18 protein-coding genes (2 of these 18 running past the window's edge) are annotated in these 57,671 nt (G+C 72.3%); 3 read left to right on the plus strand and 15 right to left on the minus strand.

What is annotated here, in order from left to right; translation table 11 throughout:
• The 3 genes in view from ACWED2_RS24350 to ACWED2_RS24360 are tightly spaced (each overlapping or abutting the next) and all read left to right on the plus strand, a layout consistent with a single transcriptional unit that may run on beyond the window.
• A protein-coding gene (locus tag ACWED2_RS24350; protein ID WP_449692793.1) for an amino acid adenylation domain-containing protein crosses the window boundary here: on the plus strand, positions 1 to 1,869 show its 3' end. The gene continues 2,031 nt to the left of window position 1, outside the view; only the last 1,869 of its 3,900 coding nucleotides appear in the window; its start codon lies beyond the left edge, outside the window; the stop codon is at positions 1,867 to 1,869.
• Positions 1,866 to 6,077 carry a type I polyketide synthase gene (locus ACWED2_RS24355; protein WP_449692794.1) on the plus strand — a complete coding sequence of 1,404 codons (4,212 nt, stop codon included), beginning with the start codon at positions 1,866 to 1,868 and terminating at the stop codon, positions 6,075 to 6,077. Before ACWED2_RS24350 ends, ACWED2_RS24355 begins: the two co-directional genes overlap by 4 nt.
• The gene (locus tag ACWED2_RS24360) at positions 6,074 to 7,828 is read left to right on the plus strand and encodes a non-ribosomal peptide synthetase (RefSeq protein WP_449692795.1); all 1,755 of its coding nucleotides are present in this window, start codon (positions 6,074 to 6,076) and stop codon (positions 7,826 to 7,828) included. The genes ACWED2_RS24355 and ACWED2_RS24360 overlap by 4 nt, the downstream gene beginning before the upstream one ends.
• Positions 7,829 to 7,830: 2 nt before the next feature.
• On the opposite strand, the gene ACWED2_RS24365 is transcribed toward ACWED2_RS24360, so the two are convergent.
• The 15 genes from ACWED2_RS24365 to ACWED2_RS24435 form a co-directional block, all read right to left on the minus strand.
• Positions 7,831 to 9,588: an amino acid adenylation domain-containing protein gene (locus tag ACWED2_RS24365; RefSeq protein ID WP_449692796.1), complete on the minus strand. Its 1,758-nt coding sequence runs from the start codon at positions 9,586 to 9,588 to the stop codon at positions 7,831 to 7,833.
• Positions 9,585 to 11,411 carry a BTAD domain-containing putative transcriptional regulator gene (locus ACWED2_RS24370; protein ID WP_449692797.1) on the minus strand — a complete coding sequence of 609 codons (1,827 nt, stop codon included), beginning with the start codon at positions 11,409 to 11,411 and terminating at the stop codon, positions 9,585 to 9,587. Before ACWED2_RS24370 ends, ACWED2_RS24365 begins: the two co-directional genes overlap by 4 nt.
• Before the next feature lie 162 nt (positions 11,412 to 11,573).
• Positions 11,574 to 14,837 (minus strand): BTAD domain-containing putative transcriptional regulator, encoded by a 3,264-nt coding sequence (locus ACWED2_RS24375; protein ID WP_449692798.1) that lies wholly within the window; start codon positions 14,835 to 14,837, stop codon positions 11,574 to 11,576.
• 348 nt (positions 14,838 to 15,185) lie between these two features.
• Positions 15,186 to 15,596, minus strand: a complete 411-nt coding sequence (gene panD / locus ACWED2_RS24380; protein WP_449692799.1) for an aspartate 1-decarboxylase — start codon at positions 15,594 to 15,596, stop codon at positions 15,186 to 15,188.
• Between the two features lie 78 nt (positions 15,597 to 15,674).
• A complete protein-coding gene (locus tag ACWED2_RS24385) occupies positions 15,675 to 15,884 on the minus strand; it encodes an MbtH family protein (protein WP_449692800.1) in 210 nt (69 codons plus the stop codon).
• Positions 15,881 to 17,038: a cytochrome P450 gene (locus ACWED2_RS24390; RefSeq protein ID WP_449692801.1), complete on the minus strand. Its 1,158-nt coding sequence runs from the start codon at positions 17,036 to 17,038 to the stop codon at positions 15,881 to 15,883. The genes ACWED2_RS24385 and ACWED2_RS24390 overlap by 4 nt, the downstream gene beginning before the upstream one ends.
• Positions 17,039 to 17,099: 61 nt before the next feature.
• Positions 17,100 to 18,254 (minus strand): CaiB/BaiF CoA transferase family protein, encoded by a 1,155-nt coding sequence (locus ACWED2_RS24395; protein ID WP_449692802.1) that lies wholly within the window; start codon positions 18,252 to 18,254, stop codon positions 17,100 to 17,102.
• Complete coding sequence (gene ccrA, locus ACWED2_RS24400) at positions 18,251 to 19,510, minus strand: crotonyl-CoA carboxylase/reductase (RefSeq protein ID WP_449692803.1); 1,260 nt, start codon at positions 19,508 to 19,510, stop codon at positions 18,251 to 18,253. Before ccrA ends, ACWED2_RS24395 begins: the two co-directional genes overlap by 4 nt.
• On the minus strand, positions 19,507 to 20,262 hold the full coding sequence (locus tag ACWED2_RS24405) for a thioesterase II family protein (protein WP_449692804.1): 756 nt from the start codon (positions 20,260 to 20,262) through the stop codon (positions 19,507 to 19,509). The genes ccrA and ACWED2_RS24405 overlap by 4 nt, the downstream gene beginning before the upstream one ends.
• Positions 20,259 to 38,018: an amino acid adenylation domain-containing protein gene (locus ACWED2_RS24410; RefSeq protein ID WP_449692805.1), complete on the minus strand. Its 17,760-nt coding sequence runs from the start codon at positions 38,016 to 38,018 to the stop codon at positions 20,259 to 20,261. The genes ACWED2_RS24405 and ACWED2_RS24410 overlap by 4 nt, the downstream gene beginning before the upstream one ends.
• Positions 38,018 to 51,865, minus strand: coding sequence for an amino acid adenylation domain-containing protein (locus tag ACWED2_RS24415; RefSeq protein ID WP_449692806.1), 13,848 nt, complete (start codon positions 51,863 to 51,865; stop codon positions 38,018 to 38,020). Before ACWED2_RS24415 ends, ACWED2_RS24410 begins: the two co-directional genes overlap by 1 nt.
• 43 nt (positions 51,866 to 51,908) lie before the next feature.
• On the minus strand, positions 51,909 to 53,165 hold the full coding sequence (locus ACWED2_RS24420) for a cytochrome P450 (RefSeq protein WP_449692807.1): 1,257 nt from the start codon (positions 53,163 to 53,165) through the stop codon (positions 51,909 to 51,911).
• Positions 53,162 to 54,844: an amino acid adenylation domain-containing protein gene (locus tag ACWED2_RS24425; RefSeq protein ID WP_449692808.1), complete on the minus strand. Its 1,683-nt coding sequence runs from the start codon at positions 54,842 to 54,844 to the stop codon at positions 53,162 to 53,164. The genes ACWED2_RS24420 and ACWED2_RS24425 overlap by 4 nt, the downstream gene beginning before the upstream one ends.
• Positions 54,841 to 55,596 (minus strand): thioesterase II family protein, encoded by a 756-nt coding sequence (locus tag ACWED2_RS24430; RefSeq protein WP_449692809.1) that lies wholly within the window; start codon positions 55,594 to 55,596, stop codon positions 54,841 to 54,843. The genes ACWED2_RS24425 and ACWED2_RS24430 overlap by 4 nt, the downstream gene beginning before the upstream one ends.
• Before the next feature lie 178 nt (positions 55,597 to 55,774).
• On the minus strand, positions 55,775 to 57,671 hold the 3' portion of the coding sequence (locus ACWED2_RS24435; RefSeq protein WP_449692810.1) for an AfsR/SARP family transcriptional regulator. The gene runs 1,349 nt beyond the window's last position; only the last 1,897 of its 3,246 coding nucleotides appear in the window; the start codon falls outside the window, past its right edge; it ends in the stop codon at positions 55,775 to 55,777.

Raw genomic sequence — 57,671 nt, forward strand, 5'->3', positions numbered from 1 at the left:
CGGCTGCTCGACACCTGGCATACGACCACAGCCACCACCCGCGACACCCTGACCGATCTCGTCGTGCGGCAGGCGGCCCGAACACCACACGCCATCGCCGTGCGCGCACCGGATCGCGACCTCACCTACGCACAGCTCCTCCACCACGGTCAGGCGCTCGCCGCGACCCTCACGTCCGCAGCAGGAGAAGCGCCGGTCGGCGTCCTCGCCCCTCGCGGCCCCCACCTGGTCACGGCGCTCCTGGCCGCGCTCCTGGCCGGCCGTCCCTACGTGCCCCTCGATCCCGAACTGCCCCCTCGGCGACTGCACCGGATGATCGCCGACGCCGGGGTCACCACGCTCCTCACGCACGGCGAGCACGCCGAGATCACCGACGGCTTCGCCGGCGACCTGGTCCCGGTTCCGGACCCGGCACCCACCTCGACGACCGGCAACCCCGTCGAGGTGACCATCTGTCCGGGGGACCTTGCCTACGTCATCTTCACCAGCGGCTCCACCGGCACCCCCAAGGGTGCGGAGAACCAGCACGACGGCGTGGTCAACCGGTTGTCCTGGATGCAGAGCGAGTTCGGCCTGACCGCCGACGACGTCGTGCTGCAGAAGACGCCGATGAGCTTCGACGTCTCGGTGTGGGAGTTCTTCTGGCCGTTGCTCAGCGGGGCACGGATGGTGCTGGCCGCCCCCGGCGGGCACCGCGACCCGCTGTACCTCGTGGACCTCATGGCGCGGGAGCGGATTACGACTGTCCACTTCGTACCGTCGATGCTGCGGTTCTTCCTCGACGCCGTCACCCCGGGCGCGCTGCCGCACCTGCGGCGCATCTTGTGCAGCGGCGAGGCGTTGCCCGGCGACCTGCGGGACCGATGCCGGGAGTTGCTGCCCCACGTGGCGTTGAGCAACCTGTACGGTCCTACCGAGGCGGCTGTCGACGTGACGGTGTGGCACTGCCGGCCGGACGAGACCGGTCCCGCCGTGCCCATCGGCCGCCCGATCAGCAATGTCCGGACCTACGTCCTCGACGAAGAACTGCGCTTGCTGCCGCCCGGTGCCGCCGGCGAGCTGTACCTGGGCGGGGTCCAGGTCGGCCGCGGGTACCGGGGGCGGCCCGGGCTGACCGCGGATCGGTTCGTACCGGACCCCTTCGTATCCGGCCGCAGGATGTACCGCACCGGCGACCGCGCGCGCCGGCGGCCGGATGGGGCGCTGGAGTTCCTCGGACGGCTGGATCACCAGGTCAAGGTGCGTGGATTCCGCATCGAGCTGCCCGAAATCGAGTCCGTGCTGCGGGCCCGGCCGGGCGTGCTCGACGCCGCGGTCGACGTTCGCGACATCGTGCCGGGTCACCCGCAACTGATCGCCTACCTCGTGGCTGACCGCGGGGTGACCGACGAGGCCATCCGGTCCGGACTCGCCGAGATCCTGCCGGACTACATGGTGCCGGGCCACTACGTCCGGCTGGCCAGGCTCCCGGTCACCCCCAACGGGAAGCTCGACCGCACGGCACTGCCCACGCCCGTGGGCAGGAAGGCGCGGTCGAACCGCGCGGCCTTCGGCACCGACGCCGAACGACGGATCGCCGGTCTGTGGTCCGAGGTGCTCGGCCACGCGGACTTCACCAGCGACACGAACTTCTTCGACGCCGGGGGCGACTCGCTGCTCCTGCTGCGCACCCACGCCCGGCTGCGACAGGAATTGCCCACGGCGGCCGAGCTGTCGCCGATCGATCTGTTCCACCACCCGACCATCGGCACGTTGGCCGACCTGCTCGCCGGTGCTGCCGGCACCACGTCCACGCGGACAGCGGCGGACGAACGCGCGGGCCTGCGCCTGCGGTCGGCCCAGCGACGCACGGCCCGGGGGGTGCGATGACGGGCGGGCTGGACCTCGCGATCGTCGGTATGGCCGGCCGTTTCCCCGGCTCGGCGAATGTCGGCGAGTTCTGGCAGAACCTGTGCGCAGGGGTGAGCGGAACCCGGCGGCTGACCGACGAGGAACTGCGCGCGGCGGGGGTGCGGGAGGAGTTGCTGACTCGTCCCGACTACGTGCGGGTGGGCGCCGTGCTCGACGGGGAGGACCTGTTCGACGCCGAGTTCTTCGGCTACAGCCACGGCGAGGCCCGGATCATCGACCCCCAGCAACGGTTGTTCCTCGAGTGCGCGGCGGCGGCCGTCGAGGACGCCGGCTACGACGCCGCCCGCTACGAAGGCGCAATCGGCGTGTACGCCTCGGCGTCCGCCAACACCTACCTGCTCAACAACGTCTGGCCGGACCGATCGCTGCACCGCACGTACGGCGGGTTCACGCTCCTGCTCGGGGGTGAGAAGGACTACCTGGCCAGCCGGGTCGCGTACAAGCTCGGCCTTCGCGGGCCCGCCGTCACCGTCCAGACCGCGTGTTCCAGTTCGCTGGTCGCCGTCCACCTCGCCGGGCAGGCACTTGTCGCCGGCGAGTGCGACATGGCCATCGCCGGCGGCGTGACCGTCCGGGTTCCGCAACGGGTCGGGCACCTGCCGCACGAGTCGGGCATCGGCTCGCCGGACGGGGTGTGCCGGGCGTTCGACGCCGACGGCCAGGGCACCCTCACCGGCAACGGGCTCGGCGCGGTCCTGCTCAAGCGGCTCGACGACGCCGTCGCGGACGGCGACACGGTCACCGCCGTCATCCGCGGCTCCGCGGTGACCAACGACGGTTCGGCCAAGGTCGGGTTCACCGCCCCCAGCATCACCGGGCAGGCCGCGGCGATCCGCGCGGCGCTCGAGGTCGCTGAAGTGTCTCCCCACGACGTCGGGTACGTGGAGGCACACGGCACCGCCACCCCCCTCGGTGACCCGATCGAGGTGGCTGCCCTCACCGAAGCATTCGGCGGCCCGACGACCGAGCAGTGGTGCGCTCTCGGTTCCGTCAAGACGAACATCGGGCACCTCGACGCCGCTGCCGGCATCACCGGGCTCATCAAGGCCGCCCTGTGCGTCCGCGACGGCCTGGTCCCGCCCAGCCTGCACTTCCGCCGGCCGAACCCGCACATCGACTTCGCGCGCAGCCCGTTCTTCGTCAACACGGTGCTCCGCGACTGGCCGACGCACGGGCCCCGGACGGCCGGGGTGAACTCGATGGGCATCGGCGGCACCAACGTGCACGTGACCCTTGCGCAAGCACCCGATCCACCCGCCGCGACGCCCTGCGACCGGGTCGAACGCGTCGTGGTGTCGGCGCGGACCGGGCAGGCCCTCGATGCGGCCACCCGCGAGCTCGCCGACCACCTGGCCGCCCAGCCCGAGCTGTCGCTCGCCGATGTCGCGTGGACCACCCAGGCCGGGCGGACGCGGCTGCCGCACCGGCGAGTCGTGCGCGCATCGACAACCGAGGAGGCGAGCCGCGCCCTGCGCTCTGCCGCGGTCACCGGGCGCTCCTTGTCCGGGGCCGGCCGAACCGGGCCGGTCTGGATGTTCGCCGGCCAGGGCTCGCAATTCCCCGGGATGGCCGAGCAATTCCACCGCGACAGTCCCGTTTTCCGCACCGCGCTCGGCCGCTGCGCCGAGATCCTGGCGATGGACCTGGCCAAGCTCCTCTACGGTCCCAGTGCCGTCTCCGAGGCGGAGCTGGCGGCAACGCGGCTCGCCCAGCCGGTCGTCTTCTCCGTCGGCTACGCACTGGCGGAAAGCCTGCGCCACGAAGGTGTCCGGCCCGGCGCCGTGCTGGGACACAGCGTCGGCGAGTACGTCGCGGCGCAACAGGCGGGCATATTCTCCCTCGCCGGCGCGCTCCGTCTCGTCGCGGCCCGGGGAAACCTCGTCGACCGGCTTCCCCGGGGGGCGATGGCCTCCGTCGCGTTGCCGGCCGAAGAACTCGAGCCGCTGCTGGACTCCGGCCTGTCCATCGCGGCGGTCAACGCACCGGGGCTCACCGTCGCGGCCGGCGAGGCCACCGCCGTCACCGCACTGGTCGCGGACCTGACCGAACGTGGGGTCAAGGCCCGAAGACTGCGCACCTCCCACGCGTTCCACACCGCGGCCATGAGCCCGATCATGGCCGAATTCGGCGAGATCGTGCGCCTGGCCCGACCCCGGCCGCCGACCCTGCCGATGATCTCGAACGTCTCCGGGGACTTCCTCACCGACGAGGAGGCCACGGACCCCTCGTACTGGGCCGAGCACCTCCGGGCGCCGGTCCGTTTCGCCGCCGGTATCGCGACGCTGCTGGCGGACGGTTACCGGATCTTCGTCGACGTCAACACACGCTTCTCCCTCGGCCCGCTGGTGCGCAACCAGTCGGCGGAGTCGGCGGCCGTCGCGCTGGACGACGACACGGCGGATCACCTGTGGACCCTGGGCGTGCCGGTGGACTGGCGGCGGAGCGGGCGACGCGTCCCGCTGCCCACTTACCCCTTCCAGCGGACCAGGCACTGGGTGGGACCGCCGGACCCGGTGGCCGAGCCGGCCGCGGAGGAGGTGCCGGGCACGCTGGAAACCGTGCCCGGCACCACCGCGAAGGTGGTCGCCGACATCTGGCGCGAGTTGCTCGGCGTCGCCGAAGTGACCGTCGACGACGACTTCTTCGTCCTCGGCGGACACTCGCTGCTGGCCTCCCAGGTTGCGGCGCGGGTGCGTGACGTGTTCGGGGTGCAAGTCGCGCTGCGTGACCTTTTCACCCACTCGACGCCGGCCTCGCTGGCCATGCACATCGGCGACCGCTCGGCCGGCGCCACCGCCACATCGGCGGACGCCGAAACCGGTGATGGCACCGAACTCCCGCTCACCGACGCCCAGCGCAGCATCTGGTTCCTCCAGCAAAGAGCCCCGAACAGCTCCTTCTACACGCTGGGAAACCGCATCGTTCTCCGTGGGCCGCTGCGCGTCGACCTGCTCCAGGCCGCCGTCACCGGCGTGGTGCACCGGCACGAGGCTCTTCGTGCGACTTTCCCGCTGGCCGGCAGGAGCCCCGTGCACCGGATCCTGCCCACCGGCGACGTGCCGGTACCCGTTGTCGACCTGAGCGGATCGGCCGACCACGCCATCGCGCTGTCCACCGTGGAGGAAGCGGTGCTGTCCGGCGTGCGGGACGTCATGACGCGCACCCCGTTGCGCGCGGCCATCGTGCGCCATGCCCCGGAGCACCATGAGCTGCTGGTCGCGCTGCACCACATAGTGGCCGACTACTGGTCTTCGACGATCGTGGTGACCGAACTCCTCACGTCCTACCAGGCGCTGCTCTCGGGCGGTCCGGCGCAACCGCCGCCGGCTACGCGGTACGCGGACTTCGTCCGACGCCAAGTCGACAAGGAGCACTCCCCCGCGTTCGCCAGGCAACTGGACTACTGGACGACGCGATTCCGCGAGCCGCCACCTCCGCTCGCGCTACCCGCTGACCGGAGACCGGCCGGGGCACCGGGCCACGGCGGCGCCCACCAGCGGGTGGCGGTCCCGGCACACGTCGGCGCCCGGGTCGCCGCGCTCGCCGGTGACGCCGCTGCCTCGCCGTACATGGTGCTGCTCGCCGCCTACGCGGTCCAGCTCCACGCCCTGACCGAGCAGCGCGACCTGTGCATCGGGACCTTCGTCGGCAACCGAGCGGACACCGGTCTCGAGTCGGTCGTCGGGCTTCTGTCCACGACCGTCGCGCTGCGCACCTCGGTCGATCCGCAGTGGACGTTCCGGGACCTCGTCGGCCGGGTCCGCTCGATCTGCCTCGACGCGTACGACAACCTCGACGTGCCGGTGGAACGGCTGCTTCGGCAGTTGGACGTCAGCAGGACGCCGGGCCGCAACCCGCTGTTCCGGACCATGTTGGTCCTGGAGACAGCGCCTGGTCCCAGGCTCGGCTTCGCCGCGGAGACCGGCCTGGAGATCACCATCGATCCGCTGGACACCGGCGGTTCGAAGCAGGAGCTGATGCTCGTGCTCTACCCCCGCGACGGCGGGTTCGACGGGTTCCTCGAGTACAGCACCGAGCTGTTCACCGGGGGTACCGCAGCTCGGTTGGCCACCGGGTTCACCACCGTCACAGACCTGGTCACCGCCCACCCGGACGAGCCGCTGACGCGGCTGCTCGCCCGGACCGAGATCACGAGGACGACATGAACACCTCATCGACACTCCTGGACCTGTTCGCCCGCTCGGTTGGCGAGTTCGGTGACCGGGCGGCCGTGTCCGACGACGAACGCACACTCACCTACGCCGCCCTCGACCACGAGTCCACGGCACTCGCCTGCCGGCTGCGCGCGGCCGGCGCCGGACCGGGCAGCCACGTGGCCGTGCTCGTGCGCCGAGGAGCCGGTGTCGTCGTGGCCATGCTCGGGATCCTGAAAGCCGGCGCGGCCTACGTCATGGTGGACACCCGGTACCCGGGCAGTCGCCGGGAGCTGCTGATCAGCGCGGCCTCACCGGCTGCCGTCCTCACCGAACCCGGGTGGGAAAGCAGCCTCCAGCACCCGGAGCGCATCGTCATGGCGTTGTCCGGCGGCGAGCCCGTGACACCGGTCCCGCTGCCGCGCGTGGCGCCGGGCGATGCCGCGTGCGTGCTGTTCACCTCCGGCTCCTCCGGAGCTCCCAAGGCTGTCGTGCTCGAACACCGCAACCTCGTCTCCTTCGCCACCAATGCCGCACTCCCCGCCTTGCGGCCGGCGGACCGGGTGGGCCAGATCTCCAGCGTCTCGTTCGACGCGGTGCACTTCGAGATCTGGTGCGCCGTCGCGCACGGGGCGGAGATCGTGGTCCTGCCCCCCATTTCCGACCTGCTGTCCGACGGGCTGTCCCGGCACCTCCGAGACCGCGGAATCACCGCGTTGCTGGCCCCGACCATGGCCGTCAACAACGCCGTGCGCGCGGACCCGGCGTCCTTCACCGGTCTGCGGCTGCTGCACACCGGCGGCGACGTGCTCCAGCCCGGTGCCGCACAGGCCATCCTCGCGGGCGGGTTCACCGGCGAGTTGTGGAACCTCTACGGACCGACCGAGGCCACCACGGCGTGCACGTGCCACCACGTCGGGCACTTCGGTGTCGATGACGCCTCGGTGCCGATCGGCCGTCCGCTCAACGGCGTCTCGGTCCGCGTCCTCGACGAGACACTGTCACCGGTGCCTCCCGGCGCGGTCGGTGAACTGTTCGTGCAGGGGGCGGGCGTTGCCCGCGGTTACCTTTCCGAGCCGGGTCTCACTGCGGCACGTTTCCTGCCGAGCCTGGACGGCCCGCCCGGCAGCAGGTGCTACGCGACCGGCGACCTGGTGCGGTTCGCCTCGGACGGGATCCTGGAGTTCGTCGGCCGCACCGACGACCAGGTGAAGATCCGCGGTTACCGCGTGGAACCGGCCGAAGTGGAACGCGCACTGGGCCGGCATCCCTCGGTGTGGGAAGCGGTCGTGCTGACCGACGGCGCCGGGGACGACCGGCGGCTCGTTGCTTTCGTGTCCGCACCGGGGGCTTCGCCGGAGGAGCTCCGTGACCACGCGGCCGAGGTCCTACCCGACTTCATGGTGCCGGCAGTCATCCTGCTGGTACCCGAGATCCCCTTCACGGACAACGGAAAGCGGGATGTGCGGGAACTGCGTGCCGTTCTCGCGGACCACCAGTCGCGCGCGGCGTCCTACGTGGCCCCCCGAGACGAGTGCGAGCAGTACCTGGCCGTGCTGTGGGAGCGGCTGCTCGACATCGGTCCGATCGGTCGCGACGACAGCTTCTTCGGCCTCGGTGGCAACTCGCTGCACGCCGTCCGTGCCTACCAGGCCATCAGGGAAGACCTCGGCGTCCCGATCGAGTTCCGCGAGCTCTTCGACGCGGAGACGCTCGCCGACGTGGCGGCCCTGCTGCGAAAGCACGCACCTGAATCCGCGTGACGTCAGCCCACCGAGCCCGCCGCACGGCAGTGGTCGGCGAGTCCGGCGATGGTGGGGTGTGCGAACAGCAGGTCAACGGTAACCGGTAGCCCGGCGGAGGTCGCTTCGACCACGACGGGAATAGCCGTGATCGAGTCGCCGCCCAGTGCGAAGAAGTTGTCGTGCACCCCGACTGCCTCCAGCCCCAGCAGACCGGCCCAGATGCCGGCCAGGACCTCCTCGACCGGGTCCCTCGGCGCGACCCGGCGCGCGTCTTCCTCCCCGGAGCCCCCCGGCTCCGGTAGCGCGTAGCGGTCGAGCTTGCCGTTCGACGTGATCGGCAGCTCCGCGACACGCACGAACGCCGACGGCACCATGTAGTCGGGCAGCCGTCGCGCCACCGGTTCGCGAAGGTCGGCCGACGTCGGGCCGGCCGCACCGACCCAGTAGCAGACCAGCCGTTTCCGACCGGCGACATCACGCACCACGACGGCGGCCTGCTCGACGTCCGGGTGCAGGATGACGGCGGCCTCGACCTCACCGGGTTCGATTCTGAACCCCCGCAGCTGTACCTGGTCGTCAGCACGGCCGTGGAAGACCAGTTCGCCGTCGGCATCGAGCGCGGCGAGATCGCCTGTCCGGTACAAGCGCCCACCGTGCCGGCCGAACGGGTCGGGCACGAACCTGTGCGCCGTCAGCCCCGGACGTCCCAGATAACCACGGCTCACCCCGGGGCCGCCGACGTAGATCTCGCCGACCTCGCCCGGGCCGACCGGCACGAGGCGGTCGTCGAGCACGTGCGCCTGCAGATCGCCGAGCGGGCGGCCGATCGGGCTGTACCCGAGTTCGAGATCGGCGCCGGCGATCGGACGGACGGTCACGTGCACCGTCGTCTCCGTGATGCCGTACATGTTGACCAGACGCGGCCGGTCCTCGCCGTACCGGTATACCCATCCACGGAGCAGAGCAGGGTCCAGCCGTTCTCCGCCGAAGACCAGCAGGCGCAGCCGGGTCGGCGGGAACCCCGCCTCCTCCGCGGCGCGGGCCAGCAGCCGGAACGCCGTGGGTGTCTGGTTGAGCACGGTCACCCGCTCGTCGACGAGCAGCCGCAGGAACGCCGCCGGGTCGCGGCTCACGGTATGCGGAACCACGAGCAGGCACCCGCCGTGGAGGAGCGCGCCCCAGATCTCCCACACCGAAAAATCGAAGGCGATCGAATGGAACGAAGTCCACACGTCATGTTCGGTGAACGCGAACTCCGGCCGGGTGACCTCGAACAACCGGGCCGCGTTGGCGTGGCTGACCACGACCCCCTTCGGCGCCCCGGTGGAACCGGAGGTATAGATCACGTACGCGACGCCGTCCGGCCGCGTCGCGACTTCCGGTGGCGTGTCCGGTTCGGCGCCGAGGGAGTCTGTCGGCACGCACGGAACGCCGAGGTCGTCATCAGCGCCCAGCACCAGGCGGCAGCCGGCATCGGCGATCATGGAGCGCGATCTCGACAACGGCTGTCGCGGTTCCAGCGGCAGGTAACCGGCACCCGCCTTGAGGATCCCCAGCAACCCGACGATGAGTTCGACCGACCGGGTGCCGTGCAGCGCGACCAGAGTCTCCGGGCCCGCACCCGACCGGATCAGCCGGTGGGCCAGCTGGTTCGCCCGGCGATCCAGTTCCGCGTAGGTCAGCCGCGTGGTTGCGTCCCGTACTGCCGTCCTCGCCGGCCACTGTGCGGCGGCCGCGGCGAACAGCTCGTGCAGCAGGCGGCTGTCGTCGGTGGTCATGCGTCGACCACCCTCGCTCGCAGTCCCGCACCCCGCTGCTGGAGGTGGCGAGCCAGCAATGTCAACCGTTCCCACTCCGGTTCCTCCGCTCGCACGCGTTCGCGGGCGAACACCCCGCTCAGTGATGTGCAGCCGTACCGGGACTCGGTGCCCGGCCGGCCATCCGGCTCCATCAGCCACACGTCGACCGCGTCCTCGACGGCTGTCTCCGCCTCCGCCTCCGTCACCTCCGCGAGTTCGGCAAAGGCCCACGCGGGCACGGACGGGTTGGGGATGAGCCCCGCCCTCCGGAACACCAGGCGTGCGGTCGGGTCCAGCCGCTCGTAGGCCGTCGCGAAGACCTCGCGTACCGGGACTCCGCCGCGTGCCAGTTCGTCGAACCGAAGTCCTTCGTGACGCAGCACCTTGACGAGCCGTTCGACGGTCCAGTGTGTCTTGGCGGCGAGACGCGCCCCGGCACCGCACAACGCCAGCGGCAGCCGCCCGCACAGCTCGGCCACCTGCCGCATCTCCTCCACGTCGCCGGCCGGGCGGTTTCCACCGACGGCGGCGGCGGTGAGCAGTTCGACCGCGGCGGACAAGGCGAGGGGTTCCAGCGAGACCCGGCGCGCCCCCGGTAGCAGCGAGAGGCGTGAACGGGTCGTGAGGATCACCCCGCACGTCGGCGACGTCGGGATCAGCGGCCGTACCGTGGACTCGTCGGCCACGTTGTCGAGCACGATGAGGACGCTGCGCTCGGCGAGCGCGGCACGGTAGGCCTCCACCCGCTCCTGGGGCGAATCCGGGACCGGCACACCGAGAGCGCCCAGGAACCGGCCCAATACCGCACCGACGTCACACTGGCCGCCACCGTCCAGTTCGGCGAACAACTGACCGTCCGGGTAGCTCGCCCGGACGGCGTGGGCGGACCTGACGGCCAGCGCGGTCTTGCCGGTGCCGCCCGCCCCGGTGAGCACGCACAGCCGGGGAGAACCCAGGTCCGCGGGCCTCATCTCGGTCAAGGACACGCGGATGATCGCCTCGTGCTGCTCCATCCCGAACACCCGCACCTCGGGCGGTAGCTGGCGGGGGACCGCGCTGGTCGACACGGTCATCGGCGAGGGGAAGTCCAGGGCGGGGTCCGAGGAGAGCATCGACTGCTCCATTCCTCTGAGCAGGCTGGTGGGATCGAGACCCAGCTCGTCGACGAACGTCCGGTGGGCCCGCCGGTAGACCTCGAGCGCCTCGGCCCGACGGCCGGACCGGTACAGAGCCAGCATCAGGTGCGCGTGCAGTTCTTCCCGCAGTGGGTATTCCGTCACGAGCGCGGTCAGCTCACCGATGAGCGAGCGGTGCCTGCCGAGCTCCAGCTCCAGCCCGACGCACTCCTCCAGCAAAGCCACGCGGGTTTCGTTGAGCCGGGCGGCTCCCGCGCGCAACAACCTGCTCGAAAGGCCGTCGAACGCCGGTCCACGCCAGACCGCGAGCGCTTTGCGCATCTTCGCCGCGGCCGCCCGGATCTTCCCCGTCGCGACGTCCCGGCGCGCCTCGGCGACGAGGTCGTTGAACCGGTGCACGTCGACCTCGTTGTCGCGGATCTCCAGCGCATAGCCGGGTGGCCGGGTCGAGATGATCTCCACGTCCGGCTCGACCTCGGTGAACGCCCTGCGCAACGCGGAGATGTCGTTCTGGATCTGCTCCTTCGCCGTGGCCGGTGGCGTGGTCTCCCACACCGCCTCCGCCAGCCTCGAGATCGACACCACCCGACCCGCGTCGAGCAGGAGACCGGCCAGTGTGTAGCGCTGACGAGGACCACCGATGTCGACGAAACGGTCGTCACTCACGATTTCCAGCGGACCGAGAATAGAAAACCGCAACCGTCCTCCAAAGGGCTGTCGAAGACGCCACACCTCCCGGACGGCGCACGCCTCTGGTCCCCCGCCATCGAGGCAGATCCCCCCGGTCAGGAAGTAACATGCCATCCGCATGCATGGTTTCCGCTTGGATCATGCATGGCTCGACTGCCGTAGCAGTGCCGCCGTCTCGGTCTGCCGGGGTATCGCCAGTTCGACGAAGACCCGATGCGCCCTGCTCACCGTCGACCGTGCCGCACGCTCGTTCCCGGCCAGCCGGTGGGCACGGCCCAGGACGACGAGAACCCGCGCGTGAACCAGCCGCTGGCCCGACCGGCGGGCGATGGCGATCGCCCGACCGCACTCACTGACGGCTCCTGCGCCATCGCCGAGCCCGAGCAGGACCTCGGCCAGCGTGCGGTGGGCTTTGCTCCGCGCCAGCGGACTGGTGTCCCGCGCCAGTCTCAGCGCCGACACGGCGTACTCGTGCGCCCGCTCGTTCTGGTCGAGTCCGGAGTAGACCTGGGTGAGTCCGAGGAGAGTCTCCACACGCCCGAGCTGGTGGCCGGTCAGTTCGTTGAGCGCGGCCGCGGCGTTCAAGTCCGCCAGCGCCTCGTCCAGCCGCCCCAGCCCGGTTTTCGCCTCCGCCATCCCGACGAGGGCGTCGACCTGGCAGTTCCGGTTTTCGGCACTGCGGGCAGCAACCAGCGCGTCCGCGCACACCGTTGCGGCGTCGACCCACCGGCCGGCGTCGTTGTGCACCCGGCCGGCCGTCTCGAGAGTGATCGCCTCGGCATAGCGCAGACCGGCTGTGCGCGCGATGACGAGCGACCGGTCCAGGCAGTGCGACGCGTCGTCCAGCCGGCCTTGTTCCTGGCGCACGAGAGCGAGGTTGACCAGGGTCAGGGCGACCTGGTAGTCATGACCGTTCTGCTCGGCAAGCCGCAAGCACGCCGAAAGGCATTGTTCGGCGTGCTCCAGCTCGCCAAGCAGGTGGTATGCGGACGAAAGGTTGTTGAGCCCGCTCACCTCGCCGAAGGAGTCGCCGAGCCTCCGGTCGATCTCCACCGAGGCGTGGTACCGAAGCAGAGCCTGCCTCGGCTGCCCCAGTTGCTTCAGTGTCACACCGAGACCCCGCAGGGCGTCCGCTTCCCCCTTGGGCCAGCCCGCCCGCCCCGACAGTGTAAGCGCTTGCTCATAGTCCTGCTTGGCCGGCGCGAGCTCGGCCATCCGCCACCGAGCATGTCCGAGCGACAGGTGCATCGCGGCTTGCCCGATCAGATCCGAGCCACGCCGCGCGGCGGCCAAGCCGATGGACGCGACGCGGATCCACTCGGCCAGCGGCCGCCGGTGGTGCATGTAGTCCCGCAGCATAGCGACCAGCAGCCAGGATGCCGGGTGCGGACTGTCCTCCGCGCACCGTGAGATCACGGCGGTGATCTCGTCCCACGAGTCGGCAAGCCACGCGAACGCGTCCGCCTCGCTGTCGAACGACGCGCTCACCACGCCGGCTTCCGCGCCGTCGTACGGCAGCTCCGTACCGCGCAGCCGGACCGTCCGCGTCGCGGTGAGGACGGAGTTCAGGTAATACTGCACCAACCGCTGAGCGGCCCTCTGCCGTTCCTGCGGCGAATCCTCCCTCTCGGCACGGTCGGCCGCGTACTCCAGCAGCAGGTCGTGGCAGGCGAACCGGTACACCCCGACCTCGGTGGTCAGGTGCACCTGGGCGATCGCGTCCAGGAGGTCCTCGGCCTCCGCCTCGTCCACACCTGCGAGAGCAGCAGCCGCGCCGACGTGCAACCCGCCACTCGGTGCCAGTGACAGCAGTCGAAACATCCGTTGTGCGCCGATGGGAAGAGCACGATAAGACAGATCGAGGGCGGCCCTCACCGCGGTGTGCTCGTCGCCACGGGCCCGCAGCCTGGCCAGCCGGCCCCGGTCAGCGAGCTCCGCGACAAACCCACTGATCGTGTGAACCGCCTGGTCGGCGAGCCGGGCGCCGGCGATGGACAGGGCCAGTGGCATGTGTCCGCACTGCGCGGCCAGCTGTGCGGCAGCTTCCGGTTCCGCCCGCAGCCGTGCCACGCCGACGCGATGCGCGAGAAGGTCCAACGCCTCGTGCGCCCGCAACGCATCCAACGAGATCCGCTTGGCGCCGTCCCGCGCCACCAGACCACCCAGCCGGTCGCGGCTGGTGACCACGACCAGGCAGCTCGCCGTACCCGGCAGCAGTGGCCGGACTTGTGCGGGGTTCGCCACGTTGTCGAGCAGAACCAGCACCCGCCGGCCGGCCAGCCGCGACCGGTAGAGGGCCGCCTGGGTGTCCACGTCAACCGGAATGTCCTTCAACGGCTGCCCGAGGGCCAGCAGCAACGATGGCAGCGCCTCGGCAGCGGACAGCTGCCGGCCGTGGTCGAACCCCCGCATCGAAAGGAACAGCTGGCCGTCGGGGTAGTCGACCGCCGCTCGATGGGCCCAGTGGACGGCCAACGCCGTCTTGCCGGCACCCGCCGGGCCGACGACGAGCACGAGGTGATTCTGCTCGCCGGCCAGCTCGTCCAGACGAGCCAGCTCGGCCGCGCGACCGACGAACCTGCTCGTACCGGCCGGCAGTTGCTGGGGCACCGGCCCGGTCGGCCGCTCCTCGTCGGCGGAGCCCTGCAGCAAGTACTGGTGCAGGGCCACCAGCTCTTCCGTCGGTTCCACGCCGATCTCCGCCACCAACCGGCTCCGGAACCGCCGGTAAACGCTCAATGCCTCGGCGAGGCGCCCGCTCCGATGAAGCGCGAGCATGAGCAGTCCTTGCGGTCGCTCCCGCAGCGGGTACTCGGCTATCACGCGCCCCGCCTCGGCCACGGCATCGTGTGGCCGCCCCAACTCCAGCAGTGCCGCCGCCCGCCCCTCGAGCGCAGCGGCCCACTGCTCGGTGAGCCGGGCGGTCTCCGCTGCGACATGAGGCCCGGACAGGCCGCCGAGCGGTGCACCACGCCAAAGCTCGAGTGCCCTGCCGAAGAGCGCCACCGCGTCCTCGTACCGGCCATCCAGCGACGCCTGCCCTCCCGCCGCCAATCGCTCGGCGAACACCACCGTGTCGAGCGCGCCGTCCCCGACATCGAGCCGGTAGCCCGGACTCTGCGTCACGATGAGGCGTGCGCCATCATCGGCGAGCGCACGTCGCAGCTCCGCCACCAACGCGCGCACCCGCGCGGCGGCGGATACCGGAGGGTTCTCTTCCCACAGCCGGTCGATCAGCCGCTCGACCGAGACGACGTGATTCGGCTCGAGCAGCAGGCAACCGAGCAACGCTCGCTGCTTTCCGGTCAACGGCACAGGCCGTCCGCCGTGAGTGGCTTCCACCGGGCCCAGTAGGCGGAACCTGACCTGCGGCCTCGCGTCGAAGTTCGCGGCTGAAGACATCAGTTCTCCACGGTCGAGAACACGTCGGCGTTGCTACGCGCGGACGATCAACCTGACGCGTGACCGGCACCGAGACCGCTCGCTTCCGTGGAAGCACGCGGCGTGTTCACCCTTCCCACCCGGGTGTCCCAGCAAGGCCATCCCTTCCGCCGATCGGAAGGACTGAAGGGGACGATGCCGCGCCGGGCTTGCAGGGTCATTGCAGGAGCCTTGCGAGCCACCGATCGTCCCATTGACACGATCGCCGGCTCATCGGCGCCTGTTGCGTGCCCGAACCGCGCCGGGTTTGCCCGGATCGTTGCCGGGCCTCGCGACCGGGTCCTTCGGCCCCTTGAGGGGATGACCGGCTCATCCGCGGCCTGGTATCTGTGCGGTGGCACCAGGCACCGGTTCGGCCGGGTCGTGTCCGATGCGGACCTGCCGGTTCTCCCCGTCCACGTGCACCACCGTCGGCCGGTGCGAAGCCAGGTCCGGCTCGTGCACCTGCGCGTAGGTGATGATGATGACCAGGTCGCCGGGGTGCACCAGGTGGGCGGCCGCACCGTTGACGCCGATCACCCCCGACCCCGGCTCGCCGGCGATCGCATACGTCTCCAGCCTCGCGCCGTTGGTGATGTCGACGACCTGAACCTTCTCGTTCTCGACGATGCCCGCCGCTCTCATCAGGCTCGCGTCGATCGTCAGCGAACCCACGTAGTGCAGGTCTGCCTGGGTGACCGTCGCGCGGTGGATCTTGGCGTTCAGCAGGATGCGTTCCACGAATACCTCGGTCCTTGCGGTCAGGGAATCGGAAGGGGGCGCTGGTGCGCCACCGGACGGCGGCGCACCAGCAGGGGTTCATTCGCCCATGGCGCGGATCAGGCTCTTCGGCCGCATGTCGGTCCAGTTCTCCTCGACGTAGTCGAGGCACGACTGCCGGTCCGCCTCGCCGTGCACGACCGACCATCCCGGCGGGACGTCGGTGAAAGTGGGCCACAGCGAGTGCTGGCCTTCGTCGTTGACCAAGACGTAGAAAGTGCCGTCCGGGTCGTCGAACGGGTTGGTCATGGTCGTGCTCCTTCGGTCATCGGGGGTTGGTCCGTCCGGCGACGCAGCCGTACCGGCAAGGCCGCCGAACGCGGATCGGTGACCGTCAGGGCAACGCCCTCGGTCAACGTCATTTCTTCGCTCACCGACTCCAGGCCGGCCAGCACTTGCTCCGCCATGGCACGCGCGAGCGCGGCACCGACGCAGTAGTGCACGCCGTGGCCGAAAGCCAGGTGCGCGAGGTCCCGCCGGGCCGGATCGACGGAGCCGGGGGTGGCGAACCGCCGGGGATCACGGTTGCCGCTCGCGAGAACCGGCAGGACGAGGTCACCCGCCGCGATCCGCGCCCCGCCCAGATCGACCGGTTCCCGGGCCAGCCGCAGCGCGCCGATCTCGGCCGGCCCGTGGCGACGGAGGATCTCTTCGACGGCGGCGGGGATGCCGCCCGGATCCGGACAGCGCACCGCGCCGGAGAGGACGAGGACCGCCATGGTGCGGATCAAGCTCGCGGTCGTGCGGTGCCCGGCCAGCAGAAGGCTCAAGGCGAGCGAGACGAGTTCGGCTTCGGTGAGCCGGTCACCACCGTCAGTCACCCGCACGAGCGCCGTGAGCAGGTCGTCCGCCGGGTGGCGTCCGGCGCGTCGTTCCGCGATCGCGTCCGCCATGTAGGCGATGAGCTGCCGTGCTTCGGTGGTGATCCGGGCGGGATCGCCGCTGCTGAGCCCTTCGGCCGACGAGCGCCAGCGGTTCTGGTCACCCGGCGGGATCCCGAGCAGCTCTCCGATGACCAAGATCGGCAGCTGGTGGGCGAAGTGTTCCATCAGGTCGACAACCCCGTCGGCCCCGGCGCGCTCGGGCAGCTCGGCGAGCAACGCCGCCACGATTTCCGCGATCCTGGGGCGCAAAGCCTGCACGCGCCGAACCGTGAACGCGTGCGACACGAGCCGCCGCAGCCGGGTGTGGTCGGGCGGATCGTACGCGGCGAGCGTCGAGGTCAGTGCGGTGCGGAGATCTTCGGGCAGGGTGGCACCCGGAACCGGGATCCGGTCCTGCGCGCTCAAGTCGTTGCTGAAGCGGGGATCGGTGAGGACCGCGACGATCTGGTCATACCCCGTCACCAGCCAAAGCTCGGTTTCGCCGTCGAAATACCGGCCGCGCACGACGGGTTCCCCCACCGAAAGTCCACGGTAGTCATCGTCGCGATCCGGTGAGGCGAGGAGCTCGCCGAGCCGGGGCTCAGTGGCCGGTGTCATGACGGCCCCGTTCGCCCAGCACGGCCGCGGTGTGCTCGCCGAGCTCCGGCGCGGGAGTGCGGAAGGAGTCGTGCCCGGCGCCGAACACCACGGGGAAGCGCACCTGGTACCGGCCCCGCCCCGGGTCACCCGGCCCTGCGGTGACCAGCCGCCGGGCTTGGACGTGCGGGTCCGCGACGACCTCCGCGGCCGAGTCGTAGACAGGGGCCCACGGGATGTCGAGCCCACCGAGCACCCCCACCCACCAGTCGAGGTCTCGTTCGGCGAAGACGGCGGCGAGCAGGCCCGAGACGGCCGCCTTGTGCCGCGTGCGTTCGGCCCGCTCGTCGTAGGCGTCCGTGTCCAGCGCCGGGAACTCGACGCTCAGCCGGTCCCGGAACACGCGCCAGAACTTGTCCTCGAACGTGGCGAAGGACAGCCGCCCGCCGTCGCGGGTGACGAAGACGTCGTTGTCCCCGGTCAGCACGGGATCGTCGCCGGGGTCGGCGAAGTTCAGCGCCGGCAGCGCGAACGGCGCGGCCCACGCCGCCGCGGACTCGTGCAGCGAAACGTCGATGTGCTGACCGATGCCGCTCTCCGCGGCGTGCTGGGCAGCCACCGTGATCGACAACGCGGCATACATGGCTCCCGCCAGGTCTCCGGTCCGCACGCCCGGGCGATCGGTCCGTCCACCCGGGCGGTTCGGCACGGCGAAGAAACCGGACAACGCGAGGAAGTTCACGTCGTGGCCGGGGCGGCCGGCGTACGGCCCGGTCTGCCCGAACGCCGACAGCGAGCAGAGCACCACACCCGGATTGACCCGCCGCAGGTCGGCGTAGCCGAGCCCGATGCGGTCGAGCACACCCGGACGGTGGCTCTCGACGAGCACCCGGCTGTCCGCCACCAACGCCAGCAAGTCTTCACGGGCCGCCGGGTCGAACAGGTCGAGCACCACGGACCGCTTGTTCCTGCTGATCGCGGCGAACGTCCCGGGCGCCGCCCGGCGGAGCGGGTCGCCGGCGGGCGGCTCGATCTTGACGACGTCCGCGCCCAGGTCGGCGAGCAAGGACGTGGCGAAGCCCCCCGGGAGCAACCGGGTCAGATCCAGGACACGCAGCCCGCGCAGCGGCAGCCACGAACTCCCCTCCGCTGAGCTCACGCCGCCGCCTTCCCGGCCAGGCCGGTCATCCCCGGCTCGGCGGCGTTGACGAGCACGGCCATGTTGCCCGGCGGGTGCTCGTTGTCGTGCATCAGCTGGTGCAGTTCGGCGATGTCGGCGAACCGGGCGGTACGGCTCAGGCAGGGATCGAGCTTGCCGGCCGCGACCAGTTCGGTGACCGCGCGGAACTCCCGCGCGTTGCCGCAGTGGGAGCCTTGCAGCCGTTTCTGGAACATCCAGAGGAACCGCAGGTCCACGTCACCGTTGTAGCCACTGGTCCCGGCGCAGGTCACCACCATCCCGCCGTTGTCGCAGACGTACAGCGAAGTCGGCAGCGTGTCCTGCCCCGGGTGCTCCAACACGATCCGCGGCGACTTGCGTTCGCCCAGCACGTCCCAGACCCGGCGGCCGAAGCCGCGCACGCCGCTGAGCCAGTCGCCGTAGGCGGCGGCGTCGGTATAGTCCGGCAACCTGCCCCAATGGTCGAACTCGGTCCGGTCGATCACCCCGCGAGCGCCCAGCCTGAGGCAGTGCTCGACCTTCTCCGCATTGGACACCACGGCGATCGGCACCCCGCCGAGCAGGTCGACGATCTGGATGGCCATCGAGCCGAGGCTGCCGGAGCCGCCCCACACCAGGACCGGGTCCCCCGGGCGCACGGTGTGCGGCGACCAGCCGGTCAGTTGCCGGTACGTGGTGCCGCCACCGGCGAGGAAGCAGCTCGCCTCCTCCCAGCTCAGGCGGGCAGGCTTGGGGTGCAGCTGGTACTCGTCCACGACGGTGAACTGCGCGAACGTGCCGAAGTTCAGCTCGTAACCCCACGCGGCCTGGGACTTCGACGTCGTCGGGTCCGCGCCGAGCCGGATGTCGTCGGCGGTCTCGTCCCACTTGAGCCCGCCGAAGACGACGTGCTCGCCCACGCCGAACCGGCCCGCCCCCGGCCCGGTCGCCCAGACCACGCCCGAGCCTTCCGAACCGGCGATGTGGAAGTCGTGCGGGTCACCGGCGCGCTGCCGGGCGGCGATCACGTCCACCGGTTCGCCCAACCCGGCCCAGATGCCGTTGTAGTTGATCCCGGCCGCCATCACCATGACCAGCACTTGGCCCGGCCCCAGGGGCGGGACCTCGACCACCTCCAGTTTGATCGCGTTCTGCGGAAGGCCGTAGCGTTCCTGCCGGATCAGCGCCGCGTGCATGTACCGCGGCACTTCGCCCAGCGGCGGGATCTCGCCCAGTTCGTAAAGCTCCCTTGTCATGTCCATCCTCTCCCAGTGGTGACGAGGCGGCGCAGCGCGCGCCCCGCATCGCCGTGCCGCAGCAGGTAGAAGTGCCCGCCGGGGAAGGCCTGGAGGGCGGGCGTACCAGGCAGGTCCGCAGCCCACCGCCGGGCCTCGTGTTCGGACGCTTCGTCGTCCGTTGCGCCGTACCAGACGTGGAATCGGACGCCCGACAGCGGCACGCCCGTCTCCGCGTACGTGTCGATCAGCTGCATGTCCTGGCCGAGCGCGGTCACCGCCCAGTCCAGCAGTTGCGGGTCCGCGAGCACCTCCGGCGGGCAGCCGCCGTAGCGGTCGAGGTCGCCGGCCAGCTCGGCGCGCGGGCGCGGGCGGACCGCCTGCCGCGGGAAGTTCGTCAGGGCGCGCGTGGTTCCGGGCGAGCGGGACCCGGAGAACACGACATCGGCCACGTGCCGGCGACATCCCTCCGCCAGGGTGGTGACCAGCGCGTGGGCGAATAGCGCGCCCATGCTGTGCCCGAACACGGTCGTCGGCCGGTCCAGCAGGGCCTCGAACCGCGGCCGGATCCGGCTCACGGCCTCGGCGAACGTCGTCGCCGGAACGTCGCGGTCATTGAGCTCCAGCAGCGCGACGGCACAGGATCCCGGCAAGTCGCCGGCCAGTGGCAGCAACGAGGCCGCCGACCCGCCCGCGTAGTGCAGGAGCACGACGCGGTGGGCGGCGCCGGGGTCTCCCTTCAGCAAGGGCGGCGGCATCGGACGGCTGCTCATGCGGGACCGCCTTCGAGCACTCCGCGCACGATCCGGCCGATTTCGCGAAGTGGCGCGCCGTCGAGCATCTGGTGGTGCTCGCAGTCGATCGGGTGGGTCACGATGCTCCCGGTGACGTGCGCCCGCCAGCGGTCGGCGGACAACGGCCCCTCCGCACGGCCGAGGGCGGCCGGCAGGAACACCAGGTCGCCGTCGAAAGTGCCGGGAACGTGCGCCGTGGACAGCTCGGTGCAGTGCCGCGCGATCTCGGCGAGGCGTCGGACGCGGGCCCCCACCAGCGCGATCATCGGGTTGTCGTGCTCGCGCAGGATCGTCTCCGCCTCCTCGGCCGTCACCTCGTCCGGCAGAGTGGCGCCGGGGCCGTCGACCGACTGGAGCAGGCCGCGCATGATCGTGACGCTGTCCGGCAGCCGAGCCGCCACGCCCGCCGCGGGTGCGGTGTCGAGCAGAGCCAGCAGGGTCACCTCCTCACCCGCTTCGCGCAGCATCGTCGCGACCTCGTGCGCGACGAGCCCGCCGAAGGACCAGCCGAGCAGGCGGTACGGGCCGGGCGCGAGCTGCCGGATCCGGGCGGTGTGGTCCGCGGCGATCTCGGTGACCGAGCCCGGCAGCGGGCCGTCGTCGAGGAATCCGGTCGCCTGCATGGCGTGGACCGGTACCTGCGGGGGTAGTTCCCGCAGCAGACCCGAATAGCGCCAGCCGAGCCCGCTCGCCGGGGCGAAGCAGAACACCGGCGCCGCCGCGCCGTCCGACCGCAACGGGAGCACGGCGTCGAACGCCGAATCCCGCGCGAGTGTGCCGCCGACGATGTGCCGCGCGGCGAACCTGGCGACCGTCGGGCTGCCGAGCAGGTCCCGGAGCGTGGACTGCCCGCCGAGCGCCGCGCGGATCCGGCCGATCAGCCGCATCGCGAGCAGCGAGTCGCCGCCGAGGTCGAAGAAGTCCTCGTCGGTCCCGACCTCGGGCACGCCGAGCACCTCGGCGAACAGTCCACAGAGGACCTTCTCGATCGGGCTCGCCGGCGCGACGCGAGCACGGCGCACCGGGATCCCCACGTGCAAAGCGGATCGATCCACCTTCCCGTTCACGGTCAACGGCAACGAGTCCCGGACGAAGAAGGCCGACGGGACCAGGTACTCGGGCAGCCGGTCGCCCGCGAACCGTGGCAGCTCGGCGAGGTCGAGTTCGCGGCCCGCGGCCGCGACCACGTGCGCCACCACCTGCTGCCCCTCGCCCGGCACACCGGACACCACGACCGCGCAGTGCGCGATGTCCGGATGCGTCTCGAGGACCGCTTCGGCTTCGCCGGGTTCCGCCCGGAACCCGCGGATCTTGACCTGGGCATCGGTCCTGCCGAGGAACTCCAGCTCGCCCTCGGTCGTGCGGCGTGCCAAGTCGCCGGTGCGGTACATGCGCTGCCCCGAGCCCGCTGGGTCCGCGACGTAGCGCGCCGCCGTCAGCCCCGGCTGCTCCAGATAGCCCCGGCTCACGCCGCCGCCTCCGACGTAGACCTCGCCGACGGTGCCCGCGGGCACCTCACTCAGGGCGTGGTCCAGGAGATGGACCCGGGCACCGGGCAGTGGCCGCCCGATCGGCACGGCCGCTCCGGGGTCGCCGGTGAGCCGGTGGCTGGTGGCGAACACGGTGGTTTCGGTGGGGCCGTACCCGTTCACCAGGACGAGATCGGGATGGTGGCGGCGCACCGTGCGGAAGACCTCGGGTGGCACCGCATCCCCACCGGTCCAGACCTCGTCCATGGCGTGGAAGCAGCCGGGCGCTTCCTCGGCGAGGACGCGGAACAGGCCGGCGGTGAAGAAGGCCCAGCCGACCCGGCCGTCGCGGATCACCCGGGCGTACCCGGCCGGGTCGAGGTCTCCGCGCGGTGCGAGCACGAGACAGCCGCCGTTGAGCAGGGTCGCCCAGATCTCCACCGTGGAGGCGTCGAAGGCGAGCGGGCTGTGCACCAGCACGCGACGAGCACCGTGGAACGCCGAGTTCGCGGCGAACCAGCCGATCTCCCGCCGGGACACGAGCACGCCTTTCGGCCGCCCGGTGGACCCGGAGGTGTAGAGGACGCAAGCCGCCGCCGCCGAGGCGACCGGCCGGAGCTCAGCCGGCGGCGCCGTCGCCGTGCTGGCGTCGACCACGGGGAGGCCGAGGTCCGCCACCGGCTCGCCGTCGGTGACGGCCAGCACGGCCCGGCATTCGGTGATCAAGTCCCGCATCCGCCCGGTGGGGTACCTCCGGTCGAGCGGCACGTAGGCCGCACCCACCTTCAGCACTCCGAGCAGCGCGGCGATCGTCGCGGGCGTCCGCTCGGACAGGATCGCCACCGCGGTCTCGGGGCCTGCGCCCGCCGCGGCGAAGACGCCGGCGAGCCGGTCGGCCCAGTCGCCGAGTTCCGCGTAGGTCAGGATCCGGCCGTCCGCGACGACGGCCGGCGCGCCCGGGGTGCGGGCCACCTGCTCGGCGAACACGGCAATCGGATCGCGGCCGGGCACGGCGACGGTCTCCGCGACGAACGTTCCCGCAGCGAGCACCCGCTCGATGGCCCGGCCCGGGTCCGCCCCCATCGCCGTCAGTGCGGCGACGACCCAGTCCAGGATCCGCTCGGCCTGCTCTGGTCCGACCAGGTCGCTGCGATGGACCAGCCGGAGGCCGACGCGGTCGCCCGACGCGGCCGCGACCAGGCCGAGCGGGTAGTGCATGCCGTCCGATGCCCGTTCCAGGCGGACGTCCGCCGCGTCGGGCGCCGCGGCCCGGATCGCGTTCCCGTCGACCGGGTAGTTCTCGAACGCCACGGTGGTGTCGAACAGCTCGGTGACCCCGGCGAGCCGCTGCAGCACGGCGAGTGGGAGGTGGTGGGCGTCCGCCAGCGCCGACTGGCCGGTCTGGAAGCGCTGCACCAGTTCGCCGGCGCTTTCGCCGGGCCGTGGGCGCAGCCGGACCGGCACCGTGTTGATGAAGCAGCCGATCATCCGTTCGATCCCGGGAACAGCCGGTGGCCGTCCGGACACGACGCTGCCGAACACCACGTCGCGCCGTCCGGTGAGCCTGCCGAGCACGAGTCCCCAGGCGACGTGCACCATGCTGCTGGTCGTGACGCCCAGGCCCCGTGCCGTTTCCCGCAGTGCTTTCGCGGCCCGTTCCGGCAGCTGGCGGTGCAGGTCCCGACGCGGGCCGGTGGATCGCGTGCCGCCGACGACCCGGCAGCCGTCCACTTTGGACAGTTCGGCCCGCCAGACCGCTTCGGCCTCGGCCCGGTCGCGGCCGGCCAGCCACACCGCGTAGCTCCGGTACGGCGGGGCCGGAGGCTGTCCGCCACCGCCCTCCCCGGAGCGGTACGCCGTGAAGAGGTCCCGCAGCAGCACGGGAAGCGACCAACCGTCCAGCAGGATGTGGTGGTGGGTGACGACCAGCCGGTGGTCCCCGCCGTCGAGGTGGACGAGCAGGAACCGGATCAGCGGCGGCCGCGCCGGGTCGAAGCCGGTGCGCCGCTGGACCTCGGCCAGCCGGTCGAGCTCGGCCTGGTCCGCGGCCACGCATTCCTGCCACGGCACCGCGACCCGCGTGGAGAGGATCTGCCTCGGTGGCCCCTCCGGCGGCTGGGCGAACGCCGCGCGCAGCGCGTCGTGCCGCTCGAGGACCGCTGACACCGCGCGACGCAGGGCCGCCGCGTCGATCCGGGCGGGCAGGGCCAGCACCGTCTGCACCACGTACGGGTCTTCCCGCTCGTCGTTCCCGTCATCCAGCAGGGCGTGGAAGAGGAGCCCTTCCTGCACCGGCGCCAACGGCAGGACGTCGGACACCGAGGGCCACGCAGCCTCGATCCAGTCGATCTGCCGCTGCGTCAACCCGGCCAGCGGGAAGTCCGATGGCGTGTGGCCGCCCCCGGAATTGCGCGCGTGGGCCACGATGCCGGCCAACGCCTCGAACCACAGGTCAGCCAGTTCGGCGACCTGCTCCTCGGCCAGCAACCCGGCCGGCCACGTCCAATTCGCCACGAGCCGCGGCCCGTCCGGGGTGTCCCTGGTCAGCGCGTTGAGCGTGAGAGGGTGCGACACGGCCCGCGCCGAGTCCTCCGGCGCCGCGGCAACGGCGTCACCGGTGCCCGGCACCCGGCCCAGGTAGTTGACGGCGATCTGCGGCGCGCCCGCCTTCGCCAGGGTGAGCATCGTCTGCGGATTGAGATAACGCAGGATGCCGAACCCGAGGCCGTTGTGGGGTACCGAACGCAGCTGTTCCTTGACCCGCTTGACGGCCACCCCGACCTCGGGCGCGCCGGCCTGGACGGCCGTCCACCGGAGCTCGCCGGGATCCAGTGCCACCGGGTGCATGGTGGTGAACCAGCCGACGGTCCGGGTGAGGTCGAGTTCGTCCTGCCCGGCCCGGCCGTGTCCCTCCACATCGAGCAGTACGGCGTTGCCCGTTCCGATCCCCCTGCGCCGTCGCCATTCGCCGACCGCCACGGACAACGCAGCGAGCAGCACGTCGGGTACCCGGCCGTGGAACGCGGCGGGCGTTTCCGTCAGGACCGAGGACGTCAGGTCGGCCGGCGCGGTCCGGCGTACGGACCGGGCGCTCGCGACGGTGTCCCTGTCCGGGTCCAGAGGCCGCGCACCGAGCAGCGGGTCGGGCGTGCGGAGCACCCTTGACCAGTGCTGGGCTTCGGCGAGCCGGACGCGGTCACCGGCCGCGGTGGCGAGCCACTCCGCCCAGCGCTTGAACGAAGTCGCGACGGGCGGCAGCTCGATCGGCCGCCCGGCGGAGAGGTCCGTGAAGGCCCGGTCGAGGTCCGCACGCAGGATCCGCCACGAAACGCCGTCCACGACCAGGTGGTGCGCGGCCAAGGCCAGCAGGCCCGGCGCCCCGGGACACCAGACCGCGCGGAGCATGACGCCGGCATCGGGATCCAGCCGGCCGCGGGCATCGGCCAGCGCCCGCGCCACCGGTTCGGCCGGCTGCTCACCGGAGCTGCTGTCGACCCGGACGAGCAGATCGCGGGCTTGGAGGCGGCCTTGCTCGGGGATGTCCAGCGCCCACAGCGCTGCCTCACGCGACAAGCGCATGCGCAGGGCGTCGTGGTGATCGAGGACGGCCTGCAGCGCCGCGGTGACCTGCTCCTCGCCGAGGTCCGCGGGCACCGGGAGCACGATCGACTGGTCGAAGCCGGCGATGTCCTCGCCGAGCTCGCGCAGCCAGTGCACGATCGGCGTCAGCGGTACCGGCCCCACCCCGGAGTCGGAAGGGGGAGCGGTCGCCTGCTCCCCGGCCGACGCCGCCGCGGCGAGTTCGGCGATGATCGGGTGTTCGAAGACGTCCCGGGGTTTCAGGGACAGCCCGGCCTGGCCGGCGCGGGCCACCAGCTGGATGGCGAGGATGCTGTCGCCACCCTGTTCGAAGAAGTGGGCGTCGGCCGGGAAGTCCGGCACGCCCAGCAGTTCGGCGAGCAGCCCGCACAGTATCCGCTCGGGCTCGGTGACCGGGCGGCGCCCGATCGCCGTGGCCGCCGGTGCCGCACCGGGGAGCGGCAGGCCCGACCGGTCCACCTTGCCGTGGGCGGTGAACGGCAGTGCGTCCAGCGGCACCAGCGCGGCGGGCACGAGGTGGTCCGGGACCCGGCCGGTCAGCCAGGTGCGCAGCGCCGCCAGATCGATCCCCGCCGGCCCGGCGACGACGTATCCGACCAGCCTTGTTCCGGCGGGAGTCGGGTAGGCCGCCGCCGCGGCCGCGAGCACGTCGGGGTGCGCGGCCAGGGCGCGGTCCAGCTCGGCAAGCTCCACCCGGTGGCCGCGGATCTTGACCTGGCCGTCGGCGCGCCCGACGAACTCGAGCTCGCCATCCCGGCGCCGCCGCACCAGGTCACCGGTGCGGTACAGGCGGGTACCCGGCCCGTCGAAGGGGTTGGCCACGAACCGCTCCGCGGTCGCCGCCGGTTCACCGGCGTACCCCCGGGCCAGGCCACGGCCGGCGAGGTAGAGCTCTCCCACGAGGCCGGGCAGGACCGGACGCAGCGACGTGTCGAGCACGTGGGCGCGCGTGTTGGCGAGCGGATCGCCCAGCGGCGGGGTGTCCGGTCCGGTCAGCGGGCCGGTGATCGTCGCCGCCACCGTGCACTCGGTGGGCCCGTAGACGTTGAGCACGTGGCAGCCGGCCGCCCACCGCTCGACCAGCGGCCCGGGTACCGCCTCGCTGCCCAGCGCCAGGCAGAAGCCGGCCGGCAACGCCCCGGGCTCGATCCCGGACGCCACGGTCGGCGTCAGCGTCGCATGAGTGACTCCGTACTCGGCGATCAGCTCCGCCAGATTCGCCGCCGCGGTGACCCGGTCGGCGGGCGGTAGCACCACGGTTGCACCGGACGACAGCGTGAACAGGACGTCGCCGGTGGCGACGTCAAACCCCGGCGAAGCGAACTCCAGGACCCGGCTGTCCGGGGTGACCCGGTAGGCCTGGGCGAGGCTGGTGGCCAGGCTCGGCAGGCCGCGGTGGGTGACCAGCACCCCGCGCGGGGTGCCGGTCGAGCCGGAGGTGTGGATCAGGTAGGCCGGGTGGTCGGGCGACCAGGTCCGGCGCCGGTCCGCGTCGGTGGGGTCGTGCGCCGGGCCGCCGGGTGGTACCTCGGCCGGCCGCAGGACCGGGCCGGGCACCGGTGGGGTGGCGTCATCGGTCAGGACGAGCGACGGCGCGGCCTTCTCCAGCAGCAACCGGACGCGTTCCGCCGGGTACGACGGGTCGACCGGGAGGTAGGCCGCGCCCGCCTTCAGCACGGCGAGCAGCGCGACGACCAGGTCGATGGTCTGCGGCAGCAGGAGCGCGACGACGTCTTCGGCGCCGATACCGGCGCCGATGAGGTGGTGCGCCAGCCGGTTGGCGCGTTCGTTGAGCTCGCGGTAGCCGATCCGGTCCGCGCCCCGCACAACGGCGTCGTGGTCGTCGCGCCGCGGTGCCTGCCGTTCGAACGCGGCGAGCGCGTGTTCCAGCGGAATCGCCCGGTCCGTGTCCGTCCACCGGTCCCGGGCGGCGGCGGGTTCGAGTTCCACCGCCCCGATCCGGACCTCCGGGTCGGCGGCCACCTCGCCGAGGAACCGCACGAACCGGTCCGCCAGCTCCGTCCCGGTCTGCCGGTCGAACAGGTCCGTGGCCAGCTCCAGCGCGCCGGCCAAACCCGCGCATTCGCCTTCGGCAGTGCGACGGTCGCTGACGTTGACGGCCAGGTCGTACTTCGCGCTCGCATAGCCGGTCGGCTGCGCGTCGACCCGGACGCCGCCGAGCCCGAGTGTGGGCCGGCGCTCGCCGTCGAAGACCAGCATGACCTGGACCAGGGGGTTGCGGGCCAGGGACCGCTCGACCCCGAGCACGTCCACGAGCCGTTCGAACGGCACGTCCTGCTGGGTGTAGGCGGCCAGGTCGGTCCGGCGGACCCGGTCGAGCAGGGTGGCGAAGCCCGGGTCTCCCCCGGTGTCGGTCCGCAGCACCAGAGTGTTGACGAAGAAGCCGATCATCGGCTCCAGCGCGTGGTCGGGGCGCCCGGCCACCGGCGTGCCGATCGGGACGTCGGTGCCGGCGCCGTGGCGGGTGAGGACTGCGGCGAGTGCCGCGTGCACGACCATGAAGAGCGTCGCCCCGTGCCGTCGCGCCAGGTCGGCGAGTGCGCGGTGCGTGGCCGGGGGCACCGCGAACTCGACGAGCTCCGCCCGGTGGCTCGCCACCGGCGGCCGCACCCGGTCGGCGGGCAGCGCGAGCTCGGTGGGCAACGCGGCGAGTGCTTCCTGCCAGTAGCGGATCTGCGCACTGATGAGACTGTCGCTGTCTTCCTCCGAACCGAGCACGGTCCGCTGCCACTGCGCGTAGTCGGCGTACTGGATCGGGAGCGGATCCCAGGCCGGTACCTCGGATCGCATCGCCGCGGCGTACGCGGCGGACAGGTCTTCGGCGAACGGCCCGAGTGACGCGCCGTCCGCGGCGATGTGGTGCAGCACCAGGGACAGCACGTGCTCTTCGGGCGCGAGGCGGAACAGCCGCGCCCGAAGCGGTGCTTCATCGGCGAGCGCGAACCGGTGCGCTGACGCGGCGGCGAGTTCGGCCTCGAGCCGCTCGGCCGGGACGTCGGTGACCGGCAGGCCCGGCCAGATCTCGTCCACCGGGTGAATGCGCTGCCAAGGCACCCCGGCTTCACTGGCAAAAGTGGTGCGCAGGACTTCGTGCCGGTCCATCACCGCACGCACAGCCGTCCGCAACGCCGTCTCGTCCAGCGGGCCGGTCAGCCGCAGCGCGAACGGGATGTTGTAGGTGGCCGACGGCCCCTCCAGCTGGTCGAGCACCCACAGGCGCTGCTGGGCGAACGACAGCGGGATCCGCTCCGGCCGCGCGACGGCGGCGACCGCCGGCCGAGTGACGCCCTGCTCGTCGAGCACGGCGTCGAGGCGGTGGACGGTCGGTTCCTCGAAGAGCCGCCGGAGCGGCGGTTCGACGCCCAGCACGTTCCGGATCAGCGCGACGAGGCGGGTGGCGAGCAGCGAATGGCCACCGAGTGCGAAGAAGTCGTCGTGCACCCCCACCGGCCGGCCGAGCACCTCGGCGAACAGTCCGCAGAGGATCTCCTGGCGCGGTGTCTCCGGGGGTGCCACCGCAGCCGCCGCGACGACCGGGCGTGGCGCACCCGGTCCCCCGGGCAGGACCGTGTACTCGCCGGGCACGAGGTGGTCCGGCAACCACCGCCGGGCGAACCCGCGCAACCGCTCGGTATCGAACCCGGTGGTGTCTTCGGCCACGACGTGCACGGCGACCATCCGGTCCCCGTGCCCGTCTTCTTGCAGCACCGCCGCGACTTCGCGCACACCGTCGTGCTCGGCCAGGACCTGCTCGATCCGGGCCAGGTCGATCTCCCTCCGCACCGGCAGCTCGACCAAGTGCCGGTCGAGCGCGTCCCCGGCGGCGAGGTCCACCGACCCGATCCGCACCGACGGATCGGCGGCGACCGCGGCCAGCAGCCGCAGCAACCGGTCCACGACGCGCTCCACGGTGATCCGGTCGAAGAGGTCCGAGCGGTATTCCACCACGCCCGCGACACCGCCGGGACGGCCGTCGCGGGGTTCGCGTTCGGCGAAGTTGAAGCCCAGATCGAAGTTCACCGCACCGACGTCCAGCGGTTCGCCGCTGATCCGCACTCCCGGGAGGACGATCTCGGCACGTGGCGCGTTCTGCAGCACGAGCATCACCTGGAACAACGGGTGGTGTGCCAGGGACCGTTGCGGGTTGAGCGCCTCCACGAGGTATTCGAACGGCAGCTCCTGGTTGTCGTACGCGGCAAGGTCGGCCTCCCGCGCGCGGTCGAGCAACTCGCCGAAGGCCGGGTCGCCGGAGGTGTCCAGCCGCAGCGCCAGGGTGTTGACGAAGAAGCCGATGAGATTTTCCACGGCGGTGTCGGTCCGCCCGGCGATCGCGCTCCCCAGCACGATGTCGGTGCCGCCACCGAGCCGCGTCAGCAGTGCGGCGACCGCACTCTGCAGCACCATGAACAGGCTGACCCCGTGGGACCGTGCCATGTCCAGCAGCCTGCCGTGCAACGCGCTGTCCAGTTCGAACGGAAGCCGCTCGCCCGCCGAGGTGGCGACAGCCGGCCTCGGCCGGTCCGCCGGCAGCGAGGTCCGGGCAGGAACACCGGCCAGCGCGCGCCGCCAGTGCGCCAGCTGCCGGGAGATCGCGCTGTCCGGCTCCTCGGGGCTGCCGAGGATTTCTCGTTGCCAGAGAGCGTAATCGGCGTATTGGACCTCGAGAGCGGGCCAGTCCGGGCGCTCGCCGCTCAGCCGAGCCCGGTAGGCCGCAGCCAGATCGCGGGCGAGCGGTCCGATCGACCAGCCGTCGCCCGCGATGTGGTGCAGCACCACGAGCAGCACGTGATCCTCGGGACCGAGGGCGAAGAGCGTGGCACGCACCGGCAGGTCGGCAGTCACGTCGAACGGCACGCGCGCGGCCGCGGTCAGCATCTCCGGCAAGGACGCGGGCTCGGCTTCGGCCACGGAAAGCCGCGAGCGGGCCGCGTCGGCGGGCAGCACGGCCTGGCACGGCTCCCCGTCCCGCTCGGGGAACACGGTGCGCAGCGCTTCGTGCCGGTCGATCAGGTCGGCGAACGCCCCGCCAAGGGCGTGCCGGTCCACGGTTCCGCGCAGGCGCAGCACGATCGGCAGGTTGTAGCTCGGCGACGACGTCTCGAAGCGGTTGAGGAACCACAGGCGCAGCTGGGCATAGGACAGCGGGACCCGTTCGGGTCGCGGCATCCTCGTCAGTGCGGGTCGCGCGGCGGCGGGGTCGATGCGCTCGCTGAGCGCGGCCACGGTGGCACCTTCGAACACCCGGCGGATGGGGATTTCGATGCCGGTGGCCGTCCGGATCCGGCTGACCAGGCGGGTGGCCAGCAGCGAATGGCCACCGAGCGCGAAGAAGTTGTCGTCGATGGTCACCTTCGGCACACCGAGCACTTCGGCGAAGAGCTCGCAGAGCACGGACTCCCGGGGCGTCCGGGGCGCGCGGCCCGACGAGAGCACGGCGAAGTCGGGTTTGGGCAGGGCCTGGCGGTCGAGCTTGCCGTTGGTGGTCAGCGGCAGTTCGTCGAGCACGACGAACGCGGCGGGAATCATGTAGTCCGGCAGCCACCGGCGCAGCCGGGTCCGCAGCTCGTCGTTGAACGCGCGGAGCCGCCGCGTCCGTGCCGGGCTGTTGGCGTGCACCATCGGGTCCTTCCCCGCGGTGGTGCCCGGGTAGGCGGACACCACCGCGGGCGCTGCTCCGGCGGGCAGGAAGACCGCGTCGAAGCAGTCGTCCTCGCCTTCGCCGGACCAGGTGGTCACCACGGCGAAGCCGCACCGGGCGCCCAGCTCGTGGAGATCCTCCGGATCGACACCCGCCGAGCCGGCTCGGAGGGTGTCCATGGCCCGCTTCGCCCCGCCGCCACGCTGGAGCACGCGCAGTGCGCCGAACTCGGCGAGCAGCCGGTCGTTGGGGACATTCGTCACCCGCAACCCGCCGGACGCCCCGCGCAGCGCGGCCGCCAGCGCGTCCAAAGTAGACAATTCACCCCACGGGCGCGCCGGCGGTTCCCATGCCGGCGTCCGCCGGCCGGAGTCCTTGGTGATGACCACCTCGTAGCGGTAGCGCGACAGTTCGTTGCGGAACGAACCGCGCTTGAGCCGGATGTCCACCGACCCGACGCCGTCGAGCGACCGGCCCAGTGCCACGAAGAAGTCGGGAGCCAGCAGCAGCTCTTCTTCCGCGGCGACCTTCTGCTCCACCAGCGAACGCACCGAAGAGCCGTCGGACTCGCCGGTGCTCCGGGTCAAGGCGACCGCGGTCTGCAGGCACCGGAGCAGGCGCAGGTTGCGGACGTCGCCGAGGACGATCGCCCCACCGGGGACGAGCAGGTCCAGGCACTTGCGCAGCACGTCGACGAGGTAGCCGGCGTGCGGGAAGTACTGGATCACCGAGTTGAGCAGGATGGTGTCGAAGAACCCGGCCGGCAGCCCGGTCACGTCGTCGGCGGCCTGGACCCGCAGCCGCACGTCCGGCGTGTCGTCGCCGCGCTCGGCCAGCCGGTCCCGCAGGGCGGCGATCACCGACGGGGAGAAGTCGGTGCCCCAGTAGGCCTCGCAGTTCGGAGCCAGCCGTGAGAGGAGCAGGCCGTTGCCGACACCGATCTCCAGCACCCGGCGCGGTTGCAGGCGCAGGACCTGCTCGACCGCCGCGGCCCGCCACTGCGTCATCTCGTCGAGCGGCAGGTGCCTGCCGTCATAGCTGCTCTGCCAGACGGTGAAGTCCTCCCAGAAGCCGCCGTTCTCGACCTGCTCGGCGTAGAGCGAGTCGTAGAGGTCTCGCCACGCCCCGACCTGGTCCGTTTCCTCTTGCCGGTCCCGGCCCACCGACCACTCGGCGCCCGGCACGACGTAACCGACGAGCCGTCGCTCGCCATCGGCTGCTTCGCCGACCAGGACGGTGGCTTCGACGACGTCGTCCTGGCGGGCCAGCGCCGCCTCGATCTCGCCCAGCTCGATGCGGAACCCCCGGACCTTCACCTGGTCGTCGGCGCGGCCGACGAAGGCGAGCTCGCCCGCGGGCAGCCACCGCACGAGGTCTCCGGTGCGGTACATGCGGCCGCCCGGTTCGTCGAAGGGGTTGGCCACGAACCGCTCGACGGTCAGCGACCGGCGGTTCAGGTATCCCCGGCCGAGACCGGTCCCGGCGATGTACAGCTCGCCGGTGACTCCGGCGGGCACCGGCCGCAGGTTCTCGTCCAGCACGTAGAGCCGCGTGTTCCGGGTTTGCGTGCCCACCGGGGGTGGACCGCCGGTCGCGGCCCGCCCGGGGCCGACCTCCGCGAGCGTGCTCCACACCGTGGTTTCCGTGGGGCCGTACAGGTTGACGACCTGGCCGCCCACCTCACCCATCCGCTCGGCCAGGCCGCTGGTCAGCGCCTCGCCGCCGACGAGCAACCGCAGTCCGCGCAGTCCGTCCGGCGCGTTCGCCAGGAGTGTGCGGTACAACGACGGGGTGGCCTGGAAGATCGTCACGCCGCCGGTCGCGGCCAGTTCGGCCAGCGCGACCGGGTTGCGGATGACGTGGGGCTCGGCGATCAGCACGCTCGCGCCGTGCACGAGCGGCAGGTAGACGTCCACCGCGACGATGTCGAACGCGATCGTCGCGATCGCCAGCACCCGGTCCTCGGGGCCGACGGGAAACCGCTCGCCGAACCCGATCAGGTTGTTGACGATGCTCAGATACGAGATCAGCACCCCTTTGGGGCGTCCGGTCGATCCGGAGGTGTAGATGATGTAGGCGGCGTTGCCGGGCAGCAGCGGCGCCCGGCGCTCGTCGTCAGCCGGATCGATCGGGACCTGCTCGGACAGTCGTCGTTCGGTGTCCGGAGCGCCCAGCACGATCTTCGGGACGTCGGTCGCGGGCAGGCCCGGCTCGACGCCGGCACTGGTGATCACCACGACCGGCCGGGCGTCCTCGAGCAGGAACGCCAGCCGATCGGCGGGATGGGCGGGATCCATCGGCAGGTAGACCGCGCCCGCCTTCTGCACCGCGAACATGGCCGCCACCATGTCCACCGAGCGCCCGACAGCCAGTGCGACCACCCGTTCCGGCCCGGCGCCCCGGGCGATGAGCTCCCGGGCCAGGCGGTTGCTGCGGGCGTTGAGCTCGGCGTAGGTGGCCGTGTCACCGCCGCAGCTGACCGCCACGGCGTCGGGCGTGGCCGCGGCCTGCTCCTGGAACAGCTCGTGCAGGAGCCGCGTGGGTAGCGGGCGCGCTGTGGCGTTGCGGGTTCGCAGCAGGTCCTCGTGCTCGCCGGGCGTGAGGAAGTCCACCTGCCCGATCGGGGTGGCCGGGTCGCGGACGACCGCCTGGAGGAAGCCCCGGTACCAGCCGACCAGCCGCTCGACGGTGGCGCGGTCGAAGAGGTCGGTCGTGTATTCGACGGTGCCGTAGAGGCCGTCGGGTTCGCCCGCCGGGGTGCGCCGCTCGGCCATGCTGACGAACAGGTCGAACTTGGCGTTGCGGGCGTGCACCGGATACGGGGACACGTCGAGCCCGGCCAGCTCGACGGGAACGCGGTCCACGTTCTGCAGCGCGAACATCACCTGGAACAGCGCGTTGCCCGCGAGGGACCGGGCCGGGTTGAGCGTCTCGACCAGGTACTCGAACGCGAGGTCCTGATGGGCGTAGGCGTCGAGGTCCGTCACGCGGACCCGGTCGAGCAGGTCACGGAACCGCGGGTCGCCCCCGGTGTCCGTCCGCAGCACGAGGGTGTTCACGAAGAAGCCGACCAGCTGGTCCAGCGCGTCGTCGGTGCGCCCGGCGATGGGCGTGCCGAGCGGGATGTCGGTGCCCGCGCCGAGGCGGGTCAGCAACGCGGCGAACCCCGCCTGCAGCACCATGAACAGCGTGGCCCGGCCCGTACGGGCCAGCTCGGCGAGCGCGGCGTGCAGCTCCGCGTCCAGGGTGAAGTCGACCGTCGCGCCGCGGTAGGTCGCCACGGCGGGCCGTGGCCGGTCGGCGGGCAGGTCGAGCTCGCCGGGGACGTCGGCGAGGACCCCTGTCCAGTACTTCAGCTGCCGGGCCACCAGGCTGGCGGGATCGTCGGCATCACCGAGGGTCCGGTGCTGCCAAAGCGCGTAGTCGGCGTACTGCACCGGCAGGTCGGCCCAGTCCGGTTCCGTTCCGGCGCGGCGGGCGGCGTAGGCGGTCCCGAGGTCGCTCATCAGCGGGGCCAGCGACCAGCCGTCGCCGGCGATGTGGTGCAGCAGGACGACGAGGACGTGCTCGGCCAGGCGGGTGCGCGGGCGGAACAGCCAGGCACGCAGGGGTGGTTCGGCGGTCAGGTCGAAGCCGTGCGCGACAGCCGCCCGGACGGCGTCGTCGAGCTCACCCGGGTCGACGTCGGTGACGGTGAACGCCGGCCTGGCCGCCGGATCCCGCACGAGCTGGTGCGGCACGCCGTCGTCGGCCGGGAACACCGTGCGCAGGCTCTCGTGCCGCCGCACCACGTCGCCGAGCGCGTCGGCCAACGCGTCGACGTCGAGTTCGCCGGCCAGGGTCAGCACGACCGGGATGTTGTAGGTCGGGCCGGGACCTTCGAGCTGGTTGAGGAACCACAACCGCCGCTGGGCGAACGAAAGCGGGATCCGCCCGGGCCGCGGCACCGGGAGCACCGGGGGCCGGGTGGTGCCGTCACCGTCCAGTGCCACTGCCAGCCCGGCCACGGCCGGGGTCTCGAACAACTGCCGCAGCGCGAGCTCGGTGCCCAGGGTCGACCGGATGCGGTTGACGAGCCGGGTGGCGAGCAGTGAATGCCCGCCCAGCGCGAAGAAGTCGTCGTCGATTCCCACCTCGGGAAGGTCGAGCACCTCGGCGAACAACCCGCACAGGATCGCCTCACGGGGATCGCGGGGTGCCCGACCGGCCACCACGCCCCGGTCGGGCTCGGGCAAGGCCGCGCGGTCGACCTTGCCGCTCGGGCTCAGCGGCAGCTCGGGCAGCGTCGTGAACGACGCCGGGACCATGTACTCCGGCAGCATCGAAGCGGCGAGCGCCCGGATCGCCGAGCCGTCCACTTCGGACTCGGCGATCAGGTACGCGGCCAGCTCCTGGTCCCGGGCCGTCACGACCGCCCGCCGGACGCCCGGGTGCCGCCCGAGCACCGCCTCGATCTCGCCGAGCTCGATCCGGAACCCCCGGATCTTGACCTGGCCGTCGGCCCGGCCGAGGAACTCCAGGACACCGTCCTCCGTCCAGCGGGCGAGGTCGCCGGTGCGGTACAACCGCTCCCCCGGTACCCACGGGTCGGCCACGAACCGTTCCGCGGTCAGCCCGGCCCGGCCGAGGTAGCCGCGGGCCAGCTGGACACCGGCCAGGTACAGCTCCCCCGGGACGCCGGGCAGCACCGGCCGCAGCGCGGGATCGAGCACGTGCACCCGGGTGTTCCACCCGGGGCGGCCGATCGGGACCGAATCCCCGCGCACCCGCCACGCGGTGACGTCCACGGCGGCCTCGGTGGGACCGTAGAAGTTGACCAGCTCGGCCGCCAGGACCGCGCGGAACCGGGCGGCCAGGTCCGAGGTGAGGGCCTCGCCGCTGCAGATCACGCGGCGCAGTGACGTGCACCCGCTCGCCGCGGGCTCCTCCAGGAACATCCCGAGCATGGACGGGACGAAGTGGGTCGTGGTGACTCCGTGACGCTGGATCAACTCGGCCAGGTGGCGCGGGTCCCGGTGCCCGTCCGGCCGCGCGAGCACCACGGCCGCCCCGGTGATGAGCGGCCAGAAGAACTCCCACACCGACACGTCGAAGCTCGACGGTGTCTTTTGGAGCACCCGGTCACCGGGTTCCAGCGGGAAGTCGCGCTGCATGGACCGGAGCCGGTTCACGATCGCGGCGTGGCTGACGACCACGCCCTTCGGCCGACCGGTCGAGCCGGAGGTGTAGATGACGTAGGCCGGATTGTCCGGTGACGCGACACGCAGCGGCACGGCCGCGTCCGGTTCGTCCTCGAGGTGGATCCCGGCAGGGTCGTCCAGCACCACGACCGGCTGCGCGTCGGCCAGCATGAACGCGATCCGCTCGCGCGGGTAGCCCGGATCCACCGGCAGGTAGGCGGCCCCCGCCCGGTGCACCGCGCAGAGCGCGACGACGAGTTCGACAGAGCGGGGCAGCGCCACGGCGACGACGCTCTCCGGCCGGGCGCCCTGCCCGGCGAGGTGCCGGGCGAGCCGGTCCGCCCAGGCGTCGAGTTCCCGGTAGGTCAGCACGGTTTCGCCGCACAAGACGGCGACGGCGTCCGGGGTCCGCGCCGCCTGGGCCCGGACCAGGGTCGCCAGATCGGTGGCCGGGAGATCGGCCTCGGGGCCGCGGGCCCGCGCCAGCGCCGCCCGGTGCTCCGTCCCGGTGAGCAGTGCGGTCCGGCCGGCCGGCCGGTCCGGGGTGGCAGCCAGCTCGGTGAGCAGGGCGGCCAGCCGGTCCGCTACGAGCCGGGCCCGATCCGCGTCGAAGACGTCGGTGCGGTGCAGGATCCGCAGCCGCAGCGTCTCCCCGCGCAACGCGGCGGCGAGACCGAGCGGATAGTGCATGGTGTCCTCGGCGTGGGCCACCGACACCCGCACCCCGCCCAGGCCCGCTTCGACTGCCTGCCGGTCCACGGGGTAGTTCTCGAACACCACGGCGGTGTCGAACAGCTCCGGCACCCCGGCCAGCCGGGTCAGTTCGGCCGGTCCGAGGTACTGGTGGTCGGCGAGTTCGGCCTGCTCCCGCTGAACCCGGGCCAGCAGCTCGCGAAGCGGCTCGGCCGGGTCCAGCCGGACACGCATCGGCACGGTGTTGATCAGCAGCCCGATGATCGACTCACTGCCGGGCAGCGCCGGGGGCCGGCCGGACACCACGCTGCCGAGCACGAGGTCGTCCCGCCCGGTCAACCGGGCCAGCACCAGCGCCCAGGCGACGTGGACCGCCGTGCTCACCGTGCTTCGTGCGGCCTTCGCGGTCTCGCGCAGCGCCGCGGTGACCTCGCGGGGCAGCTCGATTTCGAGGTGGTGACGGGTGGCCTCGGCGGTGACCGGGACCTGGCCACCGGCGCCGATCAGCGTGCCCCCGTCGAGCCCGGACAGCGCCCGGCCCCAGGCCTGCCGGGCGGCCGCGTGGTCGCGCTCCGCCAGCCACCCCAGGTAATCGCGGTAAGGCGTGACCGCGGGCAGGGCGGCGTCGTCGCCCCCGGCTTCGTAGAGCGCGAACAGCTCATTGAGCATGAGCGGGCCGGACCAGCCGTCGAGCAGGACATGGTGGTTGGTCACCACGAACCGCCAGGACCCGGGCGCCAGCCGCACCAGGGCGAACCGGATGAGCGGCGGGACGGCCAGGTCGAAACCGGCGTCCCGGTCGTCCCGCAGCAACCGCGCGAGTTCGGCCTCTTGCGCGGGTCCGGCGAAGCGGGTCAGGTCGCGCTCCCGCCAGGCGACCTCGACGTGGCGGGGCACGACCTGCACCGGCGTGCCTTCGCGGCGGCTGACGAATCCGGCACGCAGGTTGGCGTGCCGGATCAGCAACCGCTCCGCGGCGCGGCGCAGCCCGGCGGCGTCCACTTCGCCGTCGAACGCCAGGACCAGCTGCACGACGTACGGGTCGTCCCGCCGGTCGCCGAGCTGGGCGTGGAACAGCATCCCTTCCTGCAGCGGCGTCAGGGGCAGAACGTCCGCCAGTCCGGAACGCGCCATCAGAAGCTCCAATCCTCTTCGAGCAGATCCAGTTCGTCCTGGCCGAGCCGGATCAGGGAAACGCCGGACGGGGTGGGCGCGGGCACCTGGTCTCCGGTGCACAGTGCCGCCAGCGCCTGCTGCCAGAGCCCGGCGAACGCCGTCACATCGGCTTCGGTGAGCAGGGCGCGCGCCCAGGCCCAAGTGGCCGTGAACTCCGTCGCCCGGTCCCCGGCCCGGCAGACGACGGTCAGTTCCAGGACGTGGGGCAGCGGCAGCGCCGAGCCGGCGGCGGGCACCGGGACCGGGTCTGCGACCGGGAGCCAGTCGTCCTCTTCGGACACCGTGAACCGGCCGAGGTAGTTGAAGCCGACCTCGGCGGCCGACCGCAGCGCCGGTTCGGCGGGGCGGGCGAGGTGGCGCAGGACCCCGTAGCCGGCACCGCCGTCCGGGCAGCCGCGCAGCTGCTCCGCCACCCGCCGGGCGGCGCGGACCACCCCCGCTCCCCCGGCAGCGAACTCCTCCGGTGGGAAGCTGCCGGGATCCAGCCGGACCGGGTGCATCCGGGTGAACCAGCCCACCGTGCGCGACACGTCGAGCCCACCGTGGTCCCGGCCGTGGCTTTCCACCTCCACCAGCACGCCGTGCCCCGGGCGGTGCCGGGTCCGGCGCCATCGCTCGGCGGCGATCGCCAGCGCGGCCAGCAGGATCTCCTCGGCGCGCAGGCCGAGCGCCGCGCCGGACTCGCCGAGGATGGCCGTGGTCAGGTTCGCGGGCAGGGTGACGCGTAGCTGCCCGAGGGTGCCGAAGGTGTCCCGGTCGGGGTCGAGGAACCCGTCGAACAGGGCGGGAGCGGGCTCGGCAGTCCGGCGCCACCACGGCAGTTCCGCCCGCAGTTCCGGTCGCGCCGCCGAGCCGGCCAGAGCGCGCGCCCAGCCGCGGAACGACGCGGTGACCGGCGCGAGTACCGGGTCTCGCCCGGCCACACGTGCCTCGTAGGCCGCGGCCAGGTCCGGGAGGAGGATGCGCCAGGAAACGCCGTCCACCACCAAGTGGTGAGCCACCAGGATCAGCCGCCCTGGCCGCTCGCGGCCGGCATCGCACCAGACCGCGCGCAGCATGACTCCGTGCCACGGGTCGAGCGTCGCCGCGGCCGCGGTGCCCGCTTCGACGCATGCACGGGCCAGCTCTTCGCCGTCCAACGCCGTCACGTCCACCCGGCTGACGAGCGGGCTCGCCGCTCGCACCCCGGCCGCCGGCACGTCGAGGGACCAGTCCGGGCGCAGCCGCGCCCGGAGCACGTCATGGGTGTCCAGCAGGGTTTCGCACGCTTCGGCGAGCCGGCCGAGGTCGAGATCCGCCGGCACCCGCACGGTCACGGACTGGTTGAACGTCTCGACTGGCCCGCCGAGTTCGCGCAGCCAGTGCATGATCGGCGTCGCCGGCACCAGGCCGATCGGCGGCTCCACGGGCTCTTGCCCGTGCTCTTCGGCGGACCGGGCCACCCGCGCGATCCCGGCCACCGTCTGGTGGATGAACACGTCTCGCACGGACAACAGCAGCCCCGCCGTCCGCAGCCGGCTGACCAGCTGGATGAACAGGATGCTGTCCCCGCCGAGGTCGAAGAAGTTGTCGTCGGCGCCGACCGCGTCGATCCGGAGCAGATCGGCGACCGCGTCGCGGACCAGCTTTTCGTTCGGGGTGGCCGGTGCGCGCCCACCGGCCGGCACCGGCGCCGGCGCGGGCAGCGCGTCGTGGTCGACCTTCCCGGTGCGGGTCAGCGGGAGTGCGCCGATCTCGACGAACTCGGCCGGCACCAGGTAGGCGGGCAGCAACTCGGCGAGTCGCGCCCGGAGTTCGCCCGGCGGCGGCGCGGCGGCCGCCGCTCCGGGAACGACGTAGGCGACCAGGGCCGGGCCGCCGGGCCGGTCTTCGCGCTGGGTCACCACCGCCTGCACCACGCCCGGGCAGGCGATCAGCGCCGCCTCGATCTCGCCGGGCTCGACGCGGTGCCCGCGGACCTTCAGCTGCCGATCGGCCCGGCCGAGGAACTCCAGTTGCCCGTCCGCCCGGTACCGGGCGAGGTCGCCGGTGCGGTACAGGCGGCCGCCCGCTTCGCCGAAGGGGTTCGCCACGAACCGTTCCGCCGAGAACCCGGGCTGCCCCAGGTACCCCCGGGCCAAGCCGGCACCGGCGACGTACAGCTCACCGGCCACCCCCGGCGGCACCGGCCGGAGCCGGTCGTCGAGCACGTGGCAGCGGGTGTTGTCGAGGGGCCGCCCGATCGGGATCCGGCCGGTGGTCTCGTGCGCGCCCGCCGTGTGCTGCGTGACCGCGAACGTGGTTTCGGTCGGCCCGTAGCTGTTGGTCACCGCGGTACCCGGCGCTGCGGCGAGCACCCGGGCGGTGAGTTCCGGCGACATGCTTTCCCCGCCGGTCAGGATCTCCCGCAGGCCGCGGAAACAGGCCGGGTCCTCGGCGGCGAGCGCCTGGTACACCGCGGCGGCCAGCGCCAGTCCGGTGACGCCGTGCCCGGCGACGGCGGCGGCCAGCAGGTGTGGCTCGGGATGCCGGGCCCACGGCGCGACGACCGTGCTTCCCCCGTTCAGGAGGGGCACCCACAGCTCGAAGACCGACGGGTCGAACGCGACGGAGGTGTGCAGCAGGGTCCGCGTGGCCGCCCCGCGGGCCCACCACCGGTCGGCCGCGAGCGCGACGACGGACGCGTCGCTCACCGCCACACCCTTCGGGGTTCCGGTCGAACCCGACGTGTACATCACATACGCCAGCTGGGCCGTTCGCCGGGCCCGCGTCTTCCGGGGCGGGGCGTCCGGATGATCGTCGGCGAACACGAGCGGCACGCCGGGCGGCAGGAGTGCGGTCAGATCGCGGTGCCCCGTCCGGGTGAGCACCACCGCCGCGCCGGTCTGCTCCGTGCTCACGCGCAGGCGGCCTCCGGCGTGCCCGGGGTCGACCGGGACGTAGGCGCCACCCGCCTTGAGCACTGCCAGCACGGCGATCACGAAGTCGCGCGAGGGTGCCATCACCACGGCCACCCTGGTTTCCGTGGCGACTCCGAGCGAGGCGAGGTGGTCCGCGAGGCTTTCGGCACGGGCGTCGAGTTCGCGATAGGTCAGCGTGCCCGTCTCGTCGAGCACGGCGGCATCACCGGAGTGGAGCCGCACCTGCGCCGCGAAGACGTCGACGATCGACGCGGCGGGTACGTCCCGGCGGGTGTCGTTCCAGCGGTGCAGCACCAGGTCGCGCTCGCCCGGTCCCATTATGTCTACTTCGGACAGACGAAGGGCGGGTTCGGCGGCCACGGACCGCAGGGTCCGCGCAAGCATGCCGGCGATCCGCTCGGCGGTGGCCCGGTCGAACAGGTCCGCCGAGTACTGGACGCCGCCGTGGCATCCCTCGCCGGGGGTATCGGCCACGAAGCCGAACGCGAGGTCCACCTTGGTCGCCGTGGCCTCCGGAATCGTTCTGGTGACCGTGAGATCACCGAGGCCCGCCCACGGTTCCGCGGCATTCCGCAGCGTGACCATGACCTGGAACAGCGGGTGCCGCGCCGGCGATCGTGCCGGGTTGACGGCCTCGACGACGTCGTCGAACGGCACGTCCTGGTGGGCGAACGCGGCCAGGTCCGCCTCGCGAACGCGCTCGAGCAGCTCGGTGAACGAAGGATCGCCTGCCGTGGACACGCGCAGCACCACCGTGTTGACGAACAAGCCGACCAAGTCACCGAGTGCTTCGTCGTCGCGGCCCGCGACCGGGGTACCGATCGGGAGGTCGGCACCGGCACCCAGCCGGGTCAGCAGCGCCGCCACCGCGGCGTGCAGCAGCATGAACGTGGTGACGCCGGACCGGCGCGCCAGTGCGCGCAACGCAGCCCAGCTGCGCTCGTCCAGCTCGAACGGCACGACCCCGCCGGTGTGGCCCGGCACGGGCGGCCGCGGCCGGTCGGCCGGCAGCGGCACCTCGTCGAGAAGGCCCGCGAGCGCGGATTTCCAGTACTCGACGCCCCGTTCCCGGCGCAGTTCCCGCTGCCACAGCGCATAGTCGGCGTACTGCACCGCAAGCGGCGCCCAAGTGGGTTCCTGCCCGAGGCACCGGGCACGGTAGGCGATGTCCAGGTCCCGCAGCAGCGGGCCGAACGACAGGCCGTCCACCGCCACGTGGTGCAGCAGGAGCACGAGCTGCCAATGGCGTGGCGAAGTCCGCAGCAGCCACACCCGGAACGGCACTTCGGTCGCCAGGTCGAAAGCGTGCCGTTGGAGCGCTTCGACCGTCTGGTCGAGTTCCTCCGCCCGGATGTCGTGCACGCCGATTCTGGGCAGTGCGGCCGATTCCGGCTCGATGCGCTGCCAGGGCTCCCCGTCGTCGGCGGGCGGCAGGACGGTGCGCAGTGGCTCGTGCCGTCCGACCAGATCTCGCAGTGCGGCGCGCAAGGCCGCGAGCGACAGGTCGCCTTCGAGGGCGAGGACCAGCGGGACGTTGTACCCCAGGTCGTCCGGGTTCATCCGGTTGAGGAACCAGAGCCGCCGCTGCGCGGGCGCCGGGGGCAGCCGATCCGGCCGCGTCCGCGCGCACAGCGCGGGGCGCGCGTCCCTTGCGCCGGCCAGCAACTCCGCCAGTCCTCGCACGGTCGGGCGCTCGAACACGGCCGGCACCCCCAGCTCGCGCCCGAACGTGGAGCGGACCCCGTTGAGCAGCCGCATCACCGAAAGCGAGTGGCCACCGAGGTCGAAGAAGTCGTCGTCGATGCCCACATCGACTGCTTCGAGCACCTCGGCGAACAGTCCACAGAGGAGTTCCTCCGCCGCGTCGCGGGGGGCGGCGCCCCTGCCGGACGCGGCAATCCGCGGCAGCGCGGCGCGGTCGACCTTGCCGCTGGTGGTGACCGGCAGCACATCCAGGACGACGAACCGGGTGGGCACCAGGTATTTCGGCAGCACCCGCCCGGTCCAGTCCCGTAGCTCGGCCGTGGTCACCCGAGTGCTCGTGGTGAGGTAGGCCAGCAGTTCCTGCTCGCGAGCGACTACGGCGACCTGCGAGACCGCGGGGTGCCGCGCCACCACCGCCTCGATCTCACCGGGCTCGACCCGGTACCCCCGGACCTTGACCTGGTCGTCCACCCGGTCGTGGAAGGTCAGCTCGCCGCCGGCCGTCCACTGCGCCACGTCCCCGGTCCGGTACATCCGCTCCCCCGCCGCCCACGGGCAAGCCACGAACCGTTCCGCGGTCGAGGGGGCAGCGCCGAGGTAGCCGCGCGCCAGCCCGTCGCCCGAGACGTACAGCTCGCCCTTGACACCCGGCGGGACCGGGTTCAGCCACGCGTCGAGCACGTAGGCACCCGTGTTCCAGGCGGGTCGTCCGATCGGCACGCCCGCCGAGACCACCGGTGTGCCGGAGGTCGCGGTGAAGAGCACGCACCCGACGGTCGCCTCGGTGGGCCCGTACTCGTTGTGGATCCGCACCCCGGGCGCCTGCTCGAGCACGGTCCTGACCAGCCCGGCAGGCAGGGCCTCACCACCGACCACCAGATCGCCCGTGGCCGCGAGATCCGGCCCCGCTCCTCGCTGCGCCGTCAACAGCGCCAGGTGGCTGGGTGTCACCTTCAGCAGGCTGTAGCCCGTCCCGGGTGCCGAAGTGGCCGTGAGTTCACCCACGTCGATCCGGCCGCCGGAAACCAGCGGCGCGAACACCACGGTGACGGGCAGGTCGAAGGTGATCGGCGAGTGCAGCAACGCCCGGCCCGCGGCGCCCGGGTAGCAGGCGGCCGCCCAGGCCACGTAGTCGGCCAGCGCCCGGTGCTCGACCACGACCCCCTTGGGCGTTCCCGTGGAGCCGGAGGTGTAGATGACGTAGGCCGCGGTCGCGGCGTCGACGACCGGCGGTTCGGCGCCCCGCACGGGCGGCGGGTCCTGGTCCAGCCACACCTCGGGCAACCCGGTGCGGCCGCCGAGCCCGGTGGTGGTCACCACCAGGACGGGCTCCGCGGCGGTGACCACGGCGCGGAGCCGCGCGTCCGGGTGCTCGGGATCGAGAGGCAGGTAGGCCGCCCCGGACTTCAGCACGGCCAGCACGGCCACGACCAGGTCGACGCCGCGCGGCAGCAGGATCGCAACGATCCGTTCCGGTCCCGCACCCCCCGCCGCGAGAGCGCCGGCGAAGCGATCGGTGCGCTCGTCGAGCTGCCGGTAGGTCAGGCTCGCACCGATACCGCCGACCGCGACGGCATCGGGCGTCCGGGCCGCCTGAGCACGAAATCCCTCGACAACGGTGGCCCACCTGTCCTCGCGCCGGGTCGTGTCGCGAAGACGCGTGAGCCACTGCCGCTCACCGGGTTCCAGCAGCTCGATGGCGCCGAGCCGCAGGTCCGGCTCGGCGGTGACCGCGGTGAGCAGCCGCACCAGCATCGCTGCGAATCGGTCCACTGTGGAGCGGTCGAACAGGGCGGTGGCGTACTCGACGGCTCCGGTCAGCCGATCGCCGTCCTGCCGGAGCAGGAAGGAAAGGTCGAACTTCGCCTGCCCCAACCCGGCGAAGCGGCGACGCGCCGGCTGCCCGCCGAAGCTCGGCGGCGCGGCCGCGGCGTCCTGCAGCGTCAGCATCACCTGGAACAGCGGGTGCCGCGCGGGCGAGCGCACCGGGTTCAGCGCCTCGACCACGTGCTCGAAGGGCACGTCCTGATGGGCGTAGGCCGCGAGGTCCGCCGAGCGCGTCCGGTCGAGCAGTTCGGCGAAGCTGGGGTTTCCTCGGGTCGACACGCGCAACGCCAGCGTGTTGACGAAAAAGCCGACCAGGTCGGCCAGCACTTCGTCCCCGCGCCCGGCGACCACCGTGCCCACGGGCACGTCGTCGCCGGCGCCGAGCCGCGACAGCAGGGCGGCCACCGCGGCGTGCAGGACCATGAACACGCTCACGCCGTGCGTGCGGGCCAGCGCGCGCAGCCGCCTCCCGGCCGGCTCGCCGAGGTCGAACGGGACCACGTCGCCGTCCTGGGCCGGCGCGGCCGGACGTGGCCGGTCCACCGGCAGGGGCACTTCGTCCGGGAGCCCGGCGAGCGCCGTCCGCCAGAATCCCAGCTGACGGGCCAGGACGCTGCCGCCGTCCGATTCGTCGCCGAGCAGTCCCCGCTGCCACAGCGCATAGTCGGCGTACTGCACCGGCAAGGGCGCCCAGCCGGCGGGCTTCCCGGCGCAGCGGGCCCGGTACGCCTCATCCAGATCCCGCAGCAGCACGCCGAGCGACCAGCCGTCGACGGCGATGTGGTGCAGAACCAGCACGAGAACCCGGTTCTCCGTGTCCGCGGTGGACAGCAACGCGGCGCGAATCGGCAGGCCTTCGGCGAGGTCGAACGGTCGCCGGACCAGGTCGTCCACCACGTGGGGCAGGTCGCGCTCCGTGGTTTCCGTGACTTCCCAGGGAACCTCGGCTGCCGGGAGCACCTCCTGGTGGGGCTCGGCGCCCTCGGCGGCGTAACGGGTGCGGAGCACCTCGTGCCGCTCGACGACGTCGCCGAGCGCCGCGGCCAGCGCGGCCGGGTCGGTCGAGCCGTCGATCTCGAGAACCACCGGCAGGTGGTACGCGGCGGATCCCGGCCGCATGCGGTGCAGGAACCAGAGCCGCAGCTGTCCCGGGGACAACGGCAGCCGCTCGGGCCGCGTCCCCGCCGTGAGCGCGAGCTGCCCGCGGCCGGCCTCCTCGAGCACGCGAGCCAGTCGCGCCACGGTGGGGTGTTCGAACACCGACCGCACGGACAGGTCACGGCCGAGGACCTGCCGGACCCGGTTCACCAGCCGCATCACCAGCAGGGAATGCCCCCCGAGGGCGAAGAAGTCCTGGTCCGCTCCGACCTCGGCCAGTCCCAGCACCTCGCCGAACAGGCCGGCAAGGACTTCCTGCGCCGCGCCCCGCGGCGTGTCGCCCCCCGTCTCACGCACGATCTTCGGCAACGCGCGGCGATCGACCTTGCCACTCGTGGTCAGGGCGAAATCCGCCACCACGAGGACGTCGGCGGGGACCAGGTAGTCCGGCAACAGTGTTGCGGCGAAGTTCCGCACCTCGTGCGGCTGGACGGCTCCGCCGTCGACCGGCCGCACGTACACCGCCAGCCGGTCGCCCACCACCGCCGCCACGGCCTGGGCGACACCGGGGCACCGGCCGACGGCGCGTTCGACGTCGCCCAGCTCGACCCGGAACCCGCGGATCTTGACCTGCCCGTCGGCGCGGCCGACGAACTCGAGGCAGCCGTCCGGCCGCCGCCGGGCGAGATCGCCTGTCCGGTACAAGCGCCCGCCGTTGCCGAACGGGTCGGCGACGAACCGCTCGGCGGTCAGCCCGGCCCGGGTGTAGCCCCGGGCAAGGCCGGCACCGGCGACGTACATCTCACCGACGACTCCGGGCGGCACCGGGCCGAGCCCGTCGTCGAGCAGGTGGATCCCGAGATCCGGCAGTGGCTCGCCGATCCGGCTCGCCGTCGCGTCCCGCACTTCGGCCGGGTCGAGCCGGTGGAACGTCGTGTGCACGGTCGTCTCGGTGATCCCGTACATGTTGACCAAGGCCGGCCCGTCGTCACCGTGCCGCTCGAACCACGGCCGCAGGGCCGGGAAGTCCAGCCGTTCGCCGCCGAAGATGATCCAGCGCAACGCCGAGGGTGCCGGCGTGTCGCCGAGCGCGGCCTCGGCCGCGATCAGCTGGGTGAACGCCGAAGGGGTCTGGCACAGCACGGTGGTCCCGGTCCGGGCGAGCAGCTGCAACACCTCGTCCGGTGCCCGGGTCTGCTCCCGGGTCAGCACGACCAGCCGGCCACCGTGCAGCAGGGCGCCCCAGATCTCCCACACCGAGAAGTCGAAGGCAGGTGAGTGGAACAGTGTCCAGGTGTCCCCGGGCCCGAAGCCGAACCAGTCCGCAGTCGCCTCGAACAGCCGGAGGACGTTGGCGTGCGGCACGACGACGCCCTTGGGGCGACCGGTGGATCCCGACGTGTAGATGACGTACGCGGCGTTGGCCGGATCGACCGGTGTGCCGGGTAGGTCGGTGCCTTCGAGGTCGTCGGCCGCGGGAAGGTCCCGCAGCACGAGCACCGGCCGGATGTCCTCGAGGATCGCGTCGACCCGGGCGTCCGGGTAGGCCGGATCGACCGGTACGTAGGCGGCGCCGGTCTTGAGCACGGCCAGCATGGCGACGATCAGGTCCGCCGATCGCGGCAGCACCAGGGCCACCGAAGTCCCCGGGCGCGCCCCGCGGTGGACCAGCCGGCGCGCCAGCCGGTTGGCCCGGCTGTTGAGCTCGCCGTACGCGATCGTCTCGGTGCCGAACTCCACGGCGGGCCGGCCGGGGGCCCGTGCCGCGTGCTCCTGCACCACTTCGTGCAGGCCGCGCCGGACGGCGCCGAGTGGACGGACGATCGGGGTCGTGCGTTCCTCCGGCAACCGGGCGTCGATCCGCCGGAGGGAGCCGCCCGCGTCCGCGAGGCACTGGCCGAGCACGCTCGCGAACCGGCGGCCGAGCGCCTCGACGGTCGTCCTGTCGAACAGGTCGCCCCGGTACTCCAGGACGCCGTGGATCCCCGCCGGCGCGCCGCCGTCCGACCGGCTTTCCCGGAGGTTGACCGTGAGGTCGAACTTCGCGGCATCCGGGCGGACGGTCTCGGTGGTGGTCCGCAGGCCTGGCAGCGCGATGTCCAGCTCGGGTTCGGTGCTGTGGGCGAGCATCACCTGGAACAGCGGGTGCCGCGACGGAGACCGGGCCGGGTTGAGCCGTTCCACCAGCAGGTCGAAGGGGATGTCCTGATGGGTGTAGGCGTCGAGATCCGTCTCACGCACCGTAGCCAGGACATCGGCGAAGCTGTCCACGGGCCGCACTCGGGTGCGCAGGACCAGGGTGTTGACGAAGAATCCGACCACGTTGTCCAAGGCGGGGGCACGCCGCCCGGCGACCGGGGCGCCGATCAGGATGTCGGAGCCGGCCCCGAGCCGGTGGAGCAGGACCACCAGCGCGGCGTGCAGCACCATGAACGTGCTGACCCCGTGCGCGCCGGCCGTTCGCTCGATCGCGGCGTGCAGCTCCGCGGGCAGTTCGAGCGGCACGGCGCCGCCGTGCTGGCCGGCGGCGGGCGTGCGTGCCCGGTCCACCGGCAGCGCGATCTCCTCGGGCGCGTCCGCGAGCTGGTCGAGCCAGTAGCCGAGCTGCCCGCTCAGCAGGCCGCCGGGCTCGTGGACATCACCCAGCACGCGCTGCTGCCAAGCCCCGTAGTCCGGGTACTCGACGGCCAGCGGCGGCCAATCCGGCGGCGAGCCGGCGGTCCGCGCGCGGTAGGCGGTCGCGAGGTCACGGGCGAAGGGGCGCAGCGACAGCAGATCCGCGGCGATGTGGTGCAGCAGCACCAGCAGGACGTGCCGATCCGGGCCGAGCACGTGGAGCCGGGTGCGCAGCGGTGCTTCGGCGCCGAGGTCGAAACCCCGGTGGATTTCGGCCCGGATCTCGGCTCCCAGCTCGGCTTCGGCGGTCTCCGTCACCACCAGGGCGGGCAGCTCGCCGGCCGGCACCGGCCGGGGTTCGCCGTCGCGGTCGGCCACGGCGGTGCGCAGCGGGGCGTGCCGGGCCACGACGTCGGCGATGGCGTGCTCCAGGGCCTCTTGGTCGAGTTTTCCGTCGAGGCGCACCAGCAGGGGGATGTGGTAGCTGGGATCGGCGGCGGACAGCCGGTCCAGGAACCACAGCCGCCGCTGGGCGTAGGACAGCGGCGGTTCCCCGGTCGCCGGGGTGAGCGGTGGCAGACCCACCGGCCCCGGGGTGGCCGTGATCAGGGCAGCGAGGCCGGCAGGCGTGGGGGCGTCGAACACGCTTCCGATCCCGACGGGGGTGCCGGTTTCCTCGCTGATCCGCACCGCCAGTGCCGAAGCCAGCAGTGAGTGCCCGCCGAGTTCGAAGAAATTGTCGTCGGCGCCGACGACGGGCAGGTCGAGGATCTCGGCGACCAGCGCGCACATCTGTTCCTCGGCGGGCCCGCGCGGCGCTCGCCCGCTGCCGCCCGCCCGGTGCGGCGCGGGCAGCGCGGCACGGTCCACCTTGCCCCGCGGAGTCACCGGTATGGCGGCCAGCTCGACGATCGCGTGGGGAACCAGGTACTCCGGGAGCTTCCGGGCCAGCTGATCGCGGAGGGCTCCGGTTCCGGCGCCGCCTGCCCCGGACACGACGTAGGCGACGAGGCGGGCGTCCGGGGCGTCGTCGGTGCGCAGCACGGCGACCGCCTGCGAGACGCCGTCGCACGAGCGCAGGGCCGACTCGATTTCGCCGAGCTCGACCCGGAAGCCGCGGATCTTCACCTGGTCGTCGGTGCGACCGAGGAACTCCAGGCTGCCGTCCTCGCGCCATCGCGCGAGGTCGCCGCAGCGGTACATGCGGGCGCCGTGGTCTGCCGGGTCCGCGACGAAGCGGGCCGCGGTCAGGGCCGCGCGGTCGAGGTAGCCACGAGCCAGCCCCGGCCCCGTCACATAGACCTCGCCGGCCACTCCCGGCTGGACCGGCTGCAGGGCATGGTCGAGCACACGGATGCCCGAATCCGCGAACGGCGTCCCGATCGGCGCTCCGCCGTCGGCCTCCCCGGTCAGTGCGTCGCTCGCGGTGCAGCAGACCGTCGTCTCCGTCGGGCCGTACGCGTTGATCATCGTGCGCCCCGGCGCCCAGTTCGCCACCAGCTCCGGCGGGCAGGCCTCCCCCGCGACGACGAGGGTGATCCCTTCGGGGATCGCGCCATCGGGTACCGCGGCGAGCACCGCGGGTGGGAGCGTCAGGTGCGTGACCCGGTGCTCGGTGACGAACCGGCCGAGCACGGCGGGGGCGAGCTCGGCCGGCGATCCCGCGAGCACCAGGGTGCCCCCGGACAGCAACGCCATGACCAGTTCCCAGAACGCCGCGTCGAAGCTGGCGGAGGCGAACTGCAGCACGCGTGCCTGATCACCGAGGCCGAAAGCGCGCTGCTGGGCGCCGGCGAGCGCGGCCACCCCGCTGTGGGTGACGACGACGCCCTTGGGCCGTCCGGTGGACCCGGACGTGTAGATGACGTAGGCCGCATTCGACACGTCGAGGTCCGGACCGGGCGAAGTTTCCGCGCTCGCACCGTGGTCCGGCTCGTCGAGCAGGAGCACCTCGGTGTCGATGCCATCGGTGTGACCGGCCAGCGAGCCGATGGTGACCACACAACGCGGCCGGGAATCGGTGATCAGGAAGGAGATCCGCTCGGCTGGATAGGCCGGATCGACCGGGAGGTAGGCACCGCCGGCCCGCAGCACCGCGAGGACGGCAACGACGAGTTCGGGAGACCGGGGCAGCAGGACGGCCACGACCGACTCGGGCCCGGCACCCGCAGCGGCCAGCCGCCGGGCCAGTGCCCGCGCCCGCCTGTCCAGTTCGGCGTAACCGACGGGCTCGCCGTCCGCAACGAGGGCCGGAGCGTCCCCTCGCCGCGCCACGACCTCCTGGAACAGCTCGGGGAACGTGTGCCGGCGCGCTGCCTGCCGGGGTGGGCGTCCCCAGCCGAGCACGTTCGCGCGCCGCTGCGTGTCCATTGTGGACAAGGAGGCGACGGTCCGGTGCGGCTGATCCAGCGCTTCGGCCAGCTCCGCCAGCAACACCACGAACGCTTCGTGGTGACCGGCTGCCGCCGCGGCGGTGTACGACCTGGGGTCGGCGTCCAGACCGATGTCCAGGCCGCCGCCTGCCCGGCGGTAGGCGCTGAAGTTCAGATCGTGGATCCGGCGTACCGACACGTTTTGTGAGGTCACCACCCGAGCGGCGCCGAGCCGGCCGCCATAGCGGAACGGGATGATGTTCACCGCGGGGCCGAGCACCGATCGGCGCAGCCCCCGGGCCAGCAACTCCTGGCGCAGCAGTTCGCCCGGGTAGCGCTGGTGCGCCAGCGCGGCCTTGATCTCGGCGGTGACCTGGCCGATCAGCCCACGGACGGGCATCGCCGGGACGACTTCCAGGCGCAGGGGCAGCACGTTGACCAGTGGACCGGCCGCGGCCTCGGCGGCTTCGGTGACCCGGGCGGTCACCGGCAGCGCCAGCGCGACGTCTCGGGCGCCGGAATGCCGGTGCACGAGCGCGGCCGCGGCCGCGAACATGAGGCGGGACGTCCGGACGCCGTGCCGGTCCTCGGCACCGCGCAACGCCAGGAGTGACCGTTCCGGGAGCGAGATCCGGCGGCGCAGCGGGACCGCCCAGCCGGCCGGGGGCTCTCCGGCGAGCCGCCCAGGCTCGGGCAGATCGGCGAACCGTCCCCACCAGTAGTCGCGGTCTTCGGCGAACTGGCCGGATTCGGCGTACCGCTGGTAGTCCTCGACCAGCGAACGCACCGGGCCGATCCGGCTCGCCGGCACCGGCAGCCCGTCCGTGAGGGCGTTGTACACCTCAGCGAAGCGGTCGTTGAGCGCGGCGAATCCGACACCGTCGATGACGATGTGGTGGTAGCCCTGGTACCAGAGGTACCGGTTGTCGTCGATCCGGAACACCGCGAAGGTGAACAGCGGGTCCGCACCCAGGTCGATCGGCCTCGCGAGATCCGCCTCGAACCACGCACGGGCCGCGGCGCGGGGCTCGGGGTGCCCACGCAGATCGAGCCAGGCCGGCGCGCACGCCGGCATCGCCCCGACGAACTGGCGTGGCCCGTCGGCGGTTTCGGCGAACCGTGCGCGCAGGGAGTCCACGTCGGCGACCGTCGTCCGCAACGCCTCTTCGAACCGCGCCGGGTCCAGCTCACCCTCGATCTCGACGCACTCCGCGGCCCGGTAGACGGGCGCATCCGGGTCGATCCGGTGGGCGAGCCAGATGTCCTGCTGCGTAGGCGAAAGCGGCAACCCACCACTTGGCTGAGCGAACGTCAACGATTCCACCGGTCCTTCACCCGACGAGGTCCCGCCGGCTACGCGGGACCGCCCGCACCGGCATCGACTTGATGCCCGCCACGAAGTTCGACGCCAGGTGCCGGACCTGGCCGGCCGGCTCGAACCGCTCGATCAGGGTGAAGATCTCTTCGAAGAGCATCCGCAGCGAGAGCCGGGCCAGCGCTCCGCCGACGCAGTAGTGCGGCCCGAATCCGAACGCCACGTGCCGGTTGGGCCTGCGCTCGATGTCGAACTCGTAGGGGTCGGCGAAGACCCCTTCGTCCCGGTTGGCGGAGCCGAGCCAGACCGCCAGTGCCTCGCCTGCCTCGATCCGGCAGCCGCTCAGTTCGACGTCGCGAACGGCATACCGCATGAAGTGATTGGCCGGCGACGACCACCGCAGCCCCTCTTCCACACACCCGGGGACGAGGGCGGGGTCCGCCACGACCCGGCGGTGGGCCTCCGGTTGGTCGATGAGGACCCGCACCAGCTCGGTGATGGTGTGCGGGGTCGTCACGTTCGCCCCGAGGATCAGGCTGTAGCAGTTGTAGACGATGGTCTCGTGGTCCAGCGGTTCGCCGTCGATCCGCATCCGCATGAGGTGGCCGATGAGGTCGTCGGTCGGGGTGCCGCCGCGCTCGGCGAGCTGCGCCGAGAAGTACTCGAACAGCTCGTGATGCGCCGTGACCAGGGTGAGCTCGCTCGTCCCTTCCTGGAAGTCGGGGTCGTGCGGCGCGACCGCCATCGTGGTCAGCTCGGTCAGCCGCGGCCAGTCGGTTTCCGGCAGGCCCATGAAGGTGCCGACGAAGTCCATCGGGAAGACGGCGGCCTCGACGGCGAGATCAGCGGGTTCCCCGGCCAGCAGCGGTTCCAGCAACCGGCCGACCGGCTTCCGCAGGACTTCGCGCCTGGCCGCCACGGCCCGGGCCGAAAGGACCTGGTTGAGCGATTCCCGCAGCGCAGTGTGCCGCGGCGGGTCACTCGCGGCCATCATCTTGCCGCCCGCCGGGTCTCCGAGGTCCAGCGCGCTGAGCAGCGTCCCCTTCTCCGAGGTGAAGAACTCGTGGTCGCGCAGTACCCGGCAAGCGTCGTCGTACCGGGTGACCGACCAGAACCGGCGCCCGTCGGCCAGTTCCTGCCGGTGTACCGGGGCCTTCGCCCGCAGCGTGCGCCAGACCGCGTGCGGGTGGCCGTCGCCGTACAGCGCCGGGTCGAAGAGATCGACGGTCGCCAGATCGATTTCCTCGCCCGGAACCTCCGGTGACATCCTCATCGGGTCCGCTCCTCGACCAGCGCGGAGAGCCCGGCCACGGTCGGCCGCAGGTAGAACTCACGAGGCGACACCGTCACCCCGAACTCCTTGGCGATGTCCGCGGTCATCCGCATGCTCAGCAGTGAGTAACCACCCAGGACGACGAAATCGTCGTCGACGCCGATCCCGTCGATGCCCAGCAGGTCCGACCACATCTGGGCGAGCAGCGTCTCCACCGGGGTCCTGGGCGGCACGTAGTCCGTGAAGAGGTCCGGCCGGTCCCGGGAGACCTCCTCCGCCAGTGCCCGCCGATCGACCTTGCCGTTCGTGGTCAGCGGGAGTTCGTTGACGATCCGGTAGGCCGCGGGCCGCGCGTAGTCCGGCAGCGTGTCCGTCAGGCTTCGCCGCAAACCCAGCACGGACACCGTCTGGCCCCGCTGGGGCGCCACGAAGGCGACCAGCTTGAGCGCCCCCGCCGGGCCGGGCTGTGCCACCACCGCCACCTCGCGAACTCCGGGCTGCGCGGCGAGTGCGGTTTCCACCTCCCCCGGCTCGACCCGGAAACCGTTGATCTTGACCTGTTCGTCGGCTCGCCCGAGGAACTCCAGTACGCCGTCCGCACGCCGGCGCACCAGATCACCGGTTCGGTACATCCGGGCGCCCGGCGACGTGCTCCACGGATCCGCGACGAACCGGGCCGCGGTTGCTTCCGGCGCGCCGACGTATCCCCTGGCCAACCCCGTCCCGGTGGCGTAGAGCTCGCCCACGTCGGTGGGCCGCAGCCGCGCGTCCAGCACCCGTACGCCGGTCCCCGCGATCGGCCGGCCGATCGGGACCGGCGCGGCCGCGTCCGCCGTGACGTCGTGGCAGCAGGTGAACGTCGTGTTCTCGGTCGGTCCGTAGCCGTTGACCAGCCGGAGCCCGGGGACGCGCTCGAGGACGAGCGCCGCATGGCGGGGAGACACCACGTCGCCCCCGACCACGAGCCGTCGCACGCCCGCGAGCTCGTCCACGTGGCGGTCGACGACCTGCTGAAAGAGCCCGGCGCTCAGCCACAAGGTGGTGATTTCGTGGGTACGCACGAACTTCGCGAGCTCGGCCAGTGATTCTTCACCCGGCGGGAACACCACCAGTTCGGCGCCGTTGAGCAGGGGCGCCCAGATCTCGAACGTCGAGGCGTCGAAGGCGACCGGAGCGAACTGGAGGAACCGCTCGTCCGGACCGACCGGTAGCGCCGGCTGGTGGAGGACGAGCCGCAGGACCGCCTCGTGCGGGACGGCGACGCCTTTCGGAACACCGGTCGAGCCGGAGGTGAACGCGACGTAGGCCAGGTCGGCAGGGGTCCTCTCGGCAGGCTTCACCGGCCCGGTGAGCGCCCCGGAGGCATCGGTGACGCAGTGCACGCCCGCGGACGCCAGCGCCGTCGCCCGCCAGCCCGCCGGCTGCCGCGGATCGACCGCGACGTAGGCCGCGCCCGCCTTGAGGATCCCGAGGAGGGTCACGACCATTCCGGGTGACCGCCGGGCCAGGACACCGACCTTCGACCCGGGCACCACACCGTGCGCGACGAGCCGGCTCGCGATCTCGTCGGCGCGGGTATCGAGCTCGGCGTAGGTCAGGTCGTGGTCGTCACCGCGAACGGCGATCCGTTCCGGGGCGGCGGTGGCGCGGGCCCGGAACGCTTCCTGGATGGTGGTCATCGGACCGCGCACTTCTGCATGTCCCGGGCCAGCTCGGCGACCAGGGCGAGCGGCGCGTCGAGGAACGTGTGGTGGGAACCGCGCAGGGTGATGAACCGGACGTCGTCGGCATAGCCGCGCCAACCCGCCATCAGTTCCGGGGGCACCTCGGTGTCGGCGTCCCAGCCGATCACCGTGACCCCGCTCGGCAGCCTTCGCGGCGAGGGGATCCGGTACTCGCGATGAGCAGCGATATCAGCCCGCAGAACCGAGAGGCCGAGCTCGAGCAGACCTGCCGTCGGCTCACCGCCCATCGATCGGGCCAGCGTTGCCAGCTCCCCGACCAGCTCCGAGTCGCCCATGGTGAGGAAGCGGCCGTGCGCCGGTTCGTGTGGCGCCACCTGCGACGACACGAACAGTCTGCTCGGTGCCGGCAGGCCGGCTTCGATCAGCCGCTCGGCGACCGCGAATCCCGCGAGTGCCGAGCTGCAGTGCCCGAAGAAGGCGAACGGCCGGTCGAGATAGGGTTCGAGCTCCGGGACGAGCTGGCCGGCGAGCTCGCCGAACGTCTTGTAGTGGGGCTCGGCCAGCCGGTTCTCGCGTCCGGGCGGCTGTATCGGGCACACCTCCGCGGGCCCTGCCCAGGCCGGCCACCGCGTGTACATGGAGGCGCCGACTCCGGAATACGGGAAACAGAAGATCCGGCAGGTCGCTGTGTCGTCGGGACGGCGGAGCAGCCATCGCCCCCGGACACGACCGCTGGTGGACGACATGGCGCAGCCCCTCTCCCTCCGGTGCCGGGCAGCCGCCTGCAGTGGCGCTGACCTGGCACGAGAGAGACTGGCAACCAATACTTTCTTCTCGGTACTGTTTCACTTTCATACGGCTTCAGCCGCTTCCGGCTCGACGCGGCCTGCGCCACCATCGGCCGGCACGGACGTTTGTCGGCGCTCAGAGGCGCGCCAGTGCCTCCCGGGCCTGGTGTTCGATCGCCGGTAGTCCGGCCGCCAGCCGCAGGCCTTCCTCGCACAACCGTCGCGCTTCCGCTCGGCAGCCCAGTCCGGCACGGGCCTCGGCCAACGCCAGCAGACAGCGCACCTGGATCAGCCGCAGGCCGCCCCTGCGCGCGAGCTTGAGGGCTTCCGCGCCAACCTGCAGCACCGCCGCGTGGTCGCCACAGGCGCCGTGGACGGCCGCCATGCCGCACAGCGCTTCGGCCACGTGCCACGGCGACCCCCAATGCCGGGCCACCACCACCGCCTCGCGCTGGTGAGACACCGCCGAGGCCGTCTCACCGAGGGCCGCTTCGGCCTCGGCCAGCGCATTGAGCGCGCCCACCTCGGTTTCGCGGTTCTGTTCCTGCCGGGCGATCTCCAGCCCCTGTGCCGCCTGCGCGCGGCCTCGCTCGAATTCGCCCAGGTCGATCGAGACGAAGCTCAGCCCGCACAGCGCCGAGCCCTGACCGTACGGGTGAGAGTGCGCCAGGTGCAGGTCGAACGCGCGGGTCAGCGTTCGCCGCGCGCCGGGGAGGTCGCCCTGCAGTCGCTGGACGACGCCGATCCCGACCAGCACCACCGCTTCGCCGAGCTGGTAGCCCTCGGCGACCGCCAGCTCCAGCGCCTCGTCGAGGCACGCGCGGGCCGCGTCGAGCAGGCACCGCTGCCGGTGGACCGAGGCGAGGTTGTTGAGCACGCTCACCTGCCCAGGCCGGTAGCCGCACTCCCGCTGCAGCTCCAGCGCGCGTTCGAACTGCCCGGCGGCCTCGTCGAACCGGCCCGCCACCCGCAGCGCGATGGCGGACGCGTTGAGTGCGGCGGCCTTGCCCTCCGGCCAGTCCACCCGGTCGAACACCCGCAATGCCTCGGTCATCCATTCGACGGCTTGTTCGTGCCGTTCCCGGTGCACGAACGCCAGCCCGATGCTCTGCGCGGTGACGGCTTCCACCGCGAGCACGCCGAGCCGGCGCGCGGCGGCGAGGACCGTTGCCGCCAGTTCGACCCACTCGCCACGCCGTCCCCGGTGGTAGAACGCGGTACGCACGGCGTCGGCGAGGTACCAGGCGACCGGGTATGGCCCCTCGGTCACCGCCTGGGTGACAACCGCGGACAGGTTCTCGTGCTCGGCGTCGAGCCAGGCCGCAGCCTCGGCCGAATCGGCGAAGGAAATCGGGTCCGCCGCCACCACGACGAGCTCCCGCGGCAGCCGCGGATCGTGACGCCGCCCGAAAGTCCGTTCCGCCGCGTCGGCGCCCGAGAGGTACAGCTCGACCAACCGGCGCCAGGCTTCGGCCCGCGCCGGTGCGGCCTCGTGCGCGTCGGCCTGCCGCAGCGCGTACGCCCGCAAGAGGTCGTGCAGCCGGTAGCGGCCGGTCACGTGCTGTTCGACCAGGTGCGCGGCGGCCAGCAGCCGCAGCTGCCGCGTCACCGCCTCGACCGGGTCGCCGGTCAGCGCCGCCGCGCTGCGGGCGGTGAAGTCCGGGCTGGGCGCCAAGGCGAGCCGCCGGAACAGCCGCCGAAGCTGCGGGGTGAGCGCCTCGTAGGACACGGCAAATGCCCTCGTCACGGCGCTTTCGTCGGCCCCGTCCAGGACGAGCTGCTTGAGCCGGTCTCCCTGGGCGAGGTCGGCGGCCATCGCCGCGACCGTGGTGTTCGGGCCGGTCGCGATGTTCGCCGCGGCGATCCGCAGCGCCAGCGGAAGGTGTCCGCACAGCCGCGCGAGCTCCCCGGCCGCGGCCGGCTCGGCGGCCACCCGGCCCGCGCCGAGGACACCGCCGAGCAGGGCCAGCGAGTCCGCGTCGGTGAGCGCGCCCAGCTCGAGCGACAACGCGCCGAGCTCGGCGACCAGCCTG

It is taken from the genome of Amycolatopsis sp. NPDC005003, from assembly GCF_053600695.1.

Coding starts and splice junctions, on each gene's coding strand:
- ACWED2_RS24355 (WP_449692794.1), top strand. CDS start 1,866: ATGACGGGCGGGCTGGACCTCGCGATCGTCGGTATGGCCGGCCGTTTC.
- ACWED2_RS24375 (WP_449692798.1), bottom strand. CDS start 14,837: ATGTCTTCAGCCGCGAACTTCGACGCGAGGCCGCAGGTCAGGTTCCGC.
- ACWED2_RS24425 (WP_449692808.1), bottom strand. CDS start 54,844: ATGACCACCATCCAGGAAGCGTTCCGGGCCCGCGCCACCGCCGCCCCG.
- ACWED2_RS24430 (WP_449692809.1), bottom strand. CDS start 55,596: ATGTCGTCCACCAGCGGTCGTGTCCGGGGGCGATGGCTGCTCCGCCGT.
- ACWED2_RS24365 (WP_449692796.1), bottom strand. CDS start 9,588: ATGACCACCGACGACAGCCGCCTGCTGCACGAGCTGTTCGCCGCGGCC.
- ccrA (WP_449692803.1), bottom strand. CDS start 19,510: ATGACAAGGGAGCTTTACGAACTGGGCGAGATCCCGCCGCTGGGCGAA.
- ACWED2_RS24360 (WP_449692795.1), top strand. CDS start 6,074: ATGAACACCTCATCGACACTCCTGGACCTGTTCGCCCGCTCGGTTGGC.
- ACWED2_RS24405 (WP_449692804.1), bottom strand. CDS start 20,262: ATGAGCAGCCGTCCGATGCCGCCGCCCTTGCTGAAGGGAGACCCCGGC.
- ACWED2_RS24420 (WP_449692807.1), bottom strand. CDS start 53,165: ATGAGGATGTCACCGGAGGTTCCGGGCGAGGAAATCGATCTGGCGACC.
- ACWED2_RS24410 (WP_449692805.1), bottom strand. CDS start 38,018: ATGGCGCGTTCCGGACTGGCGGACGTTCTGCCCCTGACGCCGCTGCAG.
- ACWED2_RS24385 (WP_449692800.1), bottom strand. CDS start 15,884: ATGACCAACCCGTTCGACGACCCGGACGGCACTTTCTACGTCTTGGTC.